Raw genomic sequence first — 57671 nt, forward strand, 5'->3', positions numbered from 1 at the left:
TATCTGCTTTAGTAACTTCATAATTATCATCAAAATCTTTTAGAAACTCACTTCTTGCATCTAAAAGAGGGTATATTTGACTATCTTTATTTGTTTCAGCAATTACATTAATCATTTTTGCAAGATTTTTAGAAGTTAAGGTTGCTTCTTTTTTTACTTTTTTTATATTTACAAGTTCACTAAGTGGTATTTTAAAGCCATGCTTATTTATTAGCTTTAATTTTGAAAACTGTTCTAAAATAGCTTTTTTACTGTTTTGTTTAAAAATTCTATTATCATCAAGCCTTAAAAATATAGGTATTTGACTTTGTTTATCTTCTTCATTTACAACAGCAACCTCTAAACCCTCAAAGCTTAGATATAAAGTGTTTTTCACTTGTTCTAATGAAAGAGCACTTTGTATTATTTTATTATTGTCTAGTGTTATTTCAAACTTATCATATATATCATCAGCCATAATATCAATATCTACTAAAGTCTCTTGCTTTTCTAAAACTTTAGCCACTTTTTGTGCAAACTTTCGCCTATTTTCAAAAGAGTTTCCTCCATAGATTTCAGCAACAATAGAAGCCAAAACAGGTGGTCCAGCAGGTAGTTCTATAAGTTTGATATTTGCATCGTATTTTGAACACCCCTTTTGTAGTTCTTCTCTAATATTACTTACAAAGTTGTAGCTTTGAATATTTCTGTTTGAGGCTTTTTTTATATTTACCATTATCTCTGCTTGAGATTGCTTATCTTTTAAAGCACTTTGTTTAACAAGTGCTGCAAAATCTAAAGGTTGACCTTCTCCTATAAAAACAGAGACATTTGTTACAAGCTCTTTATTTATAAGTATCTTAGAAATACAAGATGTTACTTCTTTAGTCTGTTTTGTTGATGAACCATCTTTTAAATCCACATATACTGAAAAGGTATCAGAGTCTTTACTTGGAAGCATTTTAGCTTTAGTAATTTCAGTTGGAAAAGTTAAAATACTTAAAATAAAAAGTACTAATGTTATTGCATAAACTATAATAGATTTAGAAGGATTTTCAAGTATATTATAAATAAATTTTTCTAATTTCATCATCTAAAACCTTAAAGAAACTTTTTAACTAAATATGGGGTAAATACATATGCAATAATCAATGACACTACAAGTGCAATAGGAACAAAAACAGGAAGAGGGTGCATAAATTGCCCCATCATTCCTCCAACAAAAAACATAGGAATAAAAGTCATGATAATAGCTACCGTTGCAATATTTGTAGCATTTCCTATTTCATTTGTAGCATTTATTGATAAGGTTTTTATATCAAGTTTTTCTTTGTCTTCTTTTTTATGTCTTACTATATTTTCAATCACAATAATAGCTGCATCAACAAGCATCCCAAGACTTACAATCAATGCAAATAGTGTAATTCTATTTATGGTTTCATCTAATAAAAAGCCTATAAATAAAGTTAAAGATAGAATCATTGGTACAAGAAGTGAAACTATCATTGCCTCTTTAAGTCCTAATGAAAAGATAAGTAAAATAGCAATAATTAAAATAGAGATAAGTAAGTTTTGAACAAGTGAGTTTACGGCATTATTTGCAGTATATCCATCATCTCTTGTGATAACGTATTTAATACCTTTTTTTGCTAATTCCTCTTTTTTTGTTTCCATGTAAGAAAATATCTTTTCATTTATAGTTACGGAGTTTGTACCTTTTAATTTAGATATAGTTAAAGTTGTTTGAGAAATACCATCTTTAAGCTCTTTTGTGTAAAGCATTGCTTCTTTTTTATTTTGTATATCATATGATTTTTCAATACTTGCAATATCTTTTAAATAGACTGCAACACCATAATTATATGAGATAATAATATTTTGTAAATCCTCTTTTGACTCTATTGCGTTTTTAATATTTAAAATTGTTAAATTATCTTCTAGGTTATCACTTTTAATGCTTGGCATTGTATGAGCTAAAGCTTTTATCCTATTTGCTACTTGCCCTAATGATAAGTTATAAGAAGAGAGTTTACTTGCATTGATTTGTACATTGTATTGATCTTTTTTCTCTCCTTTTAAATCAACTAAAGCAACATTTTCTATCTTGTTTATTTCATGACTTAGTTTACTTACTTCATTGTATAGTTCAGCTTGAGTTAGAGTATTGTTTTTAGAATAAAATGCAAGGGTTGCAATAGGAATATCTGTATCAATATCCATTGTTTTAACTATTGGAGGTAAAGCTCCTTTTGGAAGCAAATCAATATTTCTCATAATTTGGTCATATAGCTTTAAATTTGATTCTTCTTTATCTTCTCCAATATAATATTGAACTTGTACTATTCCCATAGAGTCTTTTGCATAGGAATAGATATATTCAACACCTTTGATTTCTCGAATCTTCTTCTCCAATGGTTCTATAATTACTTTTTGTATCTCATAGGGTTTTGCTCCAGGAAGTGCAACTATAACTGCTCCTCCGCTAACTTTTATTTGGGGGTTTTCTTCTCTTGGCATAAATTCTAAAGAGATAAAGCCTAGTATTAATATAAAGATTGCTAAGATAAAAGTTAAAGGGTGCTCTATAAAGTTTCTTGCTAGTTTCCCTGCGATATTTAAATTATCATTCATTATTTAGCTCCAAATATACTTTACAGTACATTCCTGGATAAATTTGTTTATCTTTTTTATCAAATGAAAGTTTGATAATAAAAGAGTGAGTCATACTGTTTGTATCTGGAATAATTGAACTAATAACACCTGTTGTTTTAAGATTAATTGATTCTATAACAACTTGTGCTTTAGTTCCTATTTTAACTACTTGTAAAGCCGATTCTGCAATTGAAGATTTTATTTTTAAAGAGTCTAAATCTGTAAGAACAAAAGCTGGCATTGAAGGTACTGCTATTTCTCCTTGTTTAATATTTTTTTTAATAATTAAGCCATTATTTGGAGCTTTTACTTTTAAGTAATCATATTGTTTTAAAACTTCTTTTACCTTTGCATTTGCAATTTTTACTTGACTTTTTGTGTTTTTAAATTTAAGTTCTAATTGTTCTAAATCATATTTTGATACTAAATCTTTTTTATATAATCTTTCATATCTTTCATAATTTAGTTTTATATTTTCAAGGCTATTTTCTAAAATCTGTTTATTAAAAAGGGCTTCTTTTTTTAGGCTATCAATATTTGAAGAGTCAATTTTATAAAGTATTTGACCTTTTTTTACAAAATCTCCTTCTTTTACATTCACTTGCTTTATTAATCCCATAAATTTACTAGTGATAATTTTTTCATTGTCTGAAATCACTGTGCCACTTATTTCAAAAGCTTGTAGATTTATAATCAATAAAATAGTTAAAATTAGTATTTTTTTCATTTGTTCCCTTTAAATAAGTCATTGCCTAAAGCTAAATTAAATTTTGCTAAGGCAAGTGATTTTTCATATTTTGATAATATTAATTCTGCTTCATTTTGCCTATAGATAGCTTCTTGTTTAAGTAGTTCAGACATAGAAATTAATTTGTTTTTGTACATTAATTTTGATTGTTCTAATACTTCATATGCTAACTCTTTAGCTTTAAATTTTTCTTCTAAGACTCTTTTTTTTGCTTTAAGGTTTAGTTTGGCTCTTTTTACTTCAAGCTTGATGCTATCTTCTAACTCTTCTTTTTGAAGTAGTGATTTTTTATATTGAAGTTTACTTTTTTGTAAGTCATGTTCTCTTGTTTCATCAAAAATTGTAAACTTAACTCCAATAAGTGCCATATAGTAATCTTTTTTATCATTTGTAGTAATTTTATTGTCATTAAATCCATATTCCACATAAGAATAAACAGATGGATAATATGCGGCTTTATTTAATTCAATACTTTTTTTATAAAGATTATTAGTAGTTTTTAGTATTTTTATTTCATCTCTTTTTTCTAAGGCTAATGAAGAAGAATCATCTATGTTTGTTTCATAGTTTTTGAGACTATTTACATCTGTTATATTTTCAATACCCGTTAAAAAGCTAAGATAAGCAAGAGAAAGTTCAAAATTGTTTTTTGCTTGAATAAAACTACTTTGGGTGTTTAGTCTTTTAACTTGAGCTTGTTTTTTATCAATCTTTGTTACAAGACCTTCTTTATAAAACTCATTTGCTGTATCTTCATACTTTTTTACAGCTTTTATTGCATCTTTAGAAGCTTTTAAAAACTCTTTTGCAACAACTGCATTATTATAAGCTTTTAGAACCTCTAGTGATAAGTAGTTAATATCAATATTTAATTTTATTTTTTGAGCTTTTTTTTCTAAGGATATAATATCCTCTTGATTTGATAATTTAAACCCTGTAAATAAAGGAATAGAGTAGGTAAGTTTTGTATTAAAATTGTTTCTACTATCTGGATAATTTAAATCAACTGGTTCAGTAGTTATTGCTTGTCCAAATTGAGAAAAACCAAAATCTTCAAAGGTAGCTTCTCTAGATGAAAGCTTTGAATTAAATACATAACCTGCATGATTTGTTTTACTAGCCTCATGTACTAGATCTATATTTCCATAAGAATAAGACTTTATTTTTTCTAAGTCTTCATTTTTTTCTTTTATTTGAATTTCTTGTTGTTTAATTTTCTTACTGTATTCAATAGTAGAATTTAATGCTTTTTCAAAACTAATTATTTGTGAAAAAGAAATCGTTGATAGTAATAATAAATATAATATTAACTTATGCATATCTACTCCTAATCTTTATTTTAAGGGATTATACATTAAAAAATTAAATAAAACAATTATAAGTAAATATTATTTATATTTATCTTCCATTTTTTTTGTAAATAGTGCTAGAAGTAACACAACAATAGCAATTGCAATGAAACTAATAATTTCATTTTGTAAGTTTTCCATTAATTAAATCCTTTCATTTATAGTATAATATTTTAGATAAATTTAAAAGGATAATTATGTATTTAAAAGATTCAAATAGTATTGAACAAAATCATATTCCAAAAACTGTTAATGCAAATATTGCAGTTTTAACTCCAAAAGATGATAAAGATTTTATTGTTAGAAAAATAGTTCTAAAAGACGGTGGTTCTATGCCAAATCATACAAATATGATTCAACATCAACAATATGTATTAAGTGGTGAGGCAAAGGTCGTTGTAGGTAATGAAGAATATAAAGCGAAAAAGGGTGATTTTATTTATATTCCAGCAGGAGTAGAACATTATTATGAAGCCTGTTATGGAGTTGATTATGAATTTCTATGCATGATTACAACTAAAGAAGACGAAATTTGTTTTAAATAGTATAGTTTTTTTTTCTTACTAATTTGTAAGGTATAAAGATATAACATATAATAATTTCATTATTAAAGAATATGTTATGATTAAGTTACTATTTATACTGCTAGTATTATTTCTAAACTTTTTGTATGCAAATCATAAGTTTACTGAAAAAGAATTAACTTATATAAAAAATAAAAAATATATAACAATATCAAATGAATTTGATTATGAACCCTATGATTTCAATAGAAATGGTAGGGCTTTAGGATATTCCATTGATTTATTAAATCTCATTCTAAAAGATACAGGACTTAAAATTAAATATTCTACTAAATCTTGGGATGAATTATTAAAAGATTTAGATAATGAAAAGCTTGACCTGATACACACTATTTATAAAACTAAAGAAAGAAAAAAATATATGAGTTTTTCTTTAGGTTACTCAAAAGTTATTCAAAGTTATATAATTAGAGAAAATGAAAAAGAAATCGATAGTGTAAAAGATTTATTTGGTAAAAAAGTTGGAGTATCTGAAGGTTGGGGTGAAGTAGATTTTTTTAAAAAGTATCCTCAGATTGAGTTAGTTTATTTAAAAAACTTTGAAGAGAAACTAAATGCCCTAAGTTTAGGGAAAATAGATGCAATAATAAACAGTACTAATGTAGCAAACTATTATATAAAAAAGTATGGATATATTAATTTAAAAATCTCTAATCCTGTTAAAAAGGTAGAAGAAGTAAAGTTAGATGATCATCATTTCGCAACACTAAATAAAAATAAGATTTTAATCTCAATAATAGATAAAGCTTATGATAACACTTCAATTGAAGAAATAGAAAAGTTAAATAAAAAATGGTTTGGAGTGAATTATACTCCAAGTATAATGTTCAATGATAAACAAAGAAGTTATATAAATACTAAAAGAAGTGTTAATTTATGTATTGATCCTGATTGGTTACCCTATGAAAGTTTAGATAAAAAGGGTAATCATATTGGTCTTAGTGCAGACTATTTTAAACTCTTTTCACAAAAATCAGGATTAATATTTGACATTGTTAAAACTAACTCTTGGAGTCAATCAATAGAATACATAAAAAATAAAAAGTGTGATATGGTCTCTTTAATTACACATACTAAAGAAAGAGAAAAGTTTTTTAACTTTACATCTTCATATTTAAAAATACCAATTGTAATAGCAACAAAATTAGATATTTCATTTATAGATGACTTTAACAATTTAAAAAATAGAAAAATCGCATTAGTAAAAGATTATGGTATTGCAAAAAACTTAAAAGAGAAATATCCTCATTTAAATATAGTATATGTTGATAATATTTCTAAAGGTTTAAATTTAGTAGAAAAAGGAGAAGTTTTTGGTTATGTAGATTCTTTTTCAACAATAAGTTATGCACTTCAATCAGAACAAAGAATAAAATTAAAAATAGCTGGTGAAGCAGATATTTATTGGAACTTAAGTGCTGGTGTAAGAAAAGATGAACCTATTTTAGCAAATATTATTCAAAAACTAATAGATAGTATAAGTCAAGAACAAAAACAAAAAATTTTTAATAATTGGATTGTTATAAAATACGAAAAAGGAATAAACTACAGTCTAATATGGAAAATTATATTATTCTTTTCTATTATTTTTCTTCTTTTTTTATATAAACAGCATCTTATGCGAAAATCAATTAATGAGTTTTCTCAATTGATTGATTCTACAATGGAAGCTATACTAATCTTTAAAGATAATAAATTAATAAACTCAAATGAAAGTGCTGTTAAAATATTTTCATTTCTTAATAAAAAGCAGATGAAAGGAGTTTTATTTGAAGAGTTTGTATCTAAAGAATCAAAAGATTTAATATATAAAGAAATATCAAATTCAGAGGAAACAGTAGAAGTTTTAGCAAAAAGAAAAGATAGTACAACTTTTCATGCGCTATTTAAAAAGTTTACACTAAAAGATAAAAATATTAATGTAATTAGCTTTATAGATATTACGCATATAAAACAGTTAGAATCACAAACCAAACAAGCTCAAATGGGAGAGATGATAGAAAATATTGCCCATCAATGGAGACAACCATTAAGTACTATCTCTACAGTTTCTTCAGGAATTAGTCTAAATATTGATTTAGGTGTAAAACCTAGTTATGAATCTATTTCTGAAGATATGAATAGAATAGTTAGTACTACCAAGTATTTATCAAATACAATTGAAACTTTTAGGAACTTTTTAAAAGAGAAAAAAAAGAAAAAAGAGGTTAATTTACAAGATAGATTGAAATTAGTTATAAGTATAGTTTCTGATTCATTAAAAAGCAGGCATATTCTTTTAAAGAATAATATAAAAGATGAAACTTTTATTTTTACTACAATTGTAGGAGAATTAGATCAAGTTTTAATCAATATAATTAATAATGCAAAAGATGCATTAAAAGAGAATGATATTAAAGAACCTTGGATAGAACTAAATTTAGTAAAAAACAAAGAGAATTTTTTAATAACTATTGAAGATAATGCAAAGGGAATTCCTGAAAAGATAATTGATAAAATCTTTGATCCATATTTTACTACAAAGCATAAATCACAGGGTACAGGCTTAGGATTACATATGAGCTATAAAATTGTTACAGAAAGTCTAAGGGGAGAACTTTATGTTCGAAATACAGATAGTGGTGCAAAGTTTTTTATAGAAATACCTTACACCTTTGACTAAGTCACTTAAAGGATTGAGCTAAGTTTCCAATAATCAATGACCACCCATCAATTACAATAAAGAAGATTATCTTTATGGGCAGGGATATCATTACAGGTGGAAGCATCATCATACCCAAGGACATTAAAATAGATGCTACAATAATATCAATAACTAAAAATGGTAAAAAGATTAAAAAACCTATTTCAAAGGCTGTTTTAAGTTCACTAACAATGAATGAAGGCATTAAAAGTGTTAAAGGCACATCATCAATATTTTTAGGGTTTTCTTCTTTTTTTATTCTATAAAATAAGGCTAAATCTTTTTCTCTAGTATTTTTTATCATAAACTCTTTAAAGGGTTTAACTCCCTTTTCAAAAGCTACTTCATAACCTATTTTTTCATCCATATATGGAACAATAGCATCATCCCAAGATTTTTTAAAATATGGTTCCATAATAAAAATTGTTAAAATTAAAGAAAGTGAAATAATAATTTGATTTGGTGGAGTTTGTTGCAGTCCCATAGCCTGTCTAAGTAAAGAAAAAACAATAATCAATCTTGTAAAACTCGTAACCATTAAGATAAGTGTAGGAGCTAAAACTAAAAGAGTTAAAATAATAGCAATATTAATTGTTTTAACAAATTGTGCTGGTTCTTCAAGTGCAGCTATTGAAAGATTAACAACAGGTGGTGCTACTTCTTCTTGGGCAAAAAGTAATGAAATAGAAAAAATCAATAAACTAAATATTAGTTTCAAATATCGTCCTCAAATAAAATAAGAAAATACTATATCTAAAAAGTAATTAAATCTCAAAGATGTACTTATTTAGGGTTTTTTATGTAACCAAACTCATATAATTTTTTAAAAATATTTTTTACTAATAAACCAGCAGCACTTCCCCCGTGTCCACCATGTTCAATTATAACTGTTACAACATATTTTTTGTCACCTTTGTATGGACCATAAGCAGTAATCCAAGCATGTGATCTATGATAATACTCTAGTTCACTCTCTTTCATTCTTTTCTTTTCAGACTGAGGAATAGATACAACTTGTGCAGTTCCTGTTTTCCCAGCCATAGTAATAATACTATTCCTTGAGTATCTATATAAAGTACCTTTTTTATGGTTATTTACTTCATACATACCTTTTCTTATTAAGTCTAAATGATCTTCATCATGGGGAACTTCAATTGGTTCTTGAAAACTATCTTTTGAGAAGTGAGGTATTGGAAGCTTACCTGTTGCTAAAAATGCTGTGTATCTTGCAATTTGCATTGGTGTTGTAAGCATTTCACCTTGTCCAATTGATGTAATTACTGTTTCCCCAACATACCAAGGTAAATTATGTCTTTTTTGTTTCCAATCCTTATTTGGGTTTGTTCCATAATGTTCATTATCTAAATCAATACCAGTTTTTTGACCAATACCAAATTTAGCTAATGTTTCTGAGATATTATTTATTCCTACTTTTAGACTTCCTTTATAGAAAAAGTCATCACAACTTTCTCTAATAGCTTTAGTAAATCCAACTTTACCATGTCCTTCTTGCTTCCAACATCTAAAATTTCTTTTCCCTAAGGTTATAGCACCTGTGTCAAATACTGTATAACTAGGTTTAATTCCATGTTCTAAAAAGGCTAAAGCTACACCCATTTTTATAACAGAACCTGGAGGATATTTACCATTAATTAATTTATTTGTAAAAGGATGATTAAAATCATTTCTCATTCTGTTCCACTCTTTTACAGAAATACCATCAACAAAAATATTATTATCAAATTCAGGGAAAGAACTAGCAGTAAGAAGTTCTCCTGTTTGAGCATCCATTACAATAGCTGCTCCACCTTTACCTGGGAAGTTTTTTTGGATATATTTTTGTAGTTCAATATCAATTGAAATTGTAAGGTCATTATCACTTGATGGTTTTTTCTCTTCAAGTACTTCAAGCTCTTTATTTAAAGCATTTACTTTAATATTTTTGTACCCAAGTTCCCCTTGAAGTTTTTTATTATAATACTTTTCTAAACCTATTTTTCCAATGATTCCACTATGTTTTGAAAAGGGGTTTCTGTCGATATCTAACCTTGAAGCTTTTCCCACATAACCAATGATATGAGAAGCATCTTGCTTGTAAGGATAAACTCTTTTTACTTCTGATTTAATTTGAATATCATCTAAAGAATTAAATAGTGTATATTTTTTGAAAAACTTATCATAAGGTATATATTTTACAACTTTTACAAAATCATGTTTATATGGAGAATCAGCTTTTTTATACTCTTTATATAACTTTTCTTTTTCATATTCAGGGAAGTGTTTATTAATTAAAGCAATTAATTTATTTAGCCTTTTTTTATTTTTATATGATCTTAAATGTGGTCTTAAATTAATTGAAAAGCCAAGCTTATTCATAGCTAATGCTTTTCCATTTCTATCTTTAATTATACCTCTATTTGGTACTTCATAGACTTTTTTAATATAATTTCTTTTAGAAAGTTCTTCATAATAAGTATTTGATTTAATACTAAGGAAATATACCCTTGCAAGTAGTGTTAATAAAACAAGAATAATAAAAATAAATATTAGTTTTAGTCTAGTCAAATGAAAACTCCAAAGATTATTAAATCAACTATTAAATTTAAAAGTAAAATGAAATTCAGTTGAAAACTCATTTCATTGTTTATTGTCCATAAAAATAGTAGTCCACAATAAAAAATTATTAGATATACATATAAGTTTATACCATCAACAGATAAAACTCTTGCAACATATGGAATAATAAAAGCATATATAAAAAAACAAAGAAGTATTATTGAAAAGGGTTTAAACCCATTATTTATTTCGATTATTACTGTTGTTATACCCAGAAAAAAAAGTGTGTAATTATAGTTTTTTTCCATACACACATAAAATGCAATAAATACTATACCAAGTAACATTATTGGGAAAAAGTATATAGATGACATTGTATTAACTATTAATGCAAAAATACAAAATAAAAATATGTAAAAAGGATTATCTAAGTTATTGATTTTCATTAGTTATACAGTTCTTCGTTTTTAAGGGATTATATTGAAAGTATACTTACATAAATATCAAATTATATCATTTACTTTTTCAGAGTCTCTTTTTTTTCTTTCAAGGGCAGTTAAATCATAAATAAATGCAAAAATTTCAGATACTGCTTTATACATGCTTGGAGGGATTTCTTTTTCAATATCAATAGCAGATAAAAGTTCAATAAGATCTTCGTCTTTTTTTATTGGAATATCATTGTCTTGAGCAATCTTAATAATATTATTAGCAATTTCACCTTTACCTTTAGCTACTACTTTAGGAGCATTATCTACTTCAATATCATACTCTAAGGCAACAGCTTTTTTAATATCATTTTTATTCATATTATGCCTTTATATCTACGCCAAAGCCAAGACTTGTATTTTGGTTATAAACATCAGCTTTTTTTATTTCTTCTTTTTTCTCTTTATCAAAATCTAAAATATGAATATTCATAGGAATTAACTCAACAGAATTCATAGCTCTTTTTAGTTTAAAAATATTTTCTTTTATTGCTTGTTTAAAATGATCTTTTGTGGCATAAATTGTTAAGTCAAGTTTATTTTTGTCATAAAGTCCAAGAAGAAGTCTTGTTTCTCCAAACTCTTTTAAATTTAAATTAATTTCACAATAAAATTTTTCATCTTTTCCTTCTCTCATAGAGATTGAACCATCTTCTAAAATATCCCAAATAAAAGGGATATAAACACTATTGCTATTAGATACTACTGATAAAAGTTGATGGTATTCTATTTGTGTTAGTACTTTGTCAATCTGCTTTGATGTATCACTAGCTTTTGGATCAGATGTATTTGTTGCTAATTCTTCTTGTACTTTTAATAAAATAGCTTTCATATCATTTTGTAAGTTTGTATTTGCACCTTTGGGATTTTCACCTCTATTTAAAGTTTGTATAAAGTTTTGAGTAGTTTGTTCAAGTTTTGTTAATGCTTTGTCTATTTTTTCAAAACTTCCTTGGTTTGTATTTCCTTGATTTACCTGTGCAATAGTTGTTTTTAGATCTTTTAATAGAGTTTCTATATTTGAAGTTAGATTATTAATTGTAGGTTTTAAATTTAAAGAATCCATACTTTTATTTTGAAGTAAATTGTCTATTTGGTTTAATAAAGCTTGTTTATTTGGAATATTTTTATCTAAAATAACTTCATTTTTTAAATTTTGTAAGATATCTTTTATTTGGCTTAGTACTTCATTTTTTACTTGATTTGTTTGAAGTTGAGTTGTTAAGTTTTGTAAACTATTTGTAATTTTATCAGGATTTACTGGCTGTTTGTTTTGTAAAGATACAATTACCTCTTTTAATGTAGCTAAGGTTTCACTTGCTTGGTTTGGAGCAGCTTTTAAAGAAGCAGGATTTAAATTTGTATTTAGTTCTTTACTTTGAAGTAAGTTATCAATTTGTTTTAAAAGTGTTTGTTTATTTGGCAAATTATTGTTTTGTAAAACTTCATTTTTTAGATTTAATAAAACATCTCTTGTACTTGCTAAAGCTTCACTTTTATTATGTATTAGTTTTTCTATTTGTGTTGCAGAGCCATTATCTATTTTTGATTGGGTTAGTTGTATTTGATTTGAAATATTCTTTAAATTATTTGTTAATTGCTCTAAATTTGCAGTTTGTTTATTTTGTAAAGATTTACCAAGAGTTTCTAACTGAGAAGTTAAAGCTTTTAAGTCTTTTAAGTTTTCAGTAGGATTTGCATCTAGTCCTTTAATATTTTGATTTAAAAGTTTATCTATTATTTGTGAAATATTTTTTGCTTGGGGAGTATCTACTTGCTTTAAAATAGTTTTTATTTGATTTAAAATATTTTCTAATTCTTTTGGTAAAGAGGTTTTTGCTTGGGATTGAGAAAGCATTTTTGATTCTAAAAATACTCCTGATTTATCAAGGGAATTTTTTAAAACTTTTTCATCTATATTTCCAAGATTTTTTAATAAAGCTTCTATTTGTGGTTTAAACTTTTGAAGAGTTTCATTTTGTGAAGCTTGTTTTAAAAGTGTTTCAATATTTTTGCTAAAGTTTCCTAAGTCTTTAAAAATAGTGGAATTTTTTAATAAGCTTTCTATTGAGGCATTTGTTTTAGTTCCTGTTTTAGCTTGCGTGAAAAGGTCTTTTAATATATCATCTACACTTACATCACCTTTTTTTATATTTACTAAGGTTTTAATATCTGCTTCTTTTAGTGCATCTTTTAAAACTTTGTTATCATTTGGTAAAAGGATTTTGAGTAGATTATTATTAGAAACTATCATAATTTTAAGTATATCATAAAATATTATATTTATTGACATCAAATTTTTATTTTTGTACAATCAAAATCATTAATAAAGGTTGAAGATGAAATTTGAAGTAGTTACTCCTATTGATGGCTTTGAAAGAGAAAAAGAGTTTGAATTATCAAAACTAGATGATTTCTTTTCTATGATAAAGGGTGTTGAAACAGGTGAAACTATTAGACTTATGAGTTTTGGAGCACTAAAGTCTTTAGAGTTTGAATTGCCTAAAGATTTTGTGGCAAAGCTAGAAATAGAGAATATTTCAGATATATCAATATTTTATATATTTGTTTTACAAGCTCAAACTTCTGATTCTTCAATGAATATTTTTGCTCCATTAATAATGAACAATAAATCAATGAAAATGGGACAAATACATTTAGATTTACATGAGTTAGGCTTAGATAGTCTAAACGATATACTTCCAAAATTTTAAAAAAAGATTCAAATACTTATGCACGAAAAACAACTAAGAGTTAGATATATTAGAGTACTGGAAAAGTTCTTTACAAGAACAGTTTCTTTATTAAAACTAGAGAATTTTGATAAAGAACTCTTTAAAGAAAGAACTAAAAAAAATTATGAAGACATAAAAAGAGTAAAGGCTGTTGAACTAAATTCACCTTATCTTACACAGTTAATTGCATTTATCAATAAAACACTTCAGTATGCAGAGACTTCAAGCGTAAACTTTGAAGATGAAAGAGCTGATTTACTAAAAGAAGCTAATCATATACAAAGAGAGAAAAAAAGAAGTACTTACAAAAAAGATAAACACAAAAAATCTAAATTTGATGATGGGTATTAAGATTGTCAAATTCTACTTATGAAGAACATAAAACTTTTAATCTTTCAGGGGTCTTGAAAAAAGTTTTATATAAAAATGATGAAAATAACTATGTAATAGCAGTACTTGAAAATAATCAAAAAATCTGTGGTAACTATTATGATACAGAAATTGAAAAGATTGTTGGAGAAGAAGTTTTATTAAAAGGAAACTGGACAACACATAAAAAATATGGTGTTCAGTTTGAATTTGAAACATTAGAGTTAAAAGAAGCTGAGATGTTTTTCTTTTTAACTAAGATAGTTAAAGGTGTGGGGAAAAAGTTTGCAAAAGAGCTTTTAGAAAAATATACTGAAGATGAATTAGTAGATATACTAAATGAAAAACCTGGAGAGCTTTTACAGTTTAAAGGTATAAAAGAGAAAAAACTAGAAAAGATAGTCGCCTCTTGGCAAAAATTTAAACACTTAAGAGAGCTAGGGAAATTTTTATCAAAATTTGGTGTAACTTCAAATCTAATTAATAAAATCTATTCTCACTTTAGTGAAGTAGATAATTTAATTGAAAAAATAAAAAATAATCCATATATTCTTATAAATATAAAAGGTATTGGTTTTAAAAGAGCAGATGAAATAGCAAAAGCTTTAGGAATAGATCCTAAATCTGATTTTAGAATTAGTGCTTGTGTAAACTATACTTTAAGAGAGTTTTGTGATAACAATGGAAACTCTTCAATTGACAAATCTCACCTTTATAAACTTTTAGATGAGAGTTTACATTTTAAAGATGAAGAAATTTTATATGAAAAAGTAGTCTCTGATATGCTTGTTGAAGAAGAAGTATTTCAAACAAGTGAACATAGAATTTCCCCTTCAATGTTATATTTTGCAGAAAGAAGAATTTTAGAGTTTTTTCAAAGAAGAGAGAATGAAAGAAATAAAAAGATAATTTCTTCTTTTGATGAATATATCGAGAAAAAAGAGAAAACTTTAGGCTTTGAGTTAAATGAAGAACAAAAAAAAGCAGTAGAACTTATAAATGATGGACATAAAACACTATTTTTAATTGGTTATGCAGGAACTGGTAAATCAACATCTAGTAGGGCGGTTTTAGAACTACTTGAAGAAATAGTTGCCTATGATGATATTATTGCTATTGCTTTAAGTGGTATTGCTTCTCAAAGAATATCTGATACTACAGGATATAATAGTTCGACTATTCAATCACTTTTTGTAAAACATGAAGATAAAGAGTTTTTCCCCCATAAAGTAATTTTACTTGATGAAGCTTCAATGGTTAATTCTGTGATGTTTTATAATCTTATTAAAAAGATACATGATGATACTATTTTTATTATAGTAGGAGATGATGGGCAGCTTCCAGCTATTGGTGCAGGTAATATCTTAGCGGATGCTATTAAATTTGAATTAGCCCCTATATGTAAATTAACTAAAATCTATAGACAAAGTGAAGACCAAGCAATTGCTGTTATTGCAAATGATATTAGACAAGGTCAAGTTCCTGAGTATAGGAATGATTATAAAGATTTTGAATTTATTGATGTATCTATAAATAACTACTATGCTGTTAAAAACTCGACTTCACAAAATGAGTTTTCTGATGTAAGAACAAAAATAAGTGAATCAATTTTAAATACGATTTTAAATATTTCTAGTCATTATATACGGAAATATTATGAATATATAAAGAAAAAAGAGATTTCTTCTGCTTTAACACTTTTTCAAGTTATTACTCCAATGAAAGCAGGAATTTTAGGAGTAGAAAACCTTAATATGCAGCTTCAATCACTCTTTAATCATTCTAAAAAGAAAGGCTATAAAAGTAAACTTTATGAATATAAAATGAGTGATAAAGTAATACATATAAAAAATGAAAATATGAAAGCTCAAACTATGCATATGTATAAAACAGCTTCTACAGAGTTTATGGAAAAAAGAGTTTTTAATGGACAACTTGGACTTATTATAAAACTTGATTTTGATGAACAAAAATGTATAGTTTTATATCCAAATGATGATATGGTAGTATTTTATGAGTTTGATGAGTTAAGCTCATTATTATCACTTGCTTATTGTTTAACTATTCATAAAACTCAAGGAATGGAGTATGAAAATGCTTTAATTCCAATGAGTTTTTCTCACTATATTATGCATAATACAAAGCTTTTATATACTGCAATTACAAGAGCAAAAGATATGTGTTTTATCGTTGGAGAAGAAGAGGCATTTAAAAGTGCTTGTAAAAGAATAGAAACAACAAAACGAGAATCTGTAATAAATGATCTTCTTTCAAAAAAACTTTAAAATAATTTTACCTTTATAAAAGTAATCTTTATGTATTATATCTAAAATTTTTTAGAGGATAATATTTTATGATAACTTGGATGCAAAGACACAAAAAGTGGCTTGTTATAACTATTTGGATAAGTACAATAGCTTTCGTAGGAGCTGGTTTTGTAGGATGGGGATCTTACGATTATGGTTCAAAAGGTGGTGCAGTAGCTGTTGTTGGTGATAGAGAAGTAACTGTAGAAGAGTATCAAAGAGAATATTCAAGTCTTTATGACCAATATGCAAGAATGTTTGGAAATCAGTTTAATCAAGAAATGGCTGATAAATTAAAACTAAAAGATGCAGCTTATAAATTAGTTATTCAAAAAAATCTTATTTTATCATTTGCCGATGAATTAGGTCTTGATGTTACTGATGAAGAAATAGCAAAACAATTAGTTCAAATTCCTGCATTTTTAAAAGATGGTAAGTTTGATAAAGATACATATATCAAAGTATTACAACAAAATAGAACAAATCCAACTGAATTTGAAGCTTCAATAAAAAGAGATATTCTTTTACAAAAAGTTGAATCACTATTTCAAATACAAGCAAATGAAAAAGAGTTAGAAAATCTAAATAAACTTCTATTTGCAGAAGATAAAATTAGTATTAAAGTATTAAATGCAAATAATGTAAAAGTTAATGTAACAGAAGATGAATTAAAAAAATATTGGGAAGAGAACAAAAATAGTTATGTTTCAGAACCAACTGTTAAATTAGCAATTGAAGAAATTACTGTAGAACCAAAGAATTTTTCTGAAGAAGAATTAAAAAATCATTATAATAGCTTTAAAACTGATTATACAAAAGAAGATGGAAAACTTAAAACATTTGATGAAGCTAAAGAAGATATGATTCAAACATTAAGTGAAAAAGCTACAAAAAAAGAAGCTTTAAAAAAATACTTAAAACTTAAAAAAGGTGAAGAGAACTTCACAAAAGAAGTTGAAATAGAAGAGAGCAAATTAGCATATTCACAAGAAGACTTAGAAAAGATTGATGGTTCAGTACCAGGTGATGTATTAAAGCCATTTATTCATGATGGAAACTATATAGTAGTTAAAGTTTTAAATAAAGGTCTTCCAAAACCATTATCATATGAACAAGCAAAAGAGCAAGTTTCTAAAAACTATGAATCTATTGCTTTAAATAAAGCTTTAGAAGAATTATCTAAAAAAGAGTTAGAAAACTTTTCAGGTAGAAGTTTAGGTTATGTTGCAAGGGATTCATATTCAAAAATCCCAGAGCTTCAACCACAAGAGGCTTTAAGCTTTTTAAATAAACTTTTTGAAAGTACTCAAAAGCAAGGAAAAGTTAATTTAGGAAATAAAATTGTATTATATAAGATAGAAGATTCAAAATTAGCGCAATATGATAAGTCTAAAAATGATGCTGTTAAATCAACAGTAAATAAATTATTAAATCAAGAGTTAATTAACAACTTAATTAAAAATTTAGAAAATAAGTATGAAGTACAATCTTCAATCTCTTTAGAGGAGTAGTAATTGAATAAAACTCTTTTAGCAATTGACATTGGTTCGTCTAATATAACAGCAGTAATTGCTAGAAATAACTTAGATTATAAAATAAATATATTGGGAACTGGCTCATCAAAAAGTAGTGGGATAAATAAAGGTGTAATATCAAATATTGAGGCTGCTTCAAAGAGCATAAAAGATGCTGTATTGATTGCTAAAAAAAATACAACTGAAGAGTTCGACTCTACAATTGTTTCTATTTCAGGAGCTTATACAAAAGGTATTAGAAGTTCAGGAAGTGTGAATGTACCAAATGGATTAATCACAGAAAATGAGATTAATCAGGTACTTCAAATGGCACTTTATAATGCAACAATAATACCAGAGTATGAAGTAGTTCATGTTATCCCAATCTCATATAAAATTGATGACTCATCAGATGTTGAAAACCCATTAAATATGAATGGTTCAAGACTTGAAGCATCAGTTTTTGTATTAACTGCAAAAAAAACTGCTTTAACAAATATTAAGTCTGCTATGAAAATTGCAGGACTTTCTGTAAATAACTTTATATTAGATGGTTATGCAGCAGCTATTTCTGTTTTAGATGAACAACAAAAGAAATTTGGAGCAACTGTTATTAATATAGGTTCTACAACTACTGAATTTGTCTGTTATAGAGGTCATTCTATGATTTATAATGGGTTTATTCCTGTTGGTTCAAATCATATTACAAATGACCTTTCTGTAATGTTACATACACCACCATTAGCAGCAGAAAAAATCAAAACTGAATATGGTGATTTATTAAAAACAAGTGAAGAATTAACAAATAAAAAAATCAGAACACCAAGAATTGGAGATGAAAAAAACTCTTCAGAAGTATCTTTAGAATATGTTCAAACTATTGTTCATGCAAGAGTTGAAGAGACTTTATCTTTAGTTAAAAAAGATTTAAAGAAAAGTGGAATTCATGAAAATCTTGGTGCGGGAATTGTTCTTACTGGTGGAATGAGTAAATTAAATGGTTTAAAAGAGTTAACATCATTAGTTTTTGATAATTTCCCTACAAAAGTTTCAAATCCAGTAAATATTGAAAATGGATATTTAAGTTTTGAAGATTCAAAGATGGCAACTATTGTTGGTATTTTACTTTACTCTTTAGAACCTAATAGAGGTTTTGAATTAGATTCAAATAAGAATCTAATCAAAAAAAGAAAAACAAATGATAATACAGCTAAAATGGATGATGATATTGCTTTATCTACTGCTAAAGAGAAGATTGTTCAAAAAGAACAACCTAAAATTAGAAGAGAACAAAATGCAAATGCTAAAACAAATCCAGATAGTGCAACTACACTTACTAGGTTGCCTGAAAATAGTAAAAAGAAAGGTGTAGGTAAGATCTGGAATATGATCACGGAGTGGTTCTAATGGATAATAACTTATTTAAGGTGGATGATATTAAAGTGGAAATGCCAAACAAAACTCTTTCAGATAATGTAGCCAAAATATCAGTAATTGGTGTTGGTGGTGGTGGTTGTAATATGATCAATCACATGATAAACGAAGGTTCTCATAAGATTGATTTAATTGCAGCTAATACTGATTTACAAGTATTACATATATCTAAAGCACCTAAAAAGATTCAATTAGGACTTAAATTAACAAAAGGTCTTGGTGCAGGTATGAAACCTGAGATTGGAAGAGATTCTGCTGTTGAAAGTTATGAAGATATCAAAACTGCTTTAAAAGGAGCAGATATTGTATTTATTGCAGCTGGTCTTGGTGGTGGAACTGGAACCGGTGCTGCTGCTATTATTGCTAAAGCTGCAAAAGAGATAGGAGCATTAACAGTTTCTGTTGTAACTAAACCCTTTACTTGGGAAGGTAAAAAAAGAGCAGGGCTTGCTAATCTTGGTTTAGAAGAGATTAAAAAAGTATCTGATTCAATTATAGTAGTTCCAAATGATAGACTTTTAGAAATAATTGATGAAAATGTTGGAATGAAAGATGCCTTTAAAATTATTGATAATATTCTTTATCAAGCAGTAAATGGTATGACAGAAGTAATTCTTACTCCAGGTAACTCTGATATTAATACGGACTTTGCTGATGTAAAAACAATTATGCAGCATAAGGGTATGGCTTTAATGGGTATTGGTAAAGCAAAAGGTGAACAAGCTGCACAAAGAGCTTTAGAAGATGCTATTGAGTCTCCATTACTTGATAAAGTATCATTAGGTGGAGCTAAAGGTATTTTAATACACTTTAATATTCATCCTCAAGTATCACTGTTTGCTATTAATGATGTAATGTCAAAAATTCATGAAACAATTGATTCAAATGCTGAAATTATTTTTGGTACAACCTCAGATAGTACACTAGAAACAGATGAAGTTAAAATTACTATTGTTGCAACAGGTTTTGAGTCTAAAAATGATGAAACAATAGTAGAAACAGAAGAATCAAGTGATAATAAATCTAAACAATTAAATCCAGATGATGAAAACTATTTAGATATACCACCTTTAATGAGAAACTATAGAATGCAATATAGTTTAAATAAAGAGTAGAAAACTTTTTCTACTCTTCAAATATAACAATATCATAAGAGCTTTTTTTAATAACTAAAGCCTTTGAGTTTGGAACAATCCCAAATTTATTTATATCTTTCATTTTTGCTTGATAAGAAGTTATTTCTTTTTCAAGTTTTTCTATTTTTTTATTTAATTGTAAAATAAGATCAACTCCAGCTAGATTTATTCCTAATTCTCTAGTTAGTGTAAGTACATACCTTATATGGTCTATATCTTTTTGAGAATAAAGTCTTATTTTTCCATTAGTTCGAGAAGGTTTTATTAAACCTTCTCTTTCATATTGTCGTAATGTTTGAGGATGAATATTTAATATCTCTGCAACAGCGGAAATCAAGTATACTGGTTCATTATATGCATTGGTATTCATGTTATCTCTCCCACTATATAGTTTCAGGTAATTTTTCTTTTAAAACCTCTTGTAAACTCTCATCTAAATCTTCAACTTTAGGTAATACTATATTTGCCTTTAGATGAAGGTCTCCTTTTGTTGATGTTTTTCTATCTAATACTCCAAGTTCTTTAACTCTAAACTTTTGATACTGTTTAGTATTTTGAGGTACTTTTAGAGTAATAGTTTTATGAATAGTTTTAATTTCAACTTTACCACCAAATAAGGCAGTTTTTAAAGGAATATCAAACACTTTTGTAAGAGTAGAACCATCTCTTTCATAATCTGGACTTGGTGCAACATTGATTTTTATAATTAAATCTCCCCTTTGTCCTTGATATGATTTTCCTTTTCCTTTTGCACGTATTTTCTGTCCATCATTAATTCCTTCTGGAATTTTGATATCAAAGGAGTCACCATTTAAAGAGATATGTTGTTTTCCTCCTAATACAGCTATGTCAAAGGCAATTGTAATTTGAGCTTGTGTATCTAAGTCTGGTTCATCAAAACCTTGGTTAAAGCCACCAAATCCTCCAAATCCACCTTGTGAGAATCCAGAAGAACCAAATCCTGCTCCTTGTGCTCCAAACATTTGTCTTAGAATTTCATCTAAATCAACTCCTTGACCTTGACCTCTTGCAAAATCATGGAAATTTTGACCACCAAACATTGAATCACCAAATTGATCATATTGTTGTTTTTTTTCAGGGTCACTTAGAACTTCATAAGCTGCATTAATTTCTTTGAATTTATCTTCTGCTCCTGCATCTTTATTTACATCAGGATGATATTTTCTTGCTAATTTTCTATATGCTTTTTTAATTTCATCAGCGCTAGCATTTTCACTAACTTCTAATGTTTCGTATAAACTTTTTGCCATTTTTTAACCTTTTAATTGTTCCAATTAAAAAGGACCATTCATATTTAACTTCTTTTAGTAGTGGAGGTAAACTCCACATAAAGGTACCTTAAAAAATTTATTTTTTGAGGAGACCTTTAAGAAGCAAAACTAAAGAGAGCAACGAGTTGCTCTTTTATCCTTTGTATTAGAACGTAAAATCTTATAAATTATATAAGATATTTTACCATAAACTTGAGTCAAAGTCAATCAAGTTTAAACTATTATTGATTTAACTTGAGTGATGAGTGCTAAATAAAAAAATTAGCTTTAAGAGATTTTAATGATATTTTAGTAATCATTGCTTATGTTTGAAAAAGATGAATGGACACAGCAAGAACTGTTTAAATATACAAAAGAATTAGATAAGCAAGGTATTAAAGTTGTTCTTATAGATACAATTTTAAAGCCTTTAGAGAAGATTGAAACAATAACTTATAATCCTTATGAAATGAAAGAGTATCCAAAAGGAACTGTATTTGTTTTTTATTGTGATACAGGTAAAACAACTAAAGAAAGACTAAACTATTATAGAAACAAGTTTCCAGAATATAAATGTTTTAGTTTAAGAGGTGGAAGAGGTTATTGGCGACCAAACTATCAATTACTTGAAGAGATGAATTAATACAATGAATAAAACTTATGAATATATAATTATCGGTGCAGGAATTGCAGGATGTAGTACTGCTTATTTTTTATCTAAATATAGTAAATCAATTTTACTTATAGATAGAAATTGTGATTTAGCTCAAGGAGCAAGTGGAGCAGCAGGAGCTTTTCTCTCTCCACTTTTAGGAAAACCAAATAAATTTAAAGATTTAGTTACAAAAGCTTTAAAGTTTTCAACTGAGTTTTATAAAGAAATTACACCCAAAGAAATTACTAATTGTGGTGTAGTTAGAATACCAAAAAATAACGAAGATGAAGAAAAGTTTCAAAGCTATAAACCATATATGGATTTTGAATTTACTCAAGAAGAAAAAGGGTATTTTTTTGAAATTGGTTCACAAGTTAATTCTTATAACATATGTAAAATTTTAGCAAAAGATGTAGAAAAAAGATTTAAATATGAAGTGAAATCTTATAAAAAAGAAGATAGATTTTGGTTAATTAATGATGAAATAAAAGCTAATAATTTGATTATTACTACAGGGGCTGATATATCATTAATAGATGAAAAGTATTTTAATATAAGAGCAGTTTGGGGACAAAAGATAGATATTGAATCTACAACTTGTATATCAAAAAACTATCATAAGGCTTGTTCACTATCTCACTCGGTTAAATTAGAAGATAAAGATACTTATTTAACATCAATTGGTGCCACTCATAATAGAATTGATTGTGATTTAAGGGTTTGTAACTGTTGTTTAAGTAAAAAAGAGTTAAGTGATATAGAACATGATACTTATACAAAAGAGCTTGTAAAAAATAATACTAAAGAGTTATTAGAAAAAGCAAATGACATAAGACTTATACATGAACCAAAAGTTGTAGATATTAAGATTGGACCAAGGGCATCTAGCATAGATTATTTTCCTATGGTTGGTAAATTAGTTGATTCAAATAAAACATTAGACAAATTTCCTCATTTAAAAAATGGTTCTCATATAAAAGATGAGATGTTAAGTACAATTGATAATTTATATGTATTAAATGGTGTTGGAGGAAGAGGTTATGTTTTATCTCCTTATTTAGCAAAAGTTTTAGTTGATGAAATACAAAAAAATAATTTTTTAAATGTGGAGATTACTACACATAGATTATTTAAAAGATGGGTTAAAAAATTATTTTAATAAACCATTAATTTTATGTTGATATTATCTTATCAATTTTTTATGAAGGACTAAAATGGCAAATTTATTGAAAGTGATTTTTTTAGGTTTAGTTGGTTTTGCTCTATTGGTTTTCTTTACTGCTGAGAAACCAAAACAAATTGTAGCAAGTGAAAATGTTGTAAATATAGTAAAGTATGATTCTTTACCTTCTATTTTTGAAATTGTTGGAAAAGAAGATAAAGTCAAAAAAGAAGACTTAATTAAAAAGGGTGAAAAAACTTTAATTGTTGTTGGTAATCATGATTCTTTATCTGTAGTAAAAGAGTTACCAAATTATTTTGAATTAAAAACACCATATGTAATGGTTGCAAATATTTCTGCAGCACCTTGGTTTGTTAAAAAGATGTTTATTCCTGGTAAACTTGAAGAGTTAAATGAAGGCTCAAATGTTCCTATGATTTATGACTTTGAAGGTAACATGGTAAATGTTTTAAATGTTGTAGATAACTCTAAAACAAAATTTGTTGCTTTTATTGTTTCAAAAGATGGTGTTATCTCAAAACTTTATGAAGGTCAAGTTAAAGAAGGTGCCTTAGATGGTTCAATGAGTGATGAAGAGAAAAAGAAAACCTTAGAACCATTATTCAAATTATTAAATAATAAATAAGCTTACATTAACCCAATTAAGACATAAATTGTCTTAATTGGAAAATCTACATTATTTTTATTAATTCACTTTTAAGTTAATTATGTATTATTATATAGTTAATTAACTATTTAAAGGATAATAAATGAAACACGAATTAATGAAACTACCTTACGAACTTGATGCTTTAGAGCCACAAATGTCAAAAGAGACTTTAGAATTCCACTATGGTAAGCATCACCAAACATATGTAACAAAATTAAATGGACTTATTGAAGGAACTAAATTTGAAGATCTTTCTTTAGTTGATATTGTAAAGAGTTCTGAAGGTGGTATATTTAATAACGCTGCTCAAGTATTAAATCATGACTTTTTCTGGAATGGATTAACTCCAAATGGTTCTGATATTCCTTCTGATGTTGAAGCAGCATTAACTGAAGCTTTTGGTTCTGTAGATGGATTTAAAGAAGAGTTTACAAATGCAGCAGTTAATAACTTTGGTTCAGGTTGGACTTGGCTTGTTAAAACTACAGAAGGTAAGTTAGAAATCGTTTCTACTTCAAATGCAGCTACTCCTGTAACTACTGGATTAACTCCATTATTAACATGTGATGTGTGGGAACACGCATACTACATTGACGTAAGAAATGCAAGACCAGCATATTTAGAAAATTTCTGGGCTTTAGTAAACTGGAATTTTGTAGCTGAAAATTTAGCTAAATAAGTATAACGGTTAAAATAAAAGAGGTTTCCCTCTTTTATTTATTATCAATACTTTTATCTTTGGTTTTTTTATTTGATTATGGGCATTTTTAATCTATAAAAAATTTATTCTCTAACGTTTCAATTAGTTCTTTTACAGATGAGATAGACTTATCAAAAAGCTTTTTTTGTTTATCATCTAATTTTAATTCAAATATCTTTTCAACACCATTGCTTCCAAGCATAACAGGAACTCCACCAACAACATCTTTATATCCGTATTCACCATTTAAATATACAGAACAAGGGTATATTTTCTTTTGGTTGTTTAAAATAGCTTCAACCATTAAAGATGTTGCATGAGCTGGTGCATAATATGCTGAACCTGTTTCAAGTAGTTTAACTATTTGTAGTCCACCATTTTTTGTTTTATCAACTATTTCTTCTATATCTTCTTTTGGAAGTAGTTCTGGAATAGGAACACCTGCAACAGTAGAGTAATTAGGAAGTGGAACCATATCATCTCCATGTCCACCCATTACAGATGATTCAATTTGTCCAGCACCAAAACCTATCTTTTCTAAAATAAAGTGAGACATTCTAGCACTATCTAAAATACCTGCCATTCCAACAATTTGATTTGCAGGGAAACCAGATGTTTTAAGTGCAGTATAAACCATTGCATCAAGAGGGTTTGAAACAATAATTACAATTGCATTTGAAGCATAAGTTTTTATATCATCAATTACACTTTTCATAATCTTTGCATTCGTAAGAAGTAAATCATCTCTGCTCATTCCAGGTTTTCTTGGAAGTCCTGCTGTAATAACTATAACATCACTATTTTCTAAATCTTTTCCATCTCTTGCAGCATGAACTACAGTGTGGGACTTTGCAGCATTTGCACTTTGAGAAATATCTAATGCCATAGCTTGAACTATATTCTCTCGTATATCTTTTAGCACAATTGAAGAGCAAATACCTTTATTTGCTAAAGCATAGGCTAAAGTTGAACCAACATTTCCAACTCCAATAATACTTACTTTTTTAGTTATCAAGATATTTCCTTTTTTGTTTTTGAAATTATAACTTTTTAGGCATAAAAAAAGGCAAAGCCAAAGCCTTGCCTTTTTATTTTAAGAATTCAATTATTAATCAATAATTGAGTTTAATGTAGCAGATGGTCTCATCGCAGCAAATGCTTTTTCTTCATCTGGTAGGTAGTATCCACCAATATCAGATGGTTTACCATGGTTTGCAACTAATTCTGCAAGAATTTTATCTTCGTTTTCAGTCATTGCTTTTGCAATTGGTTCAAACTCAGCTTTTAATTCTAAGTCATCATTTTGTGCAGCTAATTCTTGTGCCCAGTACATTGCAAGATAGAAGTGAGAACCTCTATTATCAATACCACCTAATTTTCTTGAAGGTGATTTGTCATTTTCTAAGAATGTTCCAGTTGCTTTATCTAAAGTTGTAGCTAATACTTTAGCTTTTGCATTATCTTGAGTATTTGCTAAGTGCTCAAATGAAGCAGCTAGTGCCATAAATTCACCTAATGAATCCCATCTTAAGTAAGACTCTTCAACGAATTGTTGAACGTGTTTAGGAGCAGATCCACCAGCACCAGTTTCAAATAATCCACCACCTTGCATTAATGGAACAATTGAAAGCATTTTAGCAGATGTTCCAAGCTCTAAGATTGGGAATAAGTCAGTGTTATAATCTCTTAATACGTTTCCAGTTACAGAAATAGTATCAAGACCTTTTCTCATTCTTTCTAACGATTTTTTAGTAGCTTCTAATGGAGCCATAATAGAAATGTCTAAACCTGAAGTGTCATGGTCTTTTAAATACTCATTTACTTTTTTGATAAGTTCTGCATCATGAGCTCTATTTTCATCTAACCAAAAAATTGCAGGAGTATCAGATAATCTTGCTCTTGTAACTGCTAATTTAACCCAATCTCTAATTGGAGCATCTTTAGCTTGGCACATTCTGAAAATATCACCTTTTTCAACGTCAAATGTAAATACTTCATTTCCATCTTTATCAGTAACTTTAATAGTTCCTTTACCTTCTGCTTGGAAAGTTTTGTCATGAGAACCATACTCTTCTGCTTTTTTAGCCATTAAACCAACATTTGGAACAGTTCCTATTGTAGTTGGGTCTAATGCACCATTTTCTTTACAATCATCAATAACTGCTTGGAAAGATTTTGCATAACATCTATCTGGAATCATTGCTAAAGTATCTTCTTCTTTATCTTCAGCATTCCACATTTTACCACCACCTCTAATCATAGCAGGCATAGATGCATCAATAATTACATCTGAAGGAACGTGTAAGTTTGTAATTCCTTTTGAAGAGTTAACCATTGCAAGTCTTGGTTGTTTTTCATATACAGCTTCAATATCAGCTAAAATTTCAGCTTTTTTATCTGCATCTACTTCATCTAATTTAGAGTATAAATCTCCAAGACCATTGTTGAAGTTTACACCTATCTCATCAAATAGTGCTCCGTGTTTTGCAATTAAATCTTTGAAATATACTTTAACAGCATATCCAAACATAATTGGGTCAGAAACTTTCATCATAGTAGCTTTTAAGTGTAAAGATAATAATACATCTTTTTCTTTAGCTTCATCAATGGCTTTTTGATAGAACTCTTGTAAAGCAGATGCTCTCATTCTAGTAGCATCAATAACTTCACCAGCTTCTAAAGGAGTTGAAGCTTTTAATACTTTTTCATTTCCATTTTCATCAACAAAAGAAATTTTTACATCATTTTCAGAATCCATAGTTGTAGAAACTTCTGCACCGTAGAAGTCATCTGCATCCATATGTGCAACGTCAGTTTTAGAATCTTTAACCCATTCACCCATTCTGTGAGGATTATTCTTAGCGTAGTTCTTAACAGCTCCTGGAGCTCTTCTATCTGAGTTTCCTTCTCTAAGTACTGGGTTAACTGCAGATCCTAAAATTTTTGCATATCTTGCAGTAATTTCTTCAGACTCATCATAATTAGGTACTTTGTAACCTTTTGATTGTAGCTCTGCAATCGCTGCTTTTAATTGTGGAATAGATGCAGAGATATTTGGTAATTTTACAATATTAGCATTTGGGTCTTGTGTTAATTCACCAAGTTCTGCTAAGGCATCACCAATTCTTTGTTCTTCAGTTAAGTTCTCTGGGAAGTTTGCAATAATTCTTCCTGCAAGTGAGATATCTTTTGTTACCATTTCAATACCAGAACTTTTAGTAAAAGCTTTGATAATAGGTAAGAATGAGTATGTTGCTAAAGCTGGTGCTTCATCAACTTTTGTATATATGATTTTTGACATGTCTATTCCTAAATTTTGATTTTAAAGTAGAGTTATCATATCACTAAATAAATTTATGATAAATGAAATTGTTACTTTAAAACTTAAGGAAATAATCTTTGTTTCAAAATTTCACATACTATTTAACATTATCCCATAGAGATTTGATTGATGAAGGCTTTTGTTTAGTAACATCTGTATTCATGATTTTTTTAGCTTCTTTATCAAATTTATTTTCAACTTTTTTCTCTTTTGTATATGTTTTTGTAACACCTCTATTGGCATTTATATTTTGTATATGTTCTTTATATGAATTTGTAAATTTATGTAGTCCTGTAGTATTGTCTCTTACAAAATACAAATAACTACTTTTTACAGGAAAAATAGCTGCTTTTATTGCATTTAAGCTAACAGCACAAACAGGATGTTCTGGTAAACCTCTGTTTTTATAGGTGTTATATGAAGAGTTATCTTCTCTAATTCTTTGTGCAGTTACTTTCACATGAGAATATTCTCCATAATTTAAAGTACCATCCATTTGTAAAGCCATACCTCGTCTAAGTCTATTGTAAATAACACTTGAAACAAGTGGCATTTCATCTACACTAGCAGCTTCTTTTTGAATAATAGATGCCATTACAATATAGTAGTACCATTTTTTCTTATCATAATAGCCAAAGATTTTTTTTGAGAACTCTTCGTATTGTTTATTTGTATTTGAAAAAAGATAAAAAAGTAAATGGTCTTCTTTCATACCATATGGTAAAGAATAAGTTTCAGCTAAAATATTTCCATCAGCTTTATAAGCATGTTCATTGTAGATTTTATTTAATTTTTCTTCTGAGAGATTAAATTTATTTGCAATATCTTTTAAAAACACATAATATGTTTCTCCAGGTATTAGTGTAATGGTTTTTAAAGCTGCTTTTGAAGTTGTTAATTTATATAAAAAATCAGCTTTTCTCATATATTGTGTTTTTAAGTCAATCCAACCACTTTGTGGATAACCTAAAAATTTTATAATATATTTATCTATAGTATTTAATTCATATCCTGTTTTATTTAAATGTGTTATAATACTATTTGTACTACCTTTAGGAATATGTAATACCTTTGTTGAACTTAGTGGAATATTAATATAAAATAGTACTGCAATTGCTGCTAGAAGGATAAACTCAATAATGCTAAAAGTTATTAAACTACTCATAATAACTCTATTAATCTTTTTTTTATTTTCCATTTCTCTCATTTTTTCTGGGATTAAAATTGATTCTTTTTCATTAGGTAATTTTTCAATTTCGAAATTGTATTTAAAATATGATAAAAAACTTATTTTAGAACTTGATGAGTTAGTGTTTGATTATGTTTCAAGTAAAAAAGAAGTAAGTGTAGAAGACCTTAAAGAGAGGTTTTTACAGGTACCTAGAATTTTAAATTATTTTGAAAAAATAGATATTAAAAAACTAAAAATAAAAGATAATGAACTTACTTTATTAATAGATAATCAAGAGTTCTATCTTAATAATAAAGATATGAATATTTCTGCAAACTTAAAATTTGTAGATGATGAACTGCACATGCAACTTTATTCCTTTTATGTAAAAAGCTTAAATCTAACACTTTTTGGTGAGTCTAAAATTGATGCTTCAAAGGGAATAATTAACTTTTTTGGATATTTCAATAAAGATAATATTGATGGAGAATTAAATCTAAATATAAAAGAAGATATTTTAGATTTTTATGTAAATACAACTCATTCAATTAAATCAATTGCTTTTTTGAAAGAGATGTTTAGGCTTGACAAAGTAGCAGAAGCTTGGATGTATGACAATGTAGAAGGTGATATTGATTTAAACTATTTATATGGACAAGTTGACTTAAAAAATAAAGAGGTAATTCTTGATTCTATAAATGGTGAAGCAATAATTACTGATGCTAAGATTAGATTTCATAAAGATGCAAAAACAGTAAATACTCCTAAGTTAAAAGTTACTTATGAGAATGATACTTTATCTTTTGATTTAGAAAAACCAATGTATGGAAATAGTGAAATTTATGGAAGTGAAGTTTATATTCCAAATCTTACAAGCATGCAAAAAGGTTTAGTAGTAGTTGATTTAAAAACAAAATCTATGTTAAATGATGATATTTTAGAAATTTTAAGAGCTTATAAAATTAAATTGCCATTAAAACAACTCTCAGGAAAAGCAGATTCTAGTTTAATATTAAAAATTCCATATATGGCATCTAAAAAGATGGATATAGATGGAAAGTTTATTTTAGAAGATGCAACTTTAAAATTAAATGATTTTGAATTTTATACAAAAAAAGCAGATGTTGTTTTAAAAGATAATGATGTATTTATCAATAAATCATTAGTAAAACATAAAGACTTAATTGAAGGTGTTCTAGATTTAGATATTGATACAAAAAACTTAATAGCTAAAGGGCAAGTTGATATTACATCTTTTAATATACTTGCCGATGAAAAGAGCTTAATTAATTTGTCAGGTCAAAAGATACCTTTAATAATAGATTTTAAAGAAAAAACAAAATTTTTTTTAGATAGTTTAAACTCAAGTATTTTAATAGATGATGAACTTTTTAGTCTAAAAATTAATGATTTAGGTGTTTTAAATCCTTATTCTGAACTTTTAAAAGAGCTTGACGTAAAAGTAGGGGACTTAGAAGTTAATATAAAAGGTGAAGAAGATATATCTTTTAAAACCAATTTAAAAGAGTTAGATTTTCCTTTTGAAAAGAATGGAAAGAAAATAACTGAATTAAAAGCAAATGGAATTATAAAAGAAGATTCTACTGAAATAAAGACTAATAACTCTGATATTGACATTATTATTAGTAAAAATGAATTACCTTTACTAAAATTAGATGGAATAGATTTAGTTATAACTCAAGAAGAGAACTCTTTACAAGGTAAAATTCCTTCTTTAAATATAGAAATGAAAAATTCAAAAATCAAAATTAATAAAGACACTACTTACAAAGTACAGTGGGCAAAAATTAATTTAGAAAATAAAGAAATTAAATTTGATGCTAAAGTTCTTGAATTAGACCTGCCTTTTTCAAAAGATGGAAAAATAATAAAAAACTTAGTGTTAAATGGTTTATATAAAGATAATGTTGTAAAGTTAAATTCAAAAGATAAAAAACTAGGTATCAAATACCTTTTAGATGAAGAAAAGGTATTTATAGATTTAACAAATTATAATTTAGTATATAACACTGAAGAAGTGAATAAAGAAGAAACAATTTCTTATTATGTAAAAGGTAAAAACTCAAATATTATTGTAAATAAGGATTATGTAATTAAAGCAGAAAACTATGATTTTACTTTTGCTGAACACTCAACAAATGTAGAATTAAAATATAAAGATACAAGTTTTCTTTATAATCAAGATTTTAATGGTAACTTAAGACTAGAAGCAAAAAATATGAGTGATGAGTTTTTGAATTCTTTATTAAATAAAGACTTGATAAGTGGTGGAAATGTAAACATAAGTGCCTATGGGAAAGATAAAATAGTAAATGGTACAGCATTTATAAAAGAGAGTAAGATAAAAGATTTAGCAATTTTAAATAACTTACTTATATTTATAAATACTTCTCCTGGACTAATTAATCCACTATTAGCTATTCCATCAGTTGTAGGTATGGCTACAAATGGTGGCTTTAATATAAATGGATATAGAGTAACAGATGGAAGAGTTGATTTCACTTATAACTTTGATTCAAAAGTTTTAAATATGTTTAAGATATTTACAAAAGGAAATGGAATTGATTTTGATGGAGAAGCAACAATTAATTTTGAAAATTCTCAAATAGATTCAAAGTTAAAACTTATTTTCTTAAAAGATTATTCTAAAATAGTTAGTGAAATTCCAGTATTTAACTATTTATTTTTAGGGGATGAAAAAAGAGTAGATACACAAGTAGAAATTTATGGAACTCTACAAAACCCAGAATACAAAACAAACTTAGCAAAAGATGGAATAAATGCTCCTGTAAACTTCTTTAAAAGATTAATACAAACACCAAAGAAAATTTATGATTCAATTAGTGAGTAGAAAAAATTCTACTCATTTCTTAAAACATCAATAACATCAATATTTGTAGCTTTTTTAGCTGGATAGTATGATGAAATTAAAACAATAATAGCAGCTCCAATTACAATAGAAATAAAATCAAGGCTTGAAAGGTCTAAAGGTAGTTTAGAAGTTCCATAAACATCTGCAGGAAGCGAAATAACTTCAAATGTGTCAAGAATCCACATACCAAAAAAACCTAATCCAACACCAGTTATAATCCCTGAGAAACCAATAATAGTTCCTAGTTTTAAAAATATTTTTTTTATCTCTTTAGAAGTTGCACCCATTGATAAAAGTAGGGCAATTTCTTTTCTTCTACTCATAACTGTCATAAGTAAAGAAGAGATGATATTAAGGGATGCAACTAGAATAATTAGCATTAAAACAATAAATAAAGCTTTCTTTTCCATTTCCATTGCTGCAAAGAAGTTTCCATTTTGTTGCCACCATCCAACAACTCCAGCTCCACCATTTAATGCTAAAAACTCTTTTAAAGGCTTTATATCTTTCATTGCATTATCAGAATATACATGAATACCATCATAAATAGTTTTAGGCTTTTTAAGCAATGTATGCAAAGCTTCCATTGATGTATATACATAAGTTTTATCATAAGCATGAAGACCAGATTTAAAAGAGCCTTTATATGTAAACCTTTTTAGTTTTGGCATCATTGAAAGACCAGTAGGGCTTAAAGAAGTAAAATATAAAGTGACTTTTTCTTTTTGTGTTAAATATAGATTCTGTTTTATACCATCTCCAACTACTATATCATATTTGTTTAATTCTAAATTTTTAATAGCTTTTTTATAAATAGAGTTAATAGGAGCTTCTCTTTTTGGATCAACTCCAAAAATCATACCACCATTCATAGATTCGCCACTTTGAAGGATTACTTGAGAACTTAAATATGGAGAGAATTTTAAGTTAGGAAACTCTTCTTCTAAAGATTTAAGAAGGTTTTTGTCAACACTATTTTGGAATTTTGGATAAATAGATAAAGGATAGTTCATTGTAAAAAGTTTATTCTCAAACTCTTTTGCAGTTCCATTCATTATGGCCATAGTTATAATTAAAACCATAACTCCAATTGCAACACCAATAAATGCTAAAATAGCACTTATTGATATAAAAGGATTTTTTTTGTCAAATTTTAGATATTTTTTGACAATAAAATTTACTAATTCTTTATTCAAATTAGTTTCCTGCCACTAAACCTCTTTTAGGTCCACTTTTACCATGACAATGTTTATATTTTTTACCACTACCACAAGGACAAGGTTCGTTTCTAGCTATTTTTTTCTCATTTGAAAGAATTTGTTGCTCTTCAAGGTTTGTAATGGCACCTTCGTTAGCTTCTTCCATTTCAGCTTTCATTTTTTCTAAAGCTTCTCTCTCTTTTTGTGCATCTTCTTGACTTTGTAGTTGAACAGTAAATAATACTTTGATAATCTCATTTTTAATATTTGAAATAAGTTCAATAAACATATTATAAGACTCTTTTTTATATTCAACTAGTGGGTCTTTTTGGTTATAACCTCTAAGGCCAATACCAGTTTTCAGAGTATCCATAGAGTATAAGTGTTCTCTCCATGCTTTATCAAGAATTTGTAAATAAAGAATTCTTTCTATTTCACTTTTTTGTTCAGGAGCTGCAACACCCATTTTTTGTTCATAAACTTCTTTAATAATAGAGATTAATTTCTCTTCTAATGAAGCATAATCTTCAGCCACGATATCATCTTTTTCTACTAATAAGTTAAGTTCTTCTTTGAATTTAGTAATAATAAACTCATAATTAAAGTCTTCAGAAGGCATACCATCAATAATTTCAGCATTCATAAGAAGATTTTGAATATATTCAGCTCTGTTTTCATCAAGTTTAGAGTCAATATTATAATCAGGGTTTAATAAGTCATTTCTAAATGCATAGATAACTTTTCTTTGTTCATTTGCAACATCATCATATTCAAGTAAGTGTTTTCTACTTTCAAAGTGCATTGATTCTACTTTTTTCTGTGCATTTTCAACGGCTCTTGTAACCATTTTAGACTCAATATGCTCACCTTCTTCAATACCAATTCTTTCCATAATACCTTTAATTTTATCACTTCCAAAGATTCTTAAAAGGTTATCTTCTAAAGATAAATAAAATTGAGATTCACCAACATCACCTTGACGTCCTGATCTACCTCTTAATTGGTTATCGATTCTTCTTGATTCATGTCTTTCAGTACCAATAATTGCTAAACCACCTAAGGCAAGAGTCTCTTCATTTAGTTTAATATCAACACCACGCCCAGCCATATTTGTAGCAATTGTTACTGCACCTTTTTGTCCAGCATCAGCAATAATTTTACCTTCTTTTTCGTGTTGCTTAGCATTTAAAACTGTGTGAGGGATTTTTAATTTTGATAGTAAGTTATTTAAATGTTCTGATTTTTCAATTGAAGCAGTACCAACAAGAACAGGTTGACCTTTTTCATGGTACTCTTTTATTTTTTTAGCAACTGCATCAAATTTTTCTGCTTCACTTTTATAAATTAAGTCATTTTTATCAATTCTTTGAATAGCTACATTTGTAGGAATAGATACAACATCTAAGTTATAAATTTCTGCAAACTCAGTTGCTTCAGTTTGAGCAGTACCTGTCATACCTGCTAATTTATCATACATTCTAAAATAGTTTTGGAATGTAATGTCTGCAAGTGTTTGCGATTCTTCTTGAATAGCAACATTTTCTTTGGCTTCTAAAGCTTGATGTAGTCCTTCTGAGAATCTTCTACCTTCACTAAGCCTTCCTGTAAATTCATCAACAATAATTACTTCATTGTTTTTTACAACATAATCCACATCTTTTTCAAAAATATAGTTTGCTTTTAAAGCTTGATCAAGATTGTGTGATAACATTGCATTTTCTAAAGAGTATAGATTATCAACTTCATATAGTTTTTCAGCTTTTTCAATACCTTCTTCTGTTAATAAAACAGATCTATTCTTTTCATCAACAGTAAAGTCACCAGTAGAGTATGGCTTTTCATTAGGGTTTTTAGGCTCAATTAGTTCACCTTTTTCTAATTGCATTGCAATTTGTTGTGATTTTACATAATCGGCACTTTTATGATTAGTAGGTCCTGAAATAATTAAAGGAGTTCTTGCTTCATCAATTAAAATAGAGTCAACTTCATCTACAATAACAAAGTGGTGTTGTCTTTGCACTTTTTCTTCTAAATCATAATGCATATTATCTCTTAGATAATCAAAACCAAATTCATTATTTGTACCATAAGTTATGTCTGCATTATATTGTTCTTTTCTTTGCTCATCATCTTTTAAATTTCCTGTAATAGCTCCTACTTGAAAACCTAAAAAGTTGTATAGAGGTTCTAATTCTTGGGCATCTCTACTTGCAAGATAATCATTTACTGTAACAACATGAACACCTTTTCCTGTCATTGCATTTAAAACAACTGGCAAAGTAGCAACTAATGTTTTACCTTCACCTGTTTTCATCTCTGCAATTCTTCCATCGTTTAGAACCATTCCACCAATTAATTGAACATCATGGTGTCTCATTTTTAGTATTCTTTTACTAGCTTCTCTAGTAATTGCAAAAGAGTCATTTAATACTTCATCTAATTTTACCTCTTCTTGTAAAACTTTTTCTTTTAAAGTATTAAAAGAAGATTGAAGTTCCTCATCAGTCATAGCTTGGTATGTTGTTTCTAAAGCAGTGATTTGATTAGCTCTTTTTCTATATTTTTTTACTTCTCTATCGTTTGAAGTCCCAAATATCTTTGAAAACATATTAATCATAAAATAAATTCCTTTTTACCAAATCTTTCGCCATACTTTTAGTTTAATTTGGTATTAGTTATAATCGCAAGATTATATAAAAAACAAGGTTAAAAAATGGTTTATAGACTTTTACTATTTGTAATAATTACATTTTCAAATTTATTAGCAATGGATGAATTAAAAGAAATTAAAACTTTTCAAGCAAATTTTACTCAGACAGTTACCAATGAAGCAGGTAAAGCTATCTCTTATAATGGAAAAGTATTTATAAAAAACAATGATAGAGTATTATGGAAATATATTACTCCAATAAAGAAGAATGTATTTTTATTAAATGATATTGTAGTTATTGATGAACCTGAGTTAGAACAGGTTATTTATACAAAACTAAAAGAAGAACTTAATATCTTAAGTATTTTACAAGGCTCAAAGAAAATATCAAAAAATAGATATGAATCATTTTTTTATAATAGAAAATATGAACTTGTAATTGATGAAAATAAAATAAAAGAAGTTTCATACAAAGATGAGTTAGATAATTCAATTGTTATTAAATTTGAAAATGTGGTTCAAAATGAAGAGATTGAAGAAGACTTTTTTAGATTTATTCCACCATCTTATTACGATATTATAAAAAAATAAACATTTTTTAGCTACTATTTCGCCTAAGGTACAACAGACAATAGCTTGAATCTTCAAGAGGAAAGTCTGGGCTGCAGTGAAGTATGGTTCCATTTAACGAATGGCTAGGGTAACCTAAGGGACAGTGCAACAGAGAGAAGACCGCCAGTTTATATTGGTAAGGCTGAAAGGGTGGAGTAAGAGCCCACCAGCACTTTAAGTAATTTTAGTGGCTATGTAAACCCAACCAGCAGCAAGAAGAGATTGGTAATAAACTTCACATTTATGCTCTTCGCAAGATTGCTTAAGTAATTTAGCAACTAGATAAATTATTGTCAAAAACAAAATCCAGCTTACCGTTGTGCCTTATTATTTCTAGAGTTTAAAATAATCAATATATTATTATGAAGTAGGGTAATTTAGTTAAGTATTATAAAAAAAGTGAATATTTAGACACAAAAGTGTCTAAATATTAAAATCCTGCAGAGTATCCTCTACTTGAGTGGCTTTTAATTAATCCATAATAAGTTTTATCTCTTATTTGTTTAATCATATTTCTTAGTGTAAAGATAGAAGTATTCTTATCTTTCCAAGCATTCTTTTTAATTGTTTCTACATCAACAATTGTTCCTTGGTTTCTTAATATAGTATGGAAAATATTCATTTGAGTTTTTGTAAGACCCACATCAATATTTTTTCTATCAAAAACTTTTTTTAATACTTTATCATAGTAGAAACCTTTACCTAAATCAATTCTACTATCAACTTGCTGACTTAAAATCTCTTTTAAAGTTTCTTCAAGAGGTAAATTAAACTCTCTAGCTTTACTTTTTAGAAATCTTTCCATATCTTTTGTTAAATCAATTGTAATATTACTGCTCATAATGACACCTCATATTTTTATTTTAATTATAACACATATAATTATAGGAAAGCTTAAAATTGAGACATTTTTGAGACAATTCTTTTTAAATTTTTAAAAACGTGACAAATATAATAAGGAAGTATCTTATTTATTTTTATTCCAGAGCTTTAAAAACTCTTTTCTATTATAAATTTTAGCACCTAAATCAATCTTGTATTGTAGCTGCGGATGCCCTAAATTCCACATTTTATAATTATTACTTTTCAAATAATCATTTAATAAAACCAATTGTAATTTTCCCCAATTATTATATTTTTTATTTTTTGTAGTAAAACCTGATAATGATGTATAAATTGAGCCAATTTGATAGCCAATCTCTCCAGAAATGAGTTTTTTGTCATTTTTTTCGTATAATTCTATACAAAATAAATTAAAGTTTTCATATAAGTCAGAATTAAATTTAATGTTATTTAATATGTTTATATACTCTTGTGTTAACCATGAATTGGGATGATAAGTATTAATTTTATTTAGAACTTTTTCAAGATCTTGACTTATGTCAAGAATATAGTTATTTTCCTTTATCAATTTTTTTACTTTTCTAGGAATCTTAATATCATCAAAATGTAATACTGCGTAGTCAAATTGTATCTCAGGAAGTAAAACAAACTTTTCTTGGTAATACATTGATGTAGTGATAAATCCTTTTTTTGCAGCTTCAATATAAAACTCACATGATAAGTCATCACTCCAATAGTAGTTTTCTTTCATATTTGAGTATATATGATTATTTAGTATTTCTTCATTTTGTAAATCTTCTAATGTTAAATAGTAAATAATAAGTACTCCTTTATATAAGTTGGTTTTTTACAAAATCTAAATAATGTCCTTCTTCATCTTCTAGTTCATCATGGCTACCACTTTGAACTAATTGTCCTTCATTTAAAACATATATTATATTTGCATTTTTCACTGTACTTAGTCTATGTGCAATTGTTATGACAGTTTTATTTTCTAAAAACTCTTTTAAATCATTAAATAGTTTTGCTTCTGTGTGTACATCTAATGCAGAAGTAGATTCATCAAAAATAACTACACTAGGATCTGCAATAATCATTCTAGCAATAGATAATCTTTGTCTTTGACCTCCACTAAGTCTAATTCCATGTCTTCCAACAATAGTATCTAAGCCATTTTGCATATTTAAAACAGTATCTTTTAGTTGTGCTACTTCTAAAGCTTTGAAAATCATCTCTTCACTTACACTTTCGTTTCCCATTGTTATATTAAACCTAAGAGTATTATTAAATAATATAGGCATTTGTAAAACTAAAAAAATAGACTCTCTTAATGACTTTTTATCTATTGTATCACTACTAATATTGTTGTATTTTATATCTCCAGAGGTTTTTTCATAAAAACCTGCTATTAGTTGACTTAAAGTAGTTTTTCCACTTCCACTTGCTCCAATAAGAGCAATTTTGTCCTTTGGTTTTATTTCAAAAGAGATATCTTGTAAGGTTTTTTTATCTTTAGTATATGAAAAAGAAAGATTTTGTATTTTTATATGAACTGCACTATTTTTTTCTAAAACAATTTTCCCTGAATGCTCTTTATTAAGTGTAAATATTTTATTTATTCTTTTCATAGCTGCACTTGCAGTTGTATAAGAGTATTGCATAGAAAGAATGTCTTGCACGGGAGTCATAATAAACCAAATATATCCAAACATTGCAAACATCATACCAATACTAAGGTCACTATATGCAACCATTAATAACCCTGAAGCTCTAAGGATTTCAAAAGAAGCTAAAAAAACAGTAAATGAAAATCTCTCATAAGCAACACTTTTATAGTTGTACTCATTTGAAGTATTTTTTATGTTGTTGGCTTTTTTAATTGAATTTTCAAAAAAATAGTTCTCTTTATTACTTGCTTTTATTTGTCCAAATAGTTCTAAAGTTTCTCCAATATCATTTTGAAACTCTTCTATTGCTTGATTCTCTTCTTTTTTTAATACTCCAACTTTTTTTGCTATTTTTTTTGATATAAACATTATTATTGGCTGTATTAATAAAATCATCAATCCTAATACAGGGTGAATAGCAATCATTACAATAGACACTGCAATAAGAGTTAAAACAGAAGATACAAATTTACTAGCTCCTTTTATAATAAAGTCATCTAAAGTATTAACATCAGTTACTAAATTTGCAGCAATAGATCCACTTCCAAGGCCTTCATATTCATTCATACATACTTTCTCAAGATGTTTAATTGCTTTTTTTCTTATTTCAAAGGTTATGTATTTTGATATCTTAGTAAAAATTTTTGTTGTTATAATATTAAAAAGAAAATATAGAAACCTCAACAGTATTACAGCTACAGTTACAATAGCTATATAATAAAAAGCATTTCCTTCTCCAAAAATAGAATTAATATTATTTAAAAAAAAGTCTGGTTTATTAAGTAATACTTCATCTACCAAAGCAGGTAACATTAGAGGTATAGGTACACTAATTGCTATTGCTATGATTGTTACTACTTGACCAAGAATAAGTGCTTTTTTATTTTCAAGTAGTAGTTTAAAAAGGTATTTTAGGTTTATCTTTTGCATTTAAAATTTATTTGCTAAGTTTTTCGCAAATATCTAATTTCATTCCTTCATGATATTCACAGTTTAATCCACACTGATAAGTGCCTCTTGTATTTAAGTTTAATCGTTCTAATTCTTTTTTTGATTCAATTTGACACTGTTCTAAAGTTTTGAAAACTTTATATTTTTTACTTCTTTTTTCATTGCTTTTATCTGGATAAATTAAAGATGTCCAAGTCTGTTCTTTTTGTTGTCCACCAAAGCATCCTGATAAAATAACTGATGCAAAAATAGAAAGTAGTAGTGTTTTTTTCATATATCTCTCTTTTTTATGTTTATAATAGTTTTTGTTTACGATTTTTCTACAATTAATATGTTATCATATCAAAAATTATTTAAGAGAATAGTATATGAAAAAACACTTAAGTATTTTAATTATTGCACTTTTCGCTACATTTGCATTTGCAGAGAACTTTTCGGAGATGAGTACACAAGAGCTTATTTCTATAATGGGTTATGTTGATAAAAAAAATAAAAAGAAGTTCCAAAATGAATTAAAAAGTAGAATTTCTACAATGACTCCAAAAGAAAAAACAATGTATCAAAAGAACTTAAAAAAGATGAAGAAATAATGAAAATAAAACTATTACTTTTAGAGGATGATTTAACTCTTAGTGAAACAGTTGTGGATTACTTTGAAGAGCAGGGTTTTGATGTAGTAGCTGCTTATGATGGAGATGAAGCTAATGAGCTTATTTATGAACAAAAATTTGATCTTTTTTTACTTGATGTAAATGTACCTACAATGAATGGTTTTGAGCTTTTAAAACAGCTTAGAAAAGAGGGGAATAAAACACCTGCAATATTTATCACTTCTTTAAACTCTATGGACTCTTTAGAAGAAGGGTTTGAAAGTGGTTGTGATGACTATATTAGAAAGCCTTTTGAATTAAAAGAACTATTATTAAGAGTTCAAACTATTATAAAAAGAGAGTACTCTCAAAAGCAAGAGTTACTTGATATTACAGATAATGTAAAATTTAATACAAAAACAAATGAATTAATCAAAGATGAAAAGATTGTTCCTTTAAATCTAAAAGAGCTTAAATTATTGAAATTCTTTTTGCAAAATAGTGATGAGTTATTAGTTCATGAAAGAATATTTGAAAATGTTTGGGATTATGATGAAGAACCAAGTGATAATTCACTTAGAACCTATATAAAAAATTTACGAAAAATTTTAGGAAAAGATAAAATTGTTAGTCTTAAAAAGCTTGGATATAGATTTAACTCAAAGTGAAAAAAAGACCCTTTTAGGCTTTTTAACCCTATACTCTTTTTTTACAATAGTTATATTGCTATTTATTTCATTTTTATATTATTCATTTCAAAAAGATTTGATGCTTCAACAAAAAAGAGCTTTGATGCAAGATTATTCTAGTGAATTAATATTTAGATTAAAAGACTTACATATCAATTTTGATAAATATAAATTCTACCCAAGGGATGAAAATTTTAATTCTGCAATTTATGACAGCGATAAAAAGCTTATTTTTTCAACTTTAGAGTCAAAAAAGGTTGATTTTAATAGTGAAGTTTATACAACTGATTCAAAAATACACTTTGTTGAGCAACCAGAATCATACTATTTAGGTGCTAAATATGTAGTTTTAGAAATAGATGATAATCTAATTTGGTTTGAGAAGTTAAAAAAAGAGATTGCATTATTTATTTTAATAGCTTTTACTTTTATGGTTTTCTTTGGGTATTTTTTACTAAAGCTATTTTTAAAGCCAATGAGAGATGCTTTACATTTACTTGATAGATTTATTAAGGATACAACCCATGAACTAAATACTCCTGTATCAGCTGTAATTACAAATGTAGAAATGATAGATATTGATTCTTTAGATGAAAAGTTAGCAAAAAAAATAAAAAGAATAGATACAGGAGCTAAAACAATATCTAATATCTATGAAGATTTAACTTACCTTACATTAAACAATAAAATCATTTCACAAGATGAGAATATAGAACTTTCAAAAATAGTAAAACAAAGGGTTGATTACTTTAAAACCCTTGCTGATGTTAAAAAAATAGAGATAAAAACTTCTATAAAAGAAGATATATTTATTTTTTGTGATAATAAGAAGATATCAAAGTTAATTGATAATCTTTTATCAAATGCAATAAAATATAATAAAGTAAAAGGCATAATAAAAGTCTCTTTACAAGAGGGTAGTTTAATTATTGAAGATAGCGGAAAAGGTATGAGTAAAAATCAAGTTGAGCAACTTTTTGAAAGATATACTCGTTTTGATAAAAGTGTAGGGGGCTTTGGAATAGGTTTAAATATTGTTTCAATGATTGCAAAAGAGTATAACTTACATATTAATGTTCAATCAAAAGAAAAAGTAGGTACAAAAATGGAAGTAACATGGTAAAAATAGTTTTTATTCTTTTTTATTTTACAATATTTTTAAATGCAAATAGTATTTACGAAAATAATTGTGTATCTTGTCATAAAAAACTCCCTGTATCAATTGATAAATATTTTTATAGATATCTTTTAAAATATAGTAGTGAACGTAGCGTAAAAGAGGCAATGGCAACTTATTTAAATAATCCTACAAAAGAGACTACTATTATGCCAGAAGCCTTTATTAAAAGGTTTGGTGTAAAAAAAGCCACTACTTTAAATAATAGCGACTTAACTAAAGCATTAGATATTTATTGGGATAAATATAAAGTATTTGGTAAATTAGAATAGTAAAATAAATCTTTCACAATCACTGCACGATTAATATTTATACTTCTTTTATAAAAATCAAGGAGTATGATATGAAAACTACTAAAAAAATCTTAATAAGCTTAGCTGTAATTGCAGGAACAACTTTATTTGCAAGTGATGGAGCTAAAATTTATAATTCATGTGTTGGATGCCATGGTGCAAATGCTGAAAAACAAGCTTTAGGAAAATCAGCTGTAATAAAAGGTTGGGATGTAGAAAAAACTATTGCAGCTTTAAAAGGTTATAAAGATGGTTCTTATGGTGGACCAATGAAAGGTGTAATGAAAGGTCAAGTAACAAGACTTTCAGATACAGATATCAAAGCAGTTGCTGAACATATCAGTAAGTTAAAATAAGAACCTAAAATTTAATTTAGGTCTTAAAAGGTTTTATTATGAAAAAGTTATTATTAACAACAACATTTATAGTAAGTTCTCTTTTTGCAGGGGGTGATAGCTTTCATGACTTTGCAAAAGTAAAATACTCTGAACCTATTTATGAGTATGTTTATGAGCAAGAGCCTCAAAGACAGTGTGATGAAGTTAGAAAAAGAGTTGTAGATTATAACTCTTCTTATTCAAGAAATGATAGTTTAGGCGTTGACACTTTAGTTGGTGTAGCAGCAGGTGCAGTTTTAGGAAGTCAAGTTGGAAAAGGTAACGGTGGAGTTGCAGCTCAAATTGTTGGTGGGCTTTTGGGTGGAAAAGTAGCCCATGAAATTAGAAATAACTATCATAATGATGATTCAAATTATAAGTATGTTACTACTACAGAGTGCTATGATACTTATAAAAATGTTGAAAGAAAAGTTATTACTGGATATAAAAACTATTTTGTTTACAAAGGCGTAGAACACTATAAAGTGACAAAAAGACCTAAAAAAAGAGTAAAGATTACTCACTCAATAAGTTTTTAAAGCTAAGGTTTCCCTTAGCTTTATGTTAGAAGCCTAGTTACAATATTTTGATTGATATTGGCTGACTGTGCTACTCCATAAGCTCCTATTTGAGCTAAAATGTTTTGCTTATTAAAATTTGTTATCTCTGCTGTATAATTTAAATCAGAAATTGTCGAAACTGCATCTCTTGTAGATGTATATTGTGAAATTAAACTACTACCAGAACTTTGAAGTTGGTTTTGAGTAGAACCTAAATCCCCTCTATAATCATTTAATTTAGTTAAAGCATTATCAACATCTCCTAAATATGCTCTTGCTGTACTTGAATCAAATGAACCTGGGCTTTGGTTAAGTAAATTTTCTAATCCTACTCCTACTGTATTTGATTGAATAGAAGGTGTTTGTATTATATCATCAGATGAAGTTCCTGCTTGAAATTGTTGACCTTCAGTAGCACTTTTATCATCACTAGCATTTTGCAGTAAAGTTTGTTCATTATAATTAGTACTAGCTGCAATGTCATCAAAATTTTGTAACAAGTCTTTTATTTCAGTTAATATTTGTTCTCTTCCTTCTTGGGAAGTAGTATCAGTAGAAGCTTGTAATAGTTTTTCCTTTACTGTATCTAAAATATTAGACTGCTCACTTATTGATTTATCAGCAATTTGCAGTGAAGCTAAACCACTATTAATATTATTAATAGATTGAGATATTCCACTTGCCTCTGTTCTTAGCTTATCTGAAATAGCTAATGATGAAGCATCATCTGCAGCACTTGTAATCTCTTTTCCTGAAGAGATTCTATTAAGTGATTGATTTAAATTTATATAAGGCGATTGGTCAAGTTGTACATTGTTAATTTGCATAACTTCCTCCTTATTAGGCTATATAACAAATTGTATTACTCTTTTATTTAAACTAAAATTAAGCAAAATAATTAGTTCTAAATTGAAATAATGTTATTTAATAAAATCTAAAAATAATTTTTATAATGGCATAATTTAGAAATTGTATTATAAAATGATATAATATGTTGTTATATAAAGGGTTCATATTGAAAGTTTTAAAAAAGAAAGATAAAATATTGTTTAATAATAATGATATATCATTTGGCAATTTAAGTATAAATAATGATACTTTAACTCTTGAAATAATAAAAACACAACCAGCTTTTAGAAATCAAAAATATGGTACAAATACATTAAAAGGTATATTGAAATATATTTCAAAAGAACTAAAATATAAGAAGATTTATTTAAATCCTTTACCTTTAGATTCAGATGGTTTAAAATTGGAAAAATTAATTACTTTTTATAAAAAATTTGGTTTTATAAAAAGTAATAGAGCAGATATTTCATATCCATATTTAATGGAAAAAGAGTTATTTAGATAATATCAATTCACTAATATAGGAATTGATATAATAAAACATGCTCCTTGATTTTTATTTTCTACTTCTATTTTACCATTAAAACTCTCTTCAATAATTCTTTTTGAAATTGTTAATCCAATTCCTGTTCCTTTATTATCCTTTGTAGAAAATCTCTCTTCAAATATTTTATTTAGAACTTCTTTTTCAATTCCCCCAGCATTATCTTCAATTTCAAAAATAAGATATCCCTCTTTTTCATATGAATTTATAACGACTTTTTTATTCTTGATATCCTCTTTTTCACTAAATGCATCAAGTGCGTTATTAAGTATATTTAACAATACTTGTGATAGTTCATTCTTATATCCATTAAGTTTAACATTCTTATCTATATTGTCTTCTATTTCAACATTTTGTTTTCTAAATCTTAAGATTAGAATTTTTAAGATTTTATTAGTGCAATCTTTTATACAAAATTTAGTTTTTATTTTATCCGGTGATAAGAAACTTCTAAAATCATTTGCAGTATCGCTCATAAAATCTATGTTTTCAATGATTGATTTAGTATATTTTTCTATTTGTTCTTGAGTGAGATTTTTTAATTCAAGATTCATTTCTAAAGCTTGAGAAGTTACTCTGATTATACTTAAGGGTTGTTTCCATTGATGTATAATATTATCAATCATATTTCCCATTTCTGCAAGTTTGGCTTTTTGGGCTAAAACTCTTTCTGTATTTAATCTTTTTTCAAGTTCTTCATTTACTTTACTTTGAAGTTCCTCATTTAATATTTTCATTGCAGTTATATCTATTGCAATACCTAAAATATAAGTCTTATTAAAGAATCCTAAAAATGACATTTTAATAATTCTAGTATCATAATATAGTTTCTTATTGTTTTTTAGAGTTACAGTATCAAGAAATTTTATTTTTTGTTTTTCTAAAACATCAGAATCTTTCTTTTTTGAAGTGTAAGGAAGTTTTTTATGTGTAAAATCATAAGATTTTTTTCCAATTAGTTCTTCTTTTGATTTGCAGCCATAAAGCTTGATGAGAGAATCATTCACAACTAAGAATACACCATTTTTATCTTTAAGACATATTGGAAAAGGAATATTATTTATTAATCTATCTAAAATTCTTAATCCTATTGATTGTAGATATGCTCCAATTAAAACAAAAGGAATAGAGAGTATAAATATTATAAAAAAGAAGAATATAATACTTTTAGTATTTTCTTTGATATAGTTATTATATACTTTTTCTTTTATTGTATATATTATGTAGAAGTCATTATCTGTTATATGTACTTTGTTTATATAATAAAGCCAATTCCTTCCTTTAGTTTCTTTTTTCTCATTATTTAATAATTCTTCAATATTTGGAATCTCATCTTTTACTTTATGATTTGTTCCTTTTTGTGTACTCCAATTCTTTTTTTCATCTGGATGAAGTAGAAAATTCCCCATATGATCCATAAAATAAACATCAAATAGTTCTTTATTTTTTATTGAATTAATTAAATCTTCTGCTAAAAAATTGATAATAATAATACCCTTAAAATCATTATCTTTATAAATAGGAGTTGAAACCCTAATTGTAGGTTTAAAAGGAACTTCTATTTTTCCGTGTTCTACGTTTAAATCAAAATCTGATATATAGTATTCTTTATCTTTTAACTCTTTAGTTCTTTTAAAATAATACCTTTCAGCTTTATTTTGTAAAGTAGTTATAGTTTTTGTAGTATTATTATTGTCTTTGTCTATTCTAATAATTTCCTGACCAAGTTCATCTATAAATCTTAGTTGAAATATATTTTTATTTGCCTTTACAAAATCTTGAAAATCCTCATTTAAGTATTTAATAGTTTGATTATCACCATTTAGATATCTTTGTAAGTCTTTTGTTTCTTTTAAAGTATTTAATATAAGTTTATAGTGTGTAATTTCAGATTTTATAGTTTTATTTGTTTCTCTAAATTCAGTTTTAGCTAAATTAGCTTTTGAGTGATATAGTAGTTCGTTTTGTTGATTTTTTATATATATAAATACAAGAACTGCTAAAATTGTATTTATAGCACCAATTATAGCTAAAAACAAAAAAGTATTTTTTCTTACAGAAGTAATATAAGACATAATAGACTCCTTATATTCTATAATAACAAAAAATATAATTTAAAACAATAGAAAATATAATAAATCTATTAATTTTATTTATTATTAACTTGTAATGTATCCAATATGCTCATCAAGCTTTTCAAAAAAGTTTGTTCTTCCTCTTCTTATAAGCTCATCTAATTCAAATACACATGAAGCTGCATCTAAACTTTTTAGAATTACAAGTTTATTATCAATAAATCTATAAATATATAATCTTGTATCTATACTTGAGTTATTGTGTATAATAATTGAATAGTTTTCTAAAATATTATTGTTTTTAATGATATTTTTAAACTTTTCAAAACTATATTCTTTATCAATATATCGTGCTTGAATATAGTAAACATTTTTTTCTTTTATGTTATTGTCAATATAACTATTTTCAAACTCAATAAAACCTGTTTTTAAAAAGTTCTTGTCACAAGACTCTAATGTTCCATCTACAAGTGGAAGTTTTATATCTGTTTCTTCTTCAACATTACTATTTACTATTAAAGGATCATTTTCTTTTTGATAAGTATTAATTTGTAAATTTTGTTTATCAAACTCTATAATATTTTCATATCCTTTATCTTTTAAAAACTTTTTTAATAAATTAATAAAAGTTTGATAATCAATTGATGAATCTTTTTTATTTCTTGCTTGTTTTATAGAACCACTTTCTAAAAGTTTATTATAAAGTTTTGAAGAAGTTGGATTTTTTTCTTGTGTTAAGTAATGTGCAATAGTTTTTATATTTCTAAAAAGTAGGGTGTTAAGTAAACCTTTTTCATACTCTTCTTTTAAATACTCTTTACAATAACTTTCATATGCACTTCTTGAGATAGTTTGTATCTGCTTTGAATATTCTTCAATTTGTTTTTTAGTTGATAATCCAGAAAATAATAGTTTTCTTACATAATCAAGGTTCTTAGCAAAGGTGTCTTTTTTTGTAAACTGCTGTTTTTCTTCATCTAAGCATGAAATTAAATCATTAAAAATCTTTACTTTATCATTCATTTTTACTTCTTTCTATAATAAAACTTATATATAACTATATTAAAACTAATATTAAACTAATATAAAACTATAATTTATCTATAAAATTGTATGTTTATTATTGAAAACTAAAAATAGTAAGGTTTTGATAAATGAAAATAAATAAAGATTACAGAAGTATAAAAATAATTTTTTTTAAAAGGAAATTTAAGGCATAAAAAAAGGGCTCATCCTAAGATGAACCCTTTATAAGTTGAATAGAAAGTAAGATTACTTAGCTACAGCTTCTTTTAAAGCTTTACCAACTTTGAATTTTGCTACAGTTGTTGCAGGAACTTTAACAGTTTTGTCTGTTCCAGGAACTTTTGCAGTTCTTTCAGCTCTATCAGCTGTTGTAAATGTTCCAAATCCAATAAAACTAACAGATTCTCTTTTTACTAAAGTTTCTGTAACAGTTTCTAATACTGCATCAACAGCACCTTTCGCATCTTTCTTAGAAAGACCAGCTTTTGCAGCAACTGCATCAATAAATTCAGCTTTGTTCATAGACGAACTCCTTGTGTAAGATAAAAATTTAATAAACTTTATACTAACTAACCTTTAAAATAGCTAAAAAACCTGATATGTTGGGGGTAAAATGCTATAAAATTCAACTATTTATTATTTATACGTAGATTTTATGCTTAAAAGTCGACAAGAGTTCTCTAAAATTGCAATTCTTTTTACTAGATTATTGATATCTCTATCATACACATATGTACCTACTCCTTTGATAACCATAATGTGTTCTTGAGACTCTTTTAAATACTTTGTTATCTCTAAAGCATTTCTATCATACCATGAGTCAAAATTTCCAGGATCATAAACTTTTATTTTAGAAAATTCTGTTTTTCCAAAATAATCATCAAATATAATTTCATCATGTTCAAAGGTATATGCTGTTGTATAAATTGGCATTCCAAAAGCAATATATTTTGCTTCGTGTATATTATTATATATAGTTGCATGAACTTCTGATTCAATACTTGCAACATGCCATCTATAATCTCTTTTATTCATATTTAGTTTACATAACGATTTTTCTGTCATTTCATCAAAAATAGCATCAGAAGTATTTATTATAAATGTATTATGGTCAACTTTTGAAGATATTGCTCCATGATAGATACCAAAGAAATTTTTTCTAAACATTGTTAAAGATAAGTCACTTAAAAGTTTAATTGTATGTGGGTCTATCATTTTAAAAAACCTTAAATAATTTTTTCGCTATTATACATAAAAATTACTAAGGACAATTTTAATGCAAATTCCCCATATTCCAGTGCTTTTTCAAGAGACTTTAGATGCTTTTGAAGGTATAAATGATGGATATATTATTGATTGCACTACTGGTTATGGTGGTCATAGTGAAGGATTACTAAAACAATATTCTAATATCAAATTAATATGTAATGATCAAGATGATGAAGCGTTAATTTTTTCAAAAGAAAGATTAAAAGAGTTTGAAAATAGAGTTGTTTTTAATAAAGGCAACTTTGAGCATGTTATAGAAAAATATAAAGATGAGAATATAAAAGGTATTTTAGCTGATATTGGTGTTTCTTCTTTACAACTTGATAAAGAGGATAGAGGTTTTGGTTTTGAAAGCTCGGTTTTAGATATGAGAATGAATCAAAATCAATCTTTAGATGCTTCTGTTGTAGTAAATACATACTCTCAACATGAATTAGAAAGAGTATTAAAAGAATATGGAGAAGTAAGAGAATATAAAAAGGTTGCTTCTTTAATTGTAAATAATAGACCATTTTCATCTGCAAAAGAGTTATCAACTCTTTTATCAAAAAAAATGTATAAAGGCAAAATTCATCCTGCAACACTTCCTTTTCAAGGAATTAGAATAGAAGTAAATGATGAACTTGGTGTTTTAGAAAGACTTTTTGACTCTATTGAGAGTGCAAACCTTAAAGACTGTACGGTTGCAATCATCTCTTTTCATTCTTTAGAAGATAGAATTGTTAAAAACTATTTTAAAAAATGGACTAAGTCTTGTATTTGTCCAACTGATGCTTTTAGATGTACTTGTGGGAATAATCACTCACGGGGTAAAATAATTACAAAAAAACCAATAGTTCCTACTAAAGAAGAGATAAAACAAAATCCTCGAAGTAGAAGTTCCAAATTAAGGATTTTTAAATTTGATTAAACTAAATTCTAAAAACTCTCTTTTAATAGTATTTGGTACTTTAGCTTTAGCTCTTATACTATTTTTTCCAAAGATTTTTTTAGCAAACAACATATATTATGTAAGTAAAGATATAAATAAACTTTATGCTCATTATATCTCTTTAAAAGAAGAGAATAAATTTTTAGCTCAACAGCTAGAAGATATGAAGTTTAAAAATCAGATAGAAGACTCATTAATAATATACTCAATAGAAGAAGCATATGATAAAAACAATAATTGAATTCGCCCTTAGAAAACCTATATTAAATCATTTTTTACTCTTCTTCTTATTAGTTCTTTCAATTTTTGCTTATTTTAAAATACCAAAAGAGATTTTTCCACCTGCTTCACTTGATGCAGTTGCAATTACAGGAACATATGCAGGAGCAAGTTCAGATTTACTTGACAAGATGGCAGTTGAAGATTTAGAAGATGAATTGGTATCTTTAGAAGAAGCAAGTGATATAACATCAATAGTAAAAAATGGATTTTTTTCTATAAATATAAAGTTAAAAAGAGGTTTTGAAGCTAATGATGTGCTTGATGATGTAAAAGACATAGTTACTAAAACAAAAGTAAATCTTCCTAGTGATATGGATGAACCTATTGTAAAAGAAGTAATAGGTGAAATCCCTTTAATAACAGTTGTTATTTATGGAGAAGCTTCAAAGGAAAAACTGCTTGATGTAGCAGATGATTTAAAATCTAGAATTTCTGCACTTAAAGATTTAAGTTCAATATCTATTTGGGGAGATTCAGATAAAGAGTTATTGATAAAATTTGATGAAAACAAAATCTTAGCATATGGACTAAATCTTCAAGATGTAGTTAATTCTGTTCAAAATATAAGTTCTATTTTTCCTGCAGGTATTATTAAAGATAGTACTAGACACTATTATTTAAGTACTTTTAATGGTGAAAAACAAATAGATAAAGTTAAGAATACAATTATAAAGATAAATAATCAAAGAGTTTTATTAAAAGATATAGCAAGTGTTGATTTTAAATTAGCGGATGTAAATAATATCTCTCATTTCAATGGAAATAGGGATGTTTCAATTGGTATAAATAAAAGTGATACTGGTGATGCAATTGAGCTTGTAAAAAGAATAAAAGAGATTTTAAAAGAGGCAAAAAAGGATTATCCTTCTTTGGAGTTTGATACTCATACAGATACTTCGGTGTGGATTAAAAATAGACTTAATACTGTAGTTTCAAATATTTTGTTTGGACTATGTCTTTTATTTATGGCTTTGTTTTATTTTATTAATGTAAGAATTGCAGTCGTTATTGCTATAGGTATTCCAACTTCTTTTATGATAGGATTAATTTCAGCAGAAGCTTTGGGATATAGTTTAAATATGTTATCCCTACTTGGAGCTTTGATTGCTCTTGGTATGCTTGTAGATGAAGCAATTGTTGTTGGAGAAAACATATATAGACATATGGAGATGGGTAAAAGTAGGCTTCAAGCTTCTTTAGATGGAGCGTTAGAAGTTTATCCAGCAGTTTTAACAGCAACTGCAACTACTATTTTTGCTTTCTTGCCAATTTTACTTATGACAGGTGAAGTAGGGAAATTTATGAAAGTATTGCCTATTATGATTACAATACTTTTATTATCATCTTTAGTTGAAGCATTCTTTTTCCTTCCTTTACATGCAAAACAGATTTTTGATGTTCATAAAAAAGAGAAAAGATCAGATAGAATTTGGGAAGTAAATAAAAATATATATAGAACAATTTTATCATATTTATTAAAAAGAAAATATTTAGCTGTAATTATAATGGTTATATCTATTATTATATCAACTATATTTATTGCTTCACAGTCAAGATTTAAGTTCTTGCCAGACTTTGATTCAACACAATTATATATAAATGGTTCAGTTGGAGTTGGTAAAAAGATTGAACAGACAGAAAAGTTAGTTGAAAAGATAGAAAGAAAAATATTAGATGAATATGATTTTGCAAATAATATTGACTCAATTTCATCTGTTACAGGGATGAAACTTGATGGTAAAAACTTACCCCAAAGTGAAGAGTTTTATTTTCAAATTTTTGTTAACCTTTATGAACGAGCACCTCAAAATATTTTTGATAAATATATTAATCCTTATTTATCTCCAAAGTATGATGATACAAATATGATTAGGCAAAAATCAGCTCAAGAGATTGAAGAGGAGTTAAAAGAACTTCTAAAACCTTTAATTAATAGTAATGAATATGAAGAGTTCAAAATAAGTGTTCCAGGTGCAGGAATTGTAAAAAATGATTTAGAACTTGCCATTTCTGGATCAAACACACAAGCAATTAATAAAACAGTTAAAACAATAAAGGATAAATTGAACTCTATAGATGGGGTATCAAATGTAGCTGATGATATTTTAGTTGGAAATATAGAATTAAAGTTTAAAGTAAATGAATACGGACAAAAACTAGGCTTCACTGAAAATTATATAATCTCTTCAGTTAGACCTTTTTATTTTAAAGGCGCATACTCAAAAATGTTTGATGATAAGGGTATTGTTGAAGTAGTTTTCCAAAGTAAAAATAAAGATGAACTTTCCTCTTTAGATAGATTTGAAGTTTTAGTTCCTGGAACAACTCAAAAAGTACTTTTAAAAGATGTTGTTGATATTGTAAGAAAAAATGCTCAATCACAGATTTTTAAAGAAAATTCTAAAAGAATAGTCTCTATAACTGCAAGTATTAATAAAGTTACTTCATCTGAAGTCTTTGAACAATTAAATCCAATTCTTGAAAAACAAAGAGAGTTTGTTAATATTGATATTAAAGGTGAACAAGAAGAGAATGAAAAGGTTCAAAAAGAAATGGGGCAAGCAGCTTTATTAGCTATTATTCTAATTTTCCTTGCACTAATATGGATGTTTGATTCTTTAGTTAAGCCTTTAATTATTATCTCAACTATTCCTTTATCTATTTTTGGCGTATTATTAGGTCATTTAGTTTTAGGTTTAAATATTACTATGCCTAGTTTAATTGGAATGGTAGGACTTGCAGGTGTTATTGTAAATGATGGAATTATTATGATGGATTTTATTAAAAAAGCAAAAAATTTAGATGAGATGAAAGATTATGCAGTAATGAGATTGAGACCTATTTTATTAACTTCTATTACAACAATTTTAGGACTTGCTACTTTAATGTTCTTTGCTTCAGGACAAGCTCTTATTTTACAACCAATGGCTGTTGCCTTAGGTTTTGGTATTTTATGGGCAACAATTCTAAATTTATATTATGTTCCTATGATATATAGGCTGATTTATTTAAGAAAAGCAGAATAATTAAAACCTTTCTGCTTTTTTTAAAATTGATTTAATCATACTATTAAAGACTAAATAATGAATAGGAATTAACCCATACCAATAAATTCTTCCAAATAATCCTTTTGGATAAAAATAAGCAGACTGAATAAGTTTATTATCTTCAATTTTAAACTCAAGCCATGCTGTTCCTGGAACTTTCATTTGAGCATAAAGAAGTAATCTTTCATTTTCTTTTATATCCACTACTTTCCAAAAATCTAAACTCTCTCCTATACTAAGATTGTATTGATTTTTTCTTCCTCTTTTTAGCCCAACACCACCAAGCATTTTATCAATAACACCTCTTATTTCCCATAGAAAGTCAAAAGTAAACCAACCATCTTTACCACCAATACTTGTAAAGCTTTTGAATACTTGTTCTTTTGATAAGTTATTGATAAACTCTTCTTTTCTATCATAGAAAATTGCATCTGCAATCTCTTTGTCATGGTCTTTATCCCATATTTTACCTGAGTTGTCCGTATCAGACCAACGACTAATTACTTGATTGGTTTTTATCTCTTTAATAGCTTTTTTTACAGCTTTTATATATGGAATAGGTTTTATATTTGGAAAATATTTTTTTGCATTGTCATTTTGGATTATAACTTCTGATTTTAATCCTTCTATTAAAGCTTTTGCTACTTTAAACTGTACAGGAGTAAATAAGTTTAACCAATAAGATGAAACATTTATTGAAAGAAAAGGTAGAGGAATTATAATTCTTTTTAAATCTAAAGCTTTTGCTGTTTGAAGCATCATCTCTTTATAAGTTAATTGTTCACATCCAATATCTACTATAAGGTTTTTAGTTTCTTTTAAATAAATAGATTGCTCTAAGTAATTAAGTACATCATCTACTGCAATTGGTTCAGCCTTTGTGCTTACCCACTTTGGAGTTGTCATAATTGGAAGTTTTTCAGTTAGATTTCTAATAATTTCAAAGCTTGTACTACCTGAACCAATTATAACTCCAGCTCTAATCCAAATAGTTTGAATATCTTTATTTGAACTTAAAACCTCTCCTGTTTCAATTCTACTTAAAAGGTGTTCACTCGTTTGATCATTTTTTACTCCCAATCCTCCTAAATAAATAATTCTTTTAACATTACATTCATGGGCAATATCTAAAAAGTTTTGAGCAGATTCTTTATCTAAATTCTTGTAATCACTTCTTGAAAGAGAATGAACTAAATAGTATGCAATATCTACATCTTTTAATGCTTCTTTTAACTTCTCTTTATTGAAAGTATCCCCTTCTACTACTTCAACATCTGAAGGAAGATTCTTAGAAAGAGTTCTTCTATTTCTAACATATAATCTTAAATCTATATCTTTATTTTTTATAAGTCTTTGATTTAGTCTTCTACCGATATATCCAGTTGAACCTGTAAGTAGTACTTTCATGATATATCCTTTTTTATTTCATTATAACATTAGATAGTATCTTTTAGTATGTATTTTATTACATTTAATAGTAAATTTATATATAGTCTCTTTGTGAGACTATATATTTAGAAGTTGAATTTTCTTTTTAATTTAAAGAAGTAGATAATAGTTTTATATTGAATATAAATAAATGGAATCATTAATAGAAAATATGCAATAGAGTATTTATTTAGTACATTATTGAATGTTAGTCCAAAGTTAATAAAGAACATACCAAATACAAAAAATGCTACTCCTGGACATATTAAAGCAAAAGATACTGAAGACCTTGTTTTCTCATCTTCTACATATGTTTCAAAATATTTATTCATTTTCATTACTTTATATCCTAAGATACCAAAGATAATTTGGATAGAAAGAATACTTGAAGTTAGAGTAAATAAAGAGGATTTGCTCATGTTAGAATTGAAATTATGGTCTAATCCAAATGTTACTCTAATCATCATAATTCCTAAAAGTGTTAAAATAGGTAAGATTATCCATAAAGAAGGGCTAGCTTCTATTGAGATACCTTGTTCAAACATATTTTTAAAACCCATAGTAATTTTAATAATAAGTAGTAAAATAGCAAAAGAACCGAAGAATATAGCTCCAAATATTCCTAAAGCATTTATTACAATATTGTGACTCATAGCCCCTGGTGCTGCAAAACCTACAGATATCATTGATAAAGCGAATATTGAAATCATTTGAGAAAGATTATTATTTTTTGTAAAATCAAACTCTGCTTTTACTAATAGTCTTGAAAAGTAAGCAAAGATTATTTTTAATGCAAAATATCCTGCTACTAAAAATCCAAGTAAGGCAAAGGGAAACATAAACTCAACTATTGTCCATAAATTAGGTACAAAAACAGCACCTAATACAAAACACACGTTGATTGTCATTGCATAAGTTAATGGTATAGTCATTAGTGTAATCTCTGCATTTGAGTTTACAAGTGTTTTATAATTGTCAGTTTTTTTATACATATTAAACTGTTTTGTATTCCAAATTAGTAGTTTAAAGTGGAAAAAAGCAAATAATAGTATACCAATTAAAGCAATTGCAATTGTTATAGATAACCAAGTTCCTTTTATAAGCTGAGGAAATACATGATTAAATGTTGCCATTGGTGTATCTTTGTGTGGTACTAAAAACATTAAATACATAAAAAATGAAACAGATAGTCCACCAGCTCCAAGTGAAGCTAAAAAACACATCGGGTTAAATTTCTCTCTTAAAGTCATTTATATCCTTTAAATATAATTTTAAATTATGGAAATATACTTTAAATAATATTAATTTTTGATTAGTAATTTTATAAGTATAACTTATAGTTTAAAATATTTAATTCTATTATTAAGGGCACACTTGATAATATTTCATATGTATAAAATTTCTGTCAGTAAAGAACTATTTAACGATATTCAACTTAAAAAATTAAAGGTTTTAGAAAAAAGTACTTCTTCTTATTGGAAGAGAGAATTACTTGAGCCTAAAATCATAAATGACAAAATAAAATATAGTATTAAACAAATAGATAAAATAAAAATAACTAATGGATTAGGTGAAGATAAACCTCAAATGATTATTGAGTGTGTAAAAATTGATTACTCATTTAAAAAAGACTTATTTGAATTTTATTTAGGAAGAATCATTGAGCAGAAGAATTCAGACCTTGCTGAAGATTATAAAGATACATTGATACAAGAATTATTAAGAGAAAGAGCTTTACTTGAAGATAGTATGAATAGAGATCATTTAACAGGTCTTTATAATAGAAGAAAAATGGAAAATGATTTATCTATGTTTATAAATCAAAATAATAAAGATTTATTAACTGCAATTTTTATTGATGCAGATAGATTCAAAAGTATAAATGATAACTTCGGACATGACACTGGTGATAAAGCCTTAACTTATCTTGCAAAAAAGATTCAAAAGTATGCAGACTTTTTAAATGGTGAAGCTTATAGATATGGAGGAGAAGAGTTTTTAATACTTTGTTTCCTTCCAAAATATGAAATTGAACAAAAACTAACTAATTTAAAAGAAGAGGTTAAAGCTCATAAAATTTATCACCCAAAACAAGATATTAGTTTAACAGTTAGTATAGGGGTATCATTTTATAAAGATTGTAAAACAAAAGATGAAATGATAAAAAAAGCTGATAATGCAGTTTATAGAGCTAAAGAGCAGGGTAGAGATACTATTATATATAATTGAATAAAT

The 57671-nt window shown here is 26.8% G+C and carries 51 protein-coding genes and 1 other RNA gene (1 of these 52 running past the window's edge); 26 read left to right on the forward strand and 26 right to left on the reverse strand.

The genetic code is table 11. The annotated features are described in order from the left end of the window. The 4 genes in view from CRV01_RS11005 to CRV01_RS11020 are tightly spaced (at most 8 nt apart) and all read right to left on the reverse strand, a layout consistent with a single transcriptional unit that may run on beyond the window. Positions 1 to 1072: the 5' portion of an efflux RND transporter permease subunit gene (locus tag CRV01_RS11005; RefSeq protein WP_258238393.1), read on the reverse strand. The gene continues 593 nt to the left of window position 1, outside the view; the window shows 1072 of its 1665 coding nt (coding positions 1-1072); it begins with the start codon at positions 1070 to 1072; its stop codon lies beyond the left edge, outside the window. An 8-nt stretch (positions 1073 to 1080) separates the two neighbouring features. Beyond that, positions 1081 to 2610 (reverse strand): efflux RND transporter permease subunit, encoded by a 1530-nt coding sequence (locus tag CRV01_RS11010; RefSeq protein ID WP_129008259.1) that lies wholly within the window; start codon positions 2608 to 2610, stop codon positions 1081 to 1083. After that, complete coding sequence (locus CRV01_RS11015; protein ID WP_129008260.1) at positions 2603 to 3358, reverse strand: efflux RND transporter periplasmic adaptor subunit; 756 nt, start codon at positions 3356 to 3358, stop codon at positions 2603 to 2605. The genes CRV01_RS11010 and CRV01_RS11015 overlap by 8 nt, the downstream gene beginning before the upstream one ends. Beyond that, a complete protein-coding gene (locus CRV01_RS11020; protein ID WP_129008261.1) occupies positions 3355 to 4698 on the reverse strand; it encodes a TolC family protein in 1344 nt (447 codons plus the stop codon). Before CRV01_RS11020 ends, CRV01_RS11015 begins: the two co-directional genes overlap by 4 nt. Positions 4699 to 4925: 227 nt before the next feature. Between CRV01_RS11020 and CRV01_RS11025 the strand changes: the two genes are divergently transcribed. Both CRV01_RS11025 and CRV01_RS11030 read left to right on the forward strand, forming a co-directional pair. Further along, on the forward strand, positions 4926 to 5273 hold the full coding sequence (locus tag CRV01_RS11025; protein WP_129008262.1) for a cupin domain-containing protein: 348 nt from the start codon (positions 4926 to 4928) through the stop codon (positions 5271 to 5273). Between the two features lie 76 nt (positions 5274 to 5349). Then, a complete protein-coding gene (locus tag CRV01_RS11030; protein ID WP_129008263.1) occupies positions 5350 to 7974 on the forward strand; it encodes a transporter substrate-binding domain-containing protein in 2625 nt (874 codons plus the stop codon). Between the two features lies 1 nt (position 7975). On the opposite strand, the gene fliP is transcribed toward CRV01_RS11030, so the two are convergent. The 4 genes from fliP to CRV01_RS11050 all read right to left on the reverse strand — a co-directional run bounded on the left by fliP (position 7976) and on the right by CRV01_RS11050 (position 13332). Further along, on the reverse strand, positions 7976 to 8713 hold the full coding sequence (fliP, locus tag CRV01_RS11035; protein ID WP_129008264.1) for a flagellar type III secretion system pore protein FliP: 738 nt from the start codon (positions 8711 to 8713) through the stop codon (positions 7976 to 7978). A 65-nt stretch (positions 8714 to 8778) separates the two neighbouring features. Beyond that, positions 8779 to 10560: a penicillin-binding protein 2 gene (gene mrdA, locus CRV01_RS11040; protein WP_129008265.1), complete on the reverse strand. Its 1782-nt coding sequence runs from the start codon at positions 10558 to 10560 to the stop codon at positions 8779 to 8781. Between the two features lie 494 nt (positions 10561 to 11054). Next, on the reverse strand, positions 11055 to 11360 hold the full coding sequence (locus CRV01_RS11045; RefSeq protein WP_129008266.1) for an EscU/YscU/HrcU family type III secretion system export apparatus switch protein: 306 nt from the start codon (positions 11358 to 11360) through the stop codon (positions 11055 to 11057). 1 nt (position 11361) lies between these two features. Further along, positions 11362 to 13332 (reverse strand): flagellar hook-length control protein FliK, encoded by a 1971-nt coding sequence (locus CRV01_RS11050; protein ID WP_129008267.1) that lies wholly within the window; start codon positions 13330 to 13332, stop codon positions 11362 to 11364. A gap of 46 nt (positions 13333 to 13378) precedes the next feature. On the opposite strand from CRV01_RS11050, the gene fliW reads away from it, so the two are divergent. From fliW to ftsZ, 6 genes are all read left to right on the forward strand, one after another. Then, positions 13379 to 13753 carry a flagellar assembly protein FliW gene (gene fliW / locus CRV01_RS11055; RefSeq protein WP_129008268.1) on the forward strand — a complete coding sequence of 125 codons (375 nt, stop codon included), beginning with the start codon at positions 13379 to 13381 and terminating at the stop codon, positions 13751 to 13753. A gap of 18 nt (positions 13754 to 13771) precedes the next feature. After that, entirely contained in the window at positions 13772 to 14125 is a 354-nt protein-coding gene (locus CRV01_RS11060) for a hypothetical protein (protein ID WP_258238394.1), read from the forward strand. 2 nt (positions 14126 to 14127) lie between these two features. Next, a complete protein-coding gene (locus CRV01_RS11065; protein WP_129008270.1) occupies positions 14128 to 16428 on the forward strand; it encodes an AAA family ATPase in 2301 nt (766 codons plus the stop codon). 68 nt (positions 16429 to 16496) lie between these two features. Further along, a complete protein-coding gene (locus CRV01_RS11070; protein ID WP_129008271.1) occupies positions 16497 to 17960 on the forward strand; it encodes a peptidylprolyl isomerase in 1464 nt (487 codons plus the stop codon). Positions 17961 to 17963: 3 nt separating this feature from the next. Beyond that, complete coding sequence (gene ftsA / locus CRV01_RS11075) at positions 17964 to 19370, forward strand: cell division protein FtsA (RefSeq protein ID WP_129008272.1); 1407 nt, start codon at positions 17964 to 17966, stop codon at positions 19368 to 19370. Next, positions 19370 to 20512 (forward strand): cell division protein FtsZ, encoded by a 1143-nt coding sequence (gene ftsZ / locus CRV01_RS11080; protein WP_129008273.1) that lies wholly within the window; start codon positions 19370 to 19372, stop codon positions 20510 to 20512. The genes ftsA and ftsZ overlap by 1 nt, the downstream gene beginning before the upstream one ends. Positions 20513 to 20522: 10 nt before the next feature. Here the strand turns inward: ftsZ and CRV01_RS11085 are convergent, their stop codons facing one another. Together CRV01_RS11085 and CRV01_RS11090 are read right to left on the reverse strand one after the other, a co-directional pair. Next, positions 20523 to 20903, reverse strand: a complete 381-nt coding sequence (locus CRV01_RS11085) for a heat shock protein transcriptional repressor HspR (RefSeq protein WP_129008274.1) — start codon at positions 20901 to 20903, stop codon at positions 20523 to 20525. Between the two features lie 13 nt (positions 20904 to 20916). Continuing rightward, entirely contained in the window at positions 20917 to 21804 is an 888-nt protein-coding gene (locus tag CRV01_RS11090; RefSeq protein ID WP_129008275.1) for a DnaJ C-terminal domain-containing protein, read from the reverse strand. Positions 21805 to 22129: 325 nt separating this feature from the next. Between CRV01_RS11090 and CRV01_RS11095 the strand changes: the two genes are divergently transcribed. From CRV01_RS11095 to CRV01_RS11110, 4 genes are all read left to right on the forward strand, one after another. Continuing rightward, positions 22130 to 22447, forward strand: a complete 318-nt coding sequence (locus CRV01_RS11095) for a hypothetical protein (protein WP_129008276.1) — start codon at positions 22130 to 22132, stop codon at positions 22445 to 22447. Positions 22448 to 22451: 4 nt separating this feature from the next. Continuing rightward, positions 22452 to 23618, forward strand: a complete 1167-nt coding sequence (locus tag CRV01_RS11100; RefSeq protein ID WP_129008277.1) for an FAD-dependent oxidoreductase — start codon at positions 22452 to 22454, stop codon at positions 23616 to 23618. A gap of 55 nt (positions 23619 to 23673) precedes the next feature. Continuing rightward, the gene (locus CRV01_RS11105) at positions 23674 to 24267 is read left to right on the forward strand and encodes a hypothetical protein (RefSeq protein WP_129008278.1); all 594 of its coding nucleotides are present in this window, start codon (positions 23674 to 23676) and stop codon (positions 24265 to 24267) included. 124 nt (positions 24268 to 24391) lie between these two features. Next, positions 24392 to 24970 (forward strand): superoxide dismutase, encoded by a 579-nt coding sequence (locus CRV01_RS11110; RefSeq protein ID WP_129008279.1) that lies wholly within the window; start codon positions 24392 to 24394, stop codon positions 24968 to 24970. Positions 24971 to 25058: 88 nt separating this feature from the next. Here CRV01_RS11110 and mdh read toward each other — a convergent pair whose 3' ends face one another. The 3 genes from mdh to mltG form a co-directional block, all read right to left on the reverse strand. After that, positions 25059 to 26006 (reverse strand): malate dehydrogenase, encoded by a 948-nt coding sequence (gene mdh / locus CRV01_RS11115; protein WP_129008280.1) that lies wholly within the window; start codon positions 26004 to 26006, stop codon positions 25059 to 25061. Positions 26007 to 26099: 93 nt separating this feature from the next. Beyond that, positions 26100 to 28292 carry an NADP-dependent isocitrate dehydrogenase gene (locus CRV01_RS11120; protein WP_129008281.1) on the reverse strand — a complete coding sequence of 731 codons (2193 nt, stop codon included), beginning with the start codon at positions 28290 to 28292 and terminating at the stop codon, positions 26100 to 26102. Between the two features lie 118 nt (positions 28293 to 28410). Next, on the reverse strand, positions 28411 to 29511 hold the full coding sequence (gene mltG / locus CRV01_RS11125) for an endolytic transglycosylase MltG (RefSeq protein WP_258238395.1): 1101 nt from the start codon (positions 29509 to 29511) through the stop codon (positions 28411 to 28413). Positions 29512 to 29575: 64 nt separating this feature from the next. Between mltG and CRV01_RS11130 the strand changes: the two genes are divergently transcribed. Then, positions 29576 to 32356, forward strand: coding sequence for an AsmA-like C-terminal domain-containing protein (locus CRV01_RS11130; protein WP_164970055.1), 2781 nt, complete (start codon positions 29576 to 29578; stop codon positions 32354 to 32356). Positions 32357 to 32364: 8 nt separating this feature from the next. Here the strand turns inward: CRV01_RS11130 and CRV01_RS11135 are convergent, their stop codons facing one another. Next, a complete protein-coding gene (locus CRV01_RS11135) occupies positions 32365 to 33573 on the reverse strand; it encodes an ABC transporter permease (protein ID WP_129008284.1) in 1209 nt (402 codons plus the stop codon). Position 33574: 1 nt separating this feature from the next. Continuing rightward, entirely contained in the window at positions 33575 to 36193 is a 2619-nt protein-coding gene (gene secA / locus CRV01_RS11140) for a preprotein translocase subunit SecA (protein ID WP_129008285.1), read from the reverse strand. A gap of 96 nt (positions 36194 to 36289) precedes the next feature. Between secA and lolA the strand changes: the two genes are divergently transcribed. Both lolA and rnpB read left to right on the forward strand, forming a co-directional pair. Beyond that, the gene (gene lolA, locus CRV01_RS11145; protein ID WP_129008286.1) at positions 36290 to 36817 is read left to right on the forward strand and encodes a LolA-like outer membrane lipoprotein chaperone; all 528 of its coding nucleotides are present in this window, start codon (positions 36290 to 36292) and stop codon (positions 36815 to 36817) included. A gap of 25 nt (positions 36818 to 36842) precedes the next feature. Further along, positions 36843 to 37168: RNase P RNA component class A (rnpB, locus tag CRV01_RS11150), an RNA gene on the forward strand. Between the two features lie 100 nt (positions 37169 to 37268). On the opposite strand, the gene CRV01_RS11155 is transcribed toward rnpB, so the two are convergent. From CRV01_RS11155 to CRV01_RS11170, 4 genes are all read right to left on the reverse strand, one after another. Then, entirely contained in the window at positions 37269 to 37679 is a 411-nt protein-coding gene (locus CRV01_RS11155) for a helix-turn-helix domain-containing protein (RefSeq protein ID WP_129008287.1), read from the reverse strand. Positions 37680 to 37805: 126 nt separating this feature from the next. After that, the gene (locus CRV01_RS11160) at positions 37806 to 38432 is read right to left on the reverse strand and encodes a hypothetical protein (RefSeq protein WP_129008288.1); all 627 of its coding nucleotides are present in this window, start codon (positions 38430 to 38432) and stop codon (positions 37806 to 37808) included. Positions 38433 to 38511: 79 nt separating this feature from the next. Next, complete coding sequence (locus tag CRV01_RS11165; RefSeq protein ID WP_129008289.1) at positions 38512 to 40278, reverse strand: ABC transporter ATP-binding protein; 1767 nt, start codon at positions 40276 to 40278, stop codon at positions 38512 to 38514. Between the two features lie 7 nt (positions 40279 to 40285). Beyond that, positions 40286 to 40573, reverse strand: a complete 288-nt coding sequence (locus tag CRV01_RS11170; RefSeq protein WP_129008290.1) for a hypothetical protein — start codon at positions 40571 to 40573, stop codon at positions 40286 to 40288. 94 nt (positions 40574 to 40667) lie between these two features. Between CRV01_RS11170 and CRV01_RS11175 the strand changes: the two genes are divergently transcribed. The 6 genes from CRV01_RS11175 to CRV01_RS11200 all read left to right on the forward strand — a co-directional run bounded on the left by CRV01_RS11175 (position 40668) and on the right by CRV01_RS11200 (position 43964). After that, positions 40668 to 40889 carry a DUF1104 domain-containing protein gene (locus CRV01_RS11175; protein ID WP_129008291.1) on the forward strand — a complete coding sequence of 74 codons (222 nt, stop codon included), beginning with the start codon at positions 40668 to 40670 and terminating at the stop codon, positions 40887 to 40889. Further along, entirely contained in the window at positions 40889 to 41557 is a 669-nt protein-coding gene (locus CRV01_RS11180; RefSeq protein ID WP_129008292.1) for a response regulator transcription factor, read from the forward strand. The genes CRV01_RS11175 and CRV01_RS11180 overlap by 1 nt, the downstream gene beginning before the upstream one ends. 124 nt (positions 41558 to 41681) lie before the next feature. Then, entirely contained in the window at positions 41682 to 42701 is a 1020-nt protein-coding gene (locus tag CRV01_RS11185) for a HAMP domain-containing sensor histidine kinase (protein ID WP_309109212.1), read from the forward strand. Beyond that, positions 42695 to 43027: a hypothetical protein gene (locus CRV01_RS11190; protein WP_129008294.1), complete on the forward strand. Its 333-nt coding sequence runs from the start codon at positions 42695 to 42697 to the stop codon at positions 43025 to 43027. Before CRV01_RS11185 ends, CRV01_RS11190 begins: the two co-directional genes overlap by 7 nt. A 71-nt stretch (positions 43028 to 43098) precedes the next feature. Further along, positions 43099 to 43404 (forward strand): c-type cytochrome, encoded by a 306-nt coding sequence (locus tag CRV01_RS11195; RefSeq protein ID WP_129008295.1) that lies wholly within the window; start codon positions 43099 to 43101, stop codon positions 43402 to 43404. A gap of 38 nt (positions 43405 to 43442) precedes the next feature. Continuing rightward, positions 43443 to 43964, forward strand: coding sequence for a glycine zipper 2TM domain-containing protein (locus tag CRV01_RS11200; RefSeq protein ID WP_129008296.1), 522 nt, complete (start codon positions 43443 to 43445; stop codon positions 43962 to 43964). A 20-nt stretch (positions 43965 to 43984) separates the two neighbouring features. Here the strand turns inward: CRV01_RS11200 and CRV01_RS11205 are convergent, their stop codons facing one another. Further along, a complete protein-coding gene (locus CRV01_RS11205) occupies positions 43985 to 44812 on the reverse strand; it encodes a flagellin (protein WP_129008297.1) in 828 nt (275 codons plus the stop codon). A 188-nt stretch (positions 44813 to 45000) separates the two neighbouring features. Between CRV01_RS11205 and CRV01_RS11210 the strand changes: the two genes are divergently transcribed. Continuing rightward, a complete protein-coding gene (locus tag CRV01_RS11210; protein WP_129008298.1) occupies positions 45001 to 45339 on the forward strand; it encodes a GNAT family N-acetyltransferase in 339 nt (112 codons plus the stop codon). A gap of 2 nt (positions 45340 to 45341) precedes the next feature. Here the strand turns inward: CRV01_RS11210 and CRV01_RS11215 are convergent, their stop codons facing one another. From CRV01_RS11215 to CRV01_RS11230, 4 genes are all read right to left on the reverse strand, one after another. Next, on the reverse strand, positions 45342 to 47453 hold the full coding sequence (locus CRV01_RS11215; RefSeq protein WP_129008299.1) for an ATP-binding protein: 2112 nt from the start codon (positions 47451 to 47453) through the stop codon (positions 45342 to 45344). 84 nt (positions 47454 to 47537) lie between these two features. Further along, complete coding sequence (locus CRV01_RS11220) at positions 47538 to 48476, reverse strand: hypothetical protein (RefSeq protein WP_129008300.1); 939 nt, start codon at positions 48474 to 48476, stop codon at positions 47538 to 47540. A gap of 249 nt (positions 48477 to 48725) precedes the next feature. Then, positions 48726 to 49001: an HU family DNA-binding protein gene (locus tag CRV01_RS11225; protein ID WP_129008301.1), complete on the reverse strand. Its 276-nt coding sequence runs from the start codon at positions 48999 to 49001 to the stop codon at positions 48726 to 48728. A 114-nt stretch (positions 49002 to 49115) separates the two neighbouring features. Next, complete coding sequence (locus tag CRV01_RS11230) at positions 49116 to 49694, reverse strand: class II aldolase and adducin N-terminal domain-containing protein (protein ID WP_129008302.1); 579 nt, start codon at positions 49692 to 49694, stop codon at positions 49116 to 49118. Between the two features lie 61 nt (positions 49695 to 49755). Between CRV01_RS11230 and rsmH the strand changes: the two genes are divergently transcribed. From rsmH to CRV01_RS11245, 3 genes are read left to right on the forward strand one after another with little or no spacing between them, the layout of a single operon-like run. Further along, positions 49756 to 50658 carry a 16S rRNA (cytosine(1402)-N(4))-methyltransferase RsmH gene (gene rsmH, locus CRV01_RS11235; protein WP_129008303.1) on the forward strand — a complete coding sequence of 301 codons (903 nt, stop codon included), beginning with the start codon at positions 49756 to 49758 and terminating at the stop codon, positions 50656 to 50658. Beyond that, a complete protein-coding gene (locus tag CRV01_RS11240) occupies positions 50651 to 50920 on the forward strand; it encodes a hypothetical protein (protein WP_129008304.1) in 270 nt (89 codons plus the stop codon). The genes rsmH and CRV01_RS11240 overlap by 8 nt, the downstream gene beginning before the upstream one ends. Continuing rightward, on the forward strand, positions 50901 to 53987 hold the full coding sequence (locus CRV01_RS11245; protein WP_129008305.1) for an efflux RND transporter permease subunit: 3087 nt from the start codon (positions 50901 to 50903) through the stop codon (positions 53985 to 53987). Before CRV01_RS11240 ends, CRV01_RS11245 begins: the two co-directional genes overlap by 20 nt. Here the strand turns inward: CRV01_RS11245 and CRV01_RS11250 are convergent, their stop codons facing one another. Continuing rightward, positions 53988 to 55415, reverse strand: a complete 1428-nt coding sequence (locus tag CRV01_RS11250; RefSeq protein WP_129008306.1) for an SDR family oxidoreductase — start codon at positions 55413 to 55415, stop codon at positions 53988 to 53990. 107 nt (positions 55416 to 55522) lie between these two features. After that, positions 55523 to 56686 (reverse strand): hypothetical protein, encoded by a 1164-nt coding sequence (locus tag CRV01_RS11255; RefSeq protein ID WP_129008307.1) that lies wholly within the window; start codon positions 56684 to 56686, stop codon positions 55523 to 55525. Positions 56687 to 56810: 124 nt separating this feature from the next. Between CRV01_RS11255 and CRV01_RS11260 the strand changes: the two genes are divergently transcribed. After that, entirely contained in the window at positions 56811 to 57665 is an 855-nt protein-coding gene (locus tag CRV01_RS11260; RefSeq protein WP_258238396.1) for a GGDEF domain-containing protein, read from the forward strand. The last annotated feature ends 6 nt before the right edge of the window (positions 57666 to 57671 follow it).

Source organism: Arcobacter sp. CECT 8983 (genome assembly GCF_004118855.1).
Taxonomy (GTDB): Bacteria; Campylobacterota; Campylobacteria; order Campylobacterales; family Arcobacteraceae; genus Halarcobacter.

Excerpts from the sequence above, each read along its gene's own strand:
- CRV01_RS11095 (WP_129008276.1), top strand. The coding sequence starts at position 22,130 with ATGTTTGAAAAAGATGAATGGACACAGCAAGAACTGTTTAAATATACA.
- CRV01_RS11060 (WP_258238394.1), top strand. The coding sequence starts at position 13,772 with ATGCACGAAAAACAACTAAGAGTTAGATATATTAGAGTACTGGAAAAG.
- CRV01_RS11200 (WP_129008296.1), top strand. The coding sequence starts at position 43,443 with ATGAAAAAGTTATTATTAACAACAACATTTATAGTAAGTTCTCTTTTT.
- CRV01_RS11175 (WP_129008291.1), top strand. The coding sequence starts at position 40,668 with ATGAAAAAACACTTAAGTATTTTAATTATTGCACTTTTCGCTACATTT.
- CRV01_RS11215 (WP_129008299.1), bottom strand. The coding sequence starts at position 47,453 with ATGTCTTATATTACTTCTGTAAGAAAAAATACTTTTTTGTTTTTAGCT.
- ftsZ (WP_129008273.1), top strand. The coding sequence starts at position 19,370 with ATGGATAATAACTTATTTAAGGTGGATGATATTAAAGTGGAAATGCCA.
- CRV01_RS11165 (WP_129008289.1), bottom strand. The coding sequence starts at position 40,278 with ATGCAAAAGATAAACCTAAAATACCTTTTTAAACTACTACTTGAAAAT.
- mltG (WP_258238395.1), bottom strand. The coding sequence starts at position 29,511 with ATGGAAAATAAAAAAAAGATTAATAGAGTTATTATGAGTAGTTTAATA.
- CRV01_RS11170 (WP_129008290.1), bottom strand. The coding sequence starts at position 40,573 with ATGAAAAAAACACTACTACTTTCTATTTTTGCATCAGTTATTTTATCA.
- CRV01_RS11195 (WP_129008295.1), top strand. The coding sequence starts at position 43,099 with ATGAAAACTACTAAAAAAATCTTAATAAGCTTAGCTGTAATTGCAGGA.
- lolA (WP_129008286.1), top strand. The coding sequence starts at position 36,290 with ATGGTTTATAGACTTTTACTATTTGTAATAATTACATTTTCAAATTTA.
- CRV01_RS11045 (WP_129008266.1), bottom strand. The coding sequence starts at position 11,360 with ATGAATAAAAATGATATTAAAAAAGCTGTTGCCTTAGAGTATGATATT.
- CRV01_RS11250 (WP_129008306.1), bottom strand. The coding sequence starts at position 55,415 with ATGAAAGTACTACTTACAGGTTCAACTGGATATATCGGTAGAAGACTA.
- CRV01_RS11155 (WP_129008287.1), bottom strand. The coding sequence starts at position 37,679 with ATGAGCAGTAATATTACAATTGATTTAACAAAAGATATGGAAAGATTT.
- CRV01_RS11185 (WP_309109212.1), top strand. The coding sequence starts at position 41,682 with ATGCAAGATTATTCTAGTGAATTAATATTTAGATTAAAAGACTTACAT.
- CRV01_RS11230 (WP_129008302.1), bottom strand. The coding sequence starts at position 49,694 with ATGATAGACCCACATACAATTAAACTTTTAAGTGACTTATCTTTAACA.
- CRV01_RS11190 (WP_129008294.1), top strand. The coding sequence starts at position 42,695 with ATGGTAAAAATAGTTTTTATTCTTTTTTATTTTACAATATTTTTAAAT.
- CRV01_RS11025 (WP_129008262.1), top strand. The coding sequence starts at position 4,926 with ATGTATTTAAAAGATTCAAATAGTATTGAACAAAATCATATTCCAAAA.
- rsmH (WP_129008303.1), top strand. The coding sequence starts at position 49,756 with ATGCAAATTCCCCATATTCCAGTGCTTTTTCAAGAGACTTTAGATGCT.
- CRV01_RS11070 (WP_129008271.1), top strand. The coding sequence starts at position 16,497 with ATGATAACTTGGATGCAAAGACACAAAAAGTGGCTTGTTATAACTATT.
- CRV01_RS11030 (WP_129008263.1), top strand. The coding sequence starts at position 5,350 with ATGATTAAGTTACTATTTATACTGCTAGTATTATTTCTAAACTTTTTG.
- secA (WP_129008285.1), bottom strand. The coding sequence starts at position 36,193 with ATGATTAATATGTTTTCAAAGATATTTGGGACTTCAAACGATAGAGAA.
- CRV01_RS11205 (WP_129008297.1), bottom strand. The coding sequence starts at position 44,812 with ATGCAAATTAACAATGTACAACTTGACCAATCGCCTTATATAAATTTA.
- CRV01_RS11015 (WP_129008260.1), bottom strand. The coding sequence starts at position 3,358 with ATGAAAAAAATACTAATTTTAACTATTTTATTGATTATAAATCTACAA.
- CRV01_RS11255 (WP_129008307.1), bottom strand. The coding sequence starts at position 56,686 with ATGACTTTAAGAGAGAAATTTAACCCGATGTGTTTTTTAGCTTCACTT.
- CRV01_RS11085 (WP_129008274.1), bottom strand. The coding sequence starts at position 20,903 with ATGAATACCAATGCATATAATGAACCAGTATACTTGATTTCCGCTGTT.
- CRV01_RS11180 (WP_129008292.1), top strand. The coding sequence starts at position 40,889 with ATGAAAATAAAACTATTACTTTTAGAGGATGATTTAACTCTTAGTGAA.
- CRV01_RS11105 (WP_129008278.1), top strand. The coding sequence starts at position 23,674 with ATGGCAAATTTATTGAAAGTGATTTTTTTAGGTTTAGTTGGTTTTGCT.
- fliW (WP_129008268.1), top strand. The coding sequence starts at position 13,379 with ATGAAATTTGAAGTAGTTACTCCTATTGATGGCTTTGAAAGAGAAAAA.
- CRV01_RS11090 (WP_129008275.1), bottom strand. The coding sequence starts at position 21,804 with ATGGCAAAAAGTTTATACGAAACATTAGAAGTTAGTGAAAATGCTAGC.
- CRV01_RS11245 (WP_129008305.1), top strand. The coding sequence starts at position 50,901 with ATGATAAAAACAATAATTGAATTCGCCCTTAGAAAACCTATATTAAAT.
- CRV01_RS11160 (WP_129008288.1), bottom strand. The coding sequence starts at position 38,432 with ATGAAAGAAAACTACTATTGGAGTGATGACTTATCATGTGAGTTTTAT.
- CRV01_RS11010 (WP_129008259.1), bottom strand. The coding sequence starts at position 2,610 with ATGAATGATAATTTAAATATCGCAGGGAAACTAGCAAGAAACTTTATA.
- CRV01_RS11050 (WP_129008267.1), bottom strand. The coding sequence starts at position 13,332 with ATGTCAATAAATATAATATTTTATGATATACTTAAAATTATGATAGTT.
- CRV01_RS11100 (WP_129008277.1), top strand. The coding sequence starts at position 22,452 with ATGAATAAAACTTATGAATATATAATTATCGGTGCAGGAATTGCAGGA.
- CRV01_RS11220 (WP_129008300.1), bottom strand. The coding sequence starts at position 48,476 with ATGAATGATAAAGTAAAGATTTTTAATGATTTAATTTCATGCTTAGAT.
- CRV01_RS11110 (WP_129008279.1), top strand. The coding sequence starts at position 24,392 with ATGAAACACGAATTAATGAAACTACCTTACGAACTTGATGCTTTAGAG.
- CRV01_RS11020 (WP_129008261.1), bottom strand. The coding sequence starts at position 4,698 with ATGCATAAGTTAATATTATATTTATTATTACTATCAACGATTTCTTTT.
- CRV01_RS11225 (WP_129008301.1), bottom strand. The coding sequence starts at position 49,001 with ATGAACAAAGCTGAATTTATTGATGCAGTTGCTGCAAAAGCTGGTCTT.
- CRV01_RS11120 (WP_129008281.1), bottom strand. The coding sequence starts at position 28,292 with ATGTCAAAAATCATATATACAAAAGTTGATGAAGCACCAGCTTTAGCA.